General features: G+C 55.9%; 55 protein-coding genes and 1 tRNA gene (2 of these 56 running past the window's edge). 39 read left to right on the top strand and 17 right to left on the bottom strand.

The window, feature by feature from the left end; genetic code table 11:
* The 3 genes in view from gpmM to GNG29_RS00545 are tightly spaced (at most 9 nt apart) and all read left to right on the top strand, a layout consistent with a single transcriptional unit that may run on beyond the window.
* Nucleotides 1–672, top strand: partial view of a 2,3-bisphosphoglycerate-independent phosphoglycerate mutase gene (gene gpmM, locus GNG29_RS00555; protein WP_156653693.1) — the 3' portion only. It extends 876 nt beyond the left edge of the window; only the last 672 of its 1,548 coding nucleotides appear in the window; its start codon lies off the left edge, out of view; the stop codon is at nt 670–672.
* 9 nt (nt 673–681) lie between these two features.
* Nucleotides 682–1,965 carry a murein hydrolase activator EnvC gene (gene envC, locus GNG29_RS00550; RefSeq protein ID WP_103177735.1) on the top strand — a complete coding sequence of 428 codons (1,284 nt, stop codon included), beginning with the start codon at nt 682–684 and terminating at the stop codon, nt 1,963–1,965.
* 3 nt (nt 1,966–1,968) lie between these two features.
* On the top strand, nt 1,969–2,913 hold the full coding sequence (locus tag GNG29_RS00545; protein WP_103177734.1) for a divergent polysaccharide deacetylase family protein: 945 nt from the start codon (nt 1,969–1,971) through the stop codon (nt 2,911–2,913).
* A gap of 21 nt (nt 2,914–2,934) precedes the next feature.
* Here GNG29_RS00545 and GNG29_RS00540 read toward each other — a convergent pair whose 3' ends face one another.
* The 3 genes from GNG29_RS00540 to kbl all read right to left on the bottom strand — a co-directional run bounded on the left by GNG29_RS00540 (nt 2,935) and on the right by kbl (nt 6,109).
* Nucleotides 2,935–3,738, bottom strand: coding sequence for a glycosyltransferase family 2 protein (locus GNG29_RS00540; RefSeq protein WP_103177733.1), 804 nt, complete (start codon nt 3,736–3,738; stop codon nt 2,935–2,937).
* 139 nt (nt 3,739–3,877) lie between these two features.
* Nucleotides 3,878–4,903 carry an L-threonine 3-dehydrogenase gene (tdh, locus tag GNG29_RS00535; RefSeq protein WP_103177732.1) on the bottom strand — a complete coding sequence of 342 codons (1,026 nt, stop codon included), beginning with the start codon at nt 4,901–4,903 and terminating at the stop codon, nt 3,878–3,880.
* Nucleotides 4,904–4,912: 9 nt separating this feature from the next.
* Nucleotides 4,913–6,109 (bottom strand): glycine C-acetyltransferase, encoded by a 1,197-nt coding sequence (kbl, locus tag GNG29_RS00530; protein ID WP_103824320.1) that lies wholly within the window; start codon nt 6,107–6,109, stop codon nt 4,913–4,915.
* Nucleotides 6,110–6,324: 215 nt separating this feature from the next.
* Between kbl and rfaD the strand changes: the two genes are divergently transcribed.
* The 5 genes from rfaD to GNG29_RS00505 are packed head-to-tail and all read left to right on the top strand — an operon-like array spanning nt 6,325 to nt 11,495.
* Nucleotides 6,325–7,257: an ADP-glyceromanno-heptose 6-epimerase gene (gene rfaD / locus GNG29_RS00525; protein ID WP_103177730.1), complete on the top strand. Its 933-nt coding sequence runs from the start codon at nt 6,325–6,327 to the stop codon at nt 7,255–7,257.
* 2 nt (nt 7,258–7,259) lie between these two features.
* Entirely contained in the window at nt 7,260–8,306 is a 1,047-nt protein-coding gene (rfaF, locus tag GNG29_RS00520; protein ID WP_156653692.1) for an ADP-heptose--LPS heptosyltransferase RfaF, read from the top strand.
* Between the two features lie 3 nt (nt 8,307–8,309).
* Entirely contained in the window at nt 8,310–9,293 is a 984-nt protein-coding gene (rfaC, locus tag GNG29_RS00515) for a lipopolysaccharide heptosyltransferase RfaC (protein WP_156653691.1), read from the top strand.
* Nucleotides 9,286–10,389, top strand: coding sequence for a putative lipopolysaccharide heptosyltransferase III (gene rfaQ, locus GNG29_RS00510; protein ID WP_114385513.1), 1,104 nt, complete (start codon nt 9,286–9,288; stop codon nt 10,387–10,389). Before rfaC ends, rfaQ begins: the two co-directional genes overlap by 8 nt.
* Nucleotides 10,386–11,495 carry a glycosyltransferase family 4 protein gene (locus GNG29_RS00505; RefSeq protein WP_156653690.1) on the top strand — a complete coding sequence of 370 codons (1,110 nt, stop codon included), beginning with the start codon at nt 10,386–10,388 and terminating at the stop codon, nt 11,493–11,495. The genes rfaQ and GNG29_RS00505 overlap by 4 nt, the downstream gene beginning before the upstream one ends.
* On the opposite strand, the gene GNG29_RS00500 is transcribed toward GNG29_RS00505, so the two are convergent.
* Nucleotides 11,474–12,577, bottom strand: coding sequence for a glycosyltransferase family 4 protein (locus GNG29_RS00500; protein WP_103177725.1), 1,104 nt, complete (start codon nt 12,575–12,577; stop codon nt 11,474–11,476). The two genes, GNG29_RS00505 and GNG29_RS00500, sit on opposite strands and share 22 nt — an antisense overlap.
* A gap of 256 nt (nt 12,578–12,833) precedes the next feature.
* Here GNG29_RS00500 and GNG29_RS00495 point away from each other — a divergent pair, with 256 nt between their 5' ends.
* The 7 genes from GNG29_RS00495 to coaD all read left to right on the top strand — a co-directional run bounded on the left by GNG29_RS00495 (nt 12,834) and on the right by coaD (nt 20,627).
* Nucleotides 12,834–14,204: an O-antigen ligase gene (locus tag GNG29_RS00495; RefSeq protein WP_156653689.1), complete on the top strand. Its 1,371-nt coding sequence runs from the start codon at nt 12,834–12,836 to the stop codon at nt 14,202–14,204.
* Nucleotides 14,205–14,328: 124 nt separating this feature from the next.
* Nucleotides 14,329–15,312, top strand: a complete 984-nt coding sequence (locus GNG29_RS00490; RefSeq protein ID WP_156653688.1) for a glycosyltransferase — start codon at nt 14,329–14,331, stop codon at nt 15,310–15,312.
* An 8-nt stretch (nt 15,313–15,320) separates the two neighbouring features.
* A complete protein-coding gene (locus GNG29_RS00485) occupies nt 15,321–16,292 on the top strand; it encodes a glycosyltransferase (RefSeq protein WP_103177722.1) in 972 nt (323 codons plus the stop codon).
* Between the two features lie 18 nt (nt 16,293–16,310).
* Nucleotides 16,311–17,945 carry a sulfatase-like hydrolase/transferase gene (locus GNG29_RS00480; RefSeq protein ID WP_156653687.1) on the top strand — a complete coding sequence of 545 codons (1,635 nt, stop codon included), beginning with the start codon at nt 16,311–16,313 and terminating at the stop codon, nt 17,943–17,945.
* A gap of 154 nt (nt 17,946–18,099) precedes the next feature.
* Entirely contained in the window at nt 18,100–19,374 is a 1,275-nt protein-coding gene (gene waaA, locus GNG29_RS00475; protein ID WP_103181012.1) for a lipid IV(A) 3-deoxy-D-manno-octulosonic acid transferase, read from the top strand.
* Nucleotides 19,374–20,144, top strand: coding sequence for a glycosyltransferase family 2 protein (locus GNG29_RS00470; RefSeq protein ID WP_156653686.1), 771 nt, complete (start codon nt 19,374–19,376; stop codon nt 20,142–20,144). The genes waaA and GNG29_RS00470 overlap by 1 nt, the downstream gene beginning before the upstream one ends.
* Nucleotides 20,145–20,147: 3 nt before the next feature.
* Entirely contained in the window at nt 20,148–20,627 is a 480-nt protein-coding gene (gene coaD, locus GNG29_RS00465) for a pantetheine-phosphate adenylyltransferase (protein WP_156653685.1), read from the top strand.
* Nucleotides 20,628–20,667: 40 nt separating this feature from the next.
* Here coaD and mutM read toward each other — a convergent pair whose 3' ends face one another.
* The 4 genes from mutM to radC form a co-directional block, all read right to left on the bottom strand.
* Nucleotides 20,668–21,477 carry a bifunctional DNA-formamidopyrimidine glycosylase/DNA-(apurinic or apyrimidinic site) lyase gene (gene mutM, locus GNG29_RS00460; RefSeq protein ID WP_156653684.1) on the bottom strand — a complete coding sequence of 270 codons (810 nt, stop codon included), beginning with the start codon at nt 21,475–21,477 and terminating at the stop codon, nt 20,668–20,670.
* 72 nt (nt 21,478–21,549) lie between these two features.
* Nucleotides 21,550–21,717, bottom strand: coding sequence for a 50S ribosomal protein L33 (rpmG, locus tag GNG29_RS00455; RefSeq protein WP_013094893.1), 168 nt, complete (start codon nt 21,715–21,717; stop codon nt 21,550–21,552).
* Between the two features lie 22 nt (nt 21,718–21,739).
* On the bottom strand, nt 21,740–21,976 hold the full coding sequence (gene rpmB / locus GNG29_RS00450) for a 50S ribosomal protein L28 (RefSeq protein WP_002436699.1): 237 nt from the start codon (nt 21,974–21,976) through the stop codon (nt 21,740–21,742).
* 218 nt (nt 21,977–22,194) lie between these two features.
* Nucleotides 22,195–22,860 (bottom strand): RadC family protein, encoded by a 666-nt coding sequence (gene radC / locus GNG29_RS00445; protein WP_156653683.1) that lies wholly within the window; start codon nt 22,858–22,860, stop codon nt 22,195–22,197.
* Between the two features lie 174 nt (nt 22,861–23,034).
* Between radC and coaBC the strand changes: the two genes are divergently transcribed.
* From coaBC to slmA, 3 genes are all read left to right on the top strand, one after another.
* Nucleotides 23,035–24,246, top strand: a complete 1,212-nt coding sequence (coaBC, locus tag GNG29_RS00440; protein WP_156655424.1) for a bifunctional phosphopantothenoylcysteine decarboxylase/phosphopantothenate--cysteine ligase CoaBC — start codon at nt 23,035–23,037, stop codon at nt 24,244–24,246.
* Nucleotides 24,224–24,682, top strand: a complete 459-nt coding sequence (dut, locus tag GNG29_RS00435) for a dUTP diphosphatase (protein ID WP_168191994.1) — start codon at nt 24,224–24,226, stop codon at nt 24,680–24,682. Before coaBC ends, dut begins: the two co-directional genes overlap by 23 nt.
* A 116-nt stretch (nt 24,683–24,798) precedes the next feature.
* The gene (gene slmA / locus GNG29_RS00430) at nt 24,799–25,395 is read left to right on the top strand and encodes a nucleoid occlusion factor SlmA (RefSeq protein ID WP_103177716.1); all 597 of its coding nucleotides are present in this window, start codon (nt 24,799–24,801) and stop codon (nt 25,393–25,395) included.
* 70 nt (nt 25,396–25,465) lie between these two features.
* Here the strand turns inward: slmA and pyrE are convergent, their stop codons facing one another.
* Entirely contained in the window at nt 25,466–26,107 is a 642-nt protein-coding gene (gene pyrE / locus GNG29_RS00425; protein WP_103177715.1) for an orotate phosphoribosyltransferase, read from the bottom strand.
* Between the two features lie 67 nt (nt 26,108–26,174).
* Nucleotides 26,175–26,891, bottom strand: coding sequence for a ribonuclease PH (gene rph, locus GNG29_RS00420; RefSeq protein WP_103177714.1), 717 nt, complete (start codon nt 26,889–26,891; stop codon nt 26,175–26,177).
* Nucleotides 26,892–27,016: 125 nt separating this feature from the next.
* Here rph and GNG29_RS00415 point away from each other — a divergent pair, with 125 nt between their 5' ends.
* The 3 genes from GNG29_RS00415 (at nt 27,017) to GNG29_RS00405 (ending at nt 30,774) form a co-directional block, all read left to right on the top strand.
* Complete coding sequence (locus GNG29_RS00415; RefSeq protein WP_156653682.1) at nt 27,017–27,880, top strand: YicC/YloC family endoribonuclease; 864 nt, start codon at nt 27,017–27,019, stop codon at nt 27,878–27,880.
* A gap of 173 nt (nt 27,881–28,053) precedes the next feature.
* On the top strand, nt 28,054–29,991 hold the full coding sequence (locus tag GNG29_RS00410) for an acyltransferase family protein (RefSeq protein ID WP_156653681.1): 1,938 nt from the start codon (nt 28,054–28,056) through the stop codon (nt 29,989–29,991).
* A gap of 165 nt (nt 29,992–30,156) precedes the next feature.
* Nucleotides 30,157–30,774, top strand: coding sequence for a trimeric intracellular cation channel family protein (locus tag GNG29_RS00405; protein ID WP_156653680.1), 618 nt, complete (start codon nt 30,157–30,159; stop codon nt 30,772–30,774).
* On the opposite strand, the gene ligB is transcribed toward GNG29_RS00405, so the two are convergent.
* Nucleotides 30,771–32,441: an NAD-dependent DNA ligase LigB gene (gene ligB, locus GNG29_RS00400; RefSeq protein WP_156653679.1), complete on the bottom strand. Its 1,671-nt coding sequence runs from the start codon at nt 32,439–32,441 to the stop codon at nt 30,771–30,773. The genes GNG29_RS00405 and ligB overlap by 4 nt on opposite strands.
* Before the next feature lie 250 nt (nt 32,442–32,691).
* Here ligB and gmk point away from each other — a divergent pair, with 250 nt between their 5' ends.
* From gmk to recG, 5 genes are read left to right on the top strand one after another with little or no spacing between them, the layout of a single operon-like run.
* The gene (gene gmk, locus GNG29_RS00395; protein ID WP_103177697.1) at nt 32,692–33,315 is read left to right on the top strand and encodes a guanylate kinase; all 624 of its coding nucleotides are present in this window, start codon (nt 32,692–32,694) and stop codon (nt 33,313–33,315) included.
* A 54-nt stretch (nt 33,316–33,369) separates the two neighbouring features.
* Nucleotides 33,370–33,645, top strand: coding sequence for a DNA-directed RNA polymerase subunit omega (gene rpoZ, locus GNG29_RS00390; protein ID WP_039030179.1), 276 nt, complete (start codon nt 33,370–33,372; stop codon nt 33,643–33,645).
* A gap of 19 nt (nt 33,646–33,664) precedes the next feature.
* The gene (spoT, locus tag GNG29_RS00385) at nt 33,665–35,776 is read left to right on the top strand and encodes a bifunctional GTP diphosphokinase/guanosine-3',5'-bis pyrophosphate 3'-pyrophosphohydrolase (RefSeq protein ID WP_103177696.1); all 2,112 of its coding nucleotides are present in this window, start codon (nt 33,665–33,667) and stop codon (nt 35,774–35,776) included.
* A gap of 4 nt (nt 35,777–35,780) precedes the next feature.
* Nucleotides 35,781–36,470, top strand: coding sequence for a tRNA (guanosine(18)-2'-O)-methyltransferase TrmH (gene trmH, locus GNG29_RS00380; protein ID WP_103177695.1), 690 nt, complete (start codon nt 35,781–35,783; stop codon nt 36,468–36,470).
* A gap of 3 nt (nt 36,471–36,473) precedes the next feature.
* Complete coding sequence (recG, locus tag GNG29_RS00375) at nt 36,474–38,555, top strand: ATP-dependent DNA helicase RecG (RefSeq protein WP_103177694.1); 2,082 nt, start codon at nt 36,474–36,476, stop codon at nt 38,553–38,555.
* On the opposite strand, the gene gltS is transcribed toward recG, so the two are convergent.
* A complete protein-coding gene (gltS, locus tag GNG29_RS00370) occupies nt 38,556–39,758 on the bottom strand; it encodes a sodium/glutamate symporter (RefSeq protein WP_156653678.1) in 1,203 nt (400 codons plus the stop codon).
* A 225-nt stretch (nt 39,759–39,983) separates the two neighbouring features.
* Between gltS and GNG29_RS00365 the strand changes: the two genes are divergently transcribed.
* Together GNG29_RS00365 and GNG29_RS00360 are read left to right on the top strand one after the other, a co-directional pair.
* A complete protein-coding gene (locus tag GNG29_RS00365; RefSeq protein WP_103824300.1) occupies nt 39,984–41,375 on the top strand; it encodes an NCS2 family protein in 1,392 nt (463 codons plus the stop codon).
* A 119-nt stretch (nt 41,376–41,494) separates the two neighbouring features.
* Nucleotides 41,495–43,195 (top strand): AsmA family protein, encoded by a 1,701-nt coding sequence (locus GNG29_RS00360; RefSeq protein WP_156653677.1) that lies wholly within the window; start codon nt 41,495–41,497, stop codon nt 43,193–43,195.
* Nucleotides 43,196–43,651: 456 nt separating this feature from the next.
* On the opposite strand, the gene yicI is transcribed toward GNG29_RS00360, so the two are convergent.
* The gene (yicI, locus tag GNG29_RS00355; RefSeq protein ID WP_156653676.1) at nt 43,652–45,970 is read right to left on the bottom strand and encodes an alpha-xylosidase; all 2,319 of its coding nucleotides are present in this window, start codon (nt 45,968–45,970) and stop codon (nt 43,652–43,654) included.
* 12 nt (nt 45,971–45,982) lie between these two features.
* Nucleotides 45,983–47,377, bottom strand: coding sequence for a glycoside-pentoside-hexuronide family transporter (locus tag GNG29_RS00350; protein ID WP_156653675.1), 1,395 nt, complete (start codon nt 47,375–47,377; stop codon nt 45,983–45,985).
* A gap of 282 nt (nt 47,378–47,659) precedes the next feature.
* On the opposite strand from GNG29_RS00350, the gene GNG29_RS00345 reads away from it, so the two are divergent.
* From GNG29_RS00345 to GNG29_RS00335, 3 genes are all read left to right on the top strand, one after another.
* Nucleotides 47,660–47,754, top strand: a tRNA-Sec gene (locus tag GNG29_RS00345).
* A 159-nt stretch (nt 47,755–47,913) separates the two neighbouring features.
* Nucleotides 47,914–49,116 (top strand): pentapeptide repeat-containing protein, encoded by a 1,203-nt coding sequence (locus GNG29_RS00340; RefSeq protein WP_156653674.1) that lies wholly within the window; start codon nt 47,914–47,916, stop codon nt 49,114–49,116.
* Nucleotides 49,113–49,805 carry a nucleotidyltransferase domain-containing protein gene (locus tag GNG29_RS00335; protein ID WP_156653673.1) on the top strand — a complete coding sequence of 231 codons (693 nt, stop codon included), beginning with the start codon at nt 49,113–49,115 and terminating at the stop codon, nt 49,803–49,805. Before GNG29_RS00340 ends, GNG29_RS00335 begins: the two co-directional genes overlap by 4 nt.
* Before the next feature lie 44 nt (nt 49,806–49,849).
* Here the strand turns inward: GNG29_RS00335 and GNG29_RS00330 are convergent, their stop codons facing one another.
* Nucleotides 49,850–50,026, bottom strand: coding sequence for a YlcI/YnfO family protein (locus tag GNG29_RS00330; RefSeq protein ID WP_156653672.1), 177 nt, complete (start codon nt 50,024–50,026; stop codon nt 49,850–49,852).
* Nucleotides 50,027–50,154: 128 nt separating this feature from the next.
* Here GNG29_RS00330 and GNG29_RS00325 point away from each other — a divergent pair, with 128 nt between their 5' ends.
* Together GNG29_RS00325 and GNG29_RS00320 are read left to right on the top strand one after the other, a co-directional pair.
* Nucleotides 50,155–50,442 (top strand): SymE family type I addiction module toxin, encoded by a 288-nt coding sequence (locus tag GNG29_RS00325; protein ID WP_156653671.1) that lies wholly within the window; start codon nt 50,155–50,157, stop codon nt 50,440–50,442.
* 238 nt (nt 50,443–50,680) lie between these two features.
* Nucleotides 50,681–51,292 carry a hypothetical protein gene (locus GNG29_RS00320; protein ID WP_231736573.1) on the top strand — a complete coding sequence of 204 codons (612 nt, stop codon included), beginning with the start codon at nt 50,681–50,683 and terminating at the stop codon, nt 51,290–51,292.
* A gap of 72 nt (nt 51,293–51,364) precedes the next feature.
* Here GNG29_RS00320 and GNG29_RS00315 read toward each other — a convergent pair whose 3' ends face one another.
* On the bottom strand, nt 51,365–51,802 hold the full coding sequence (locus GNG29_RS00315) for an acetyltransferase (protein WP_156653670.1): 438 nt from the start codon (nt 51,800–51,802) through the stop codon (nt 51,365–51,367).
* A gap of 110 nt (nt 51,803–51,912) precedes the next feature.
* On the opposite strand from GNG29_RS00315, the gene GNG29_RS00310 reads away from it, so the two are divergent.
* Both GNG29_RS00310 and GNG29_RS00305 read left to right on the top strand, forming a co-directional pair.
* Nucleotides 51,913–52,263 carry a type II toxin-antitoxin system RelE/ParE family toxin gene (locus tag GNG29_RS00310; protein ID WP_103177685.1) on the top strand — a complete coding sequence of 117 codons (351 nt, stop codon included), beginning with the start codon at nt 51,913–51,915 and terminating at the stop codon, nt 52,261–52,263.
* The gene (locus tag GNG29_RS00305; protein WP_156653669.1) at nt 52,260–52,559 is read left to right on the top strand and encodes a helix-turn-helix domain-containing protein; all 300 of its coding nucleotides are present in this window, start codon (nt 52,260–52,262) and stop codon (nt 52,557–52,559) included. Before GNG29_RS00310 ends, GNG29_RS00305 begins: the two co-directional genes overlap by 4 nt.
* Before the next feature lie 94 nt (nt 52,560–52,653).
* On the opposite strand, the gene GNG29_RS00300 is transcribed toward GNG29_RS00305, so the two are convergent.
* The gene (locus tag GNG29_RS00300; protein ID WP_103177683.1) at nt 52,654–53,178 is read right to left on the bottom strand and encodes a lipocalin family protein; all 525 of its coding nucleotides are present in this window, start codon (nt 53,176–53,178) and stop codon (nt 52,654–52,656) included.
* A 117-nt stretch (nt 53,179–53,295) separates the two neighbouring features.
* Here GNG29_RS00300 and GNG29_RS00295 point away from each other — a divergent pair, with 117 nt between their 5' ends.
* The 4 genes from GNG29_RS00295 to GNG29_RS00280 form a co-directional block, all read left to right on the top strand.
* Complete coding sequence (locus GNG29_RS00295; RefSeq protein ID WP_156653668.1) at nt 53,296–54,024, top strand: MerR family transcriptional regulator; 729 nt, start codon at nt 53,296–53,298, stop codon at nt 54,022–54,024.
* Nucleotides 54,025–54,120: 96 nt separating this feature from the next.
* Nucleotides 54,121–54,531 (top strand): hydroxyisourate hydrolase, encoded by a 411-nt coding sequence (gene uraH / locus GNG29_RS00290; RefSeq protein ID WP_114385495.1) that lies wholly within the window; start codon nt 54,121–54,123, stop codon nt 54,529–54,531.
* A gap of 102 nt (nt 54,532–54,633) precedes the next feature.
* Nucleotides 54,634–55,593 carry a DUF523 and DUF1722 domain-containing protein gene (locus GNG29_RS00285; RefSeq protein WP_103177681.1) on the top strand — a complete coding sequence of 320 codons (960 nt, stop codon included), beginning with the start codon at nt 54,634–54,636 and terminating at the stop codon, nt 55,591–55,593.
* A 144-nt stretch (nt 55,594–55,737) separates the two neighbouring features.
* Nucleotides 55,738–56,407, top strand: partial view of an AAA family ATPase gene (locus GNG29_RS00280; RefSeq protein WP_156653667.1) — the 5' portion only. It continues 419 nt past the right edge of the window; 670 of the gene's 1,089 nt are visible here — the first part of the coding sequence; it begins with the start codon at nt 55,738–55,740; its stop codon lies off the right edge, out of view.

Below are 56,407 nucleotides of genomic sequence, written 5' to 3'. Positions count from 1 at the left end.
TTCGTGATGCTGACCGAATATGCCGCCGACATTAAAGCGCCATGCGCTTATCCGCCCTCTTCCCTGGCGAACACCTTCGGCGAGTGGATGGCGAAGCACGACAAGACCCAGCTGCGCATCTCCGAGACCGAGAAATATGCCCACGTTACCTTCTTCTTTAACGGCGGCGTAGAAGAGTCCTTCAAAGGCGAAGATCGCATCCTGATCAACTCCCCGAAAGTGGCAACCTACGATCTGCAGCCAGAGATGAGCTCCGCCGAGCTGACCGAGAAGCTGGTTGCTGCTATCGAAAGCGGCAAATACGACGCCATCATCTGTAACTACCCGAACGGCGACATGGTGGGCCATACCGGCGTAATGGAAGCGGCAATCAAAGCCATTGAAGCGCTGGATCTGTGCATTGAACAGGTTACCAAAGCGGTGGAAGCCGCAGGCGGCCAGATGCTGATCACTGCTGACCACGGTAACGCCGAGCAGATGCGCGATCCGGCCACCGGCCAGGCGCATACCGCGCATACTAACCTGCCGGTACCACTGATTTATGTCGGTGATAAATCCGTGAAATCCGTTGATGGCGGTAAGCTTTCGGACATCGCCCCGACCATGCTGACCCTGATGGGCATGGAAATCCCGCAAGAGATGACTGGCAAGCCGCTGTTCATCGTGGAATAATCCCTCCCCATGAGGGGAAAGGCGATTGTTTCATTCACATGGGTCGTGAAGCCGTTACGGTTATCAGTCAGGCCTTTACTGTACGCCAGCGCACTCAGCGCTGGCGTATTGTTGTGCGCGGCATCCGCCCAGGCGGACGAGCGCGATCAGCTCAAAAGCATTCAGGCGGATATCGCTGCTAAAGAGCGGGCGGTACGCCAACAGCAGCAGCAACGCTCGTCGCTGCTTGCGCAACTCAAAAAGCAGGAAGAGGCCATCTCCGCGGCCGCACGTCAGCTACGTGAAACCCAGAACACCCTCGCCCAGCTCAATAAACAAATAGACGAGATGAATGCGTCTATCGCCAAACTTGAGCGCCAGCGCGCGGCTCAGGAGCGCAACCTTGCGGCGCAGTTAGACGCAGCCTTTCGCCAGGGCGAACACACCGGCGTTCAGCTGATCCTCAGCGGCGAAGAGAGCCAGCGCGGCCAGCGCCTGCAGGCCTATTTCGGTTACCTCAACCAGTCCCGCCAGGAGACCATCGCCCAGTTGAAGCAGACGCGCGAAGAGGTCACCACGCAGAAAGCGGAGCTGGAAGAGAAACAGAGCCAGCAGCAGACCCTGCTCTACGATCAGCAGGCGCAGCAAGCCAAGCTGGAGCAGGCGCGCAACGAACGTAAGAAAACCCTTGCCGGTCTCGAATCCTCCATTCAGGAAGGTCAGAGCCAGCTGAGCGAAATGCGCGCTAACGAATCGAAATTGCGCAACAGCATCGCCCGTGCAGAGGCGGCAGCGAAAGCGCGCGCCGAAAGAGAGGCCCGCGAAGCGCAGGCCGTGCGTGACAAGCAGCAGGAAGCCTCCCGCAAAGGTACCACCTATAAACCGACCGAAAACGAACGTTCGCTGATGTCCCGCACCGGCGGCTTAGGCTCACCGCGCGGCCAGGCCTACTGGCCGGTACGCGGTTCTATTCTGCATCGCTATGGCGAACAGCTGCAGGGTGAGCTACGTTGGAAGGGGATTGTGATCGGTGCATCGGAAGGCAGCGAAGTCAAAGCTATCGCCGATGGCCGGGTGATCCTCGCCGACTGGCTACAGGGCTACGGCCTGGTGGTGGTGGTAGAGCACGGTAAAGGCGACATGAGTCTTTACGGCTACAACCAGAGCGCGCTGGTCAGCGTTGGTACCCAGGTGCGGGCCGGTCAGGCTATCGCCCTTGTGGGCAGCAGTGGCGGTCAGGGCCGCCCGTCACTCTATTTCGAGATTCGTCGCCAGGGTCAGGCGGTCAATCCACAGCCGTGGTTGGGAAGATAAGTTTTGCTTCAATTTCGTCGTATGGTTTTTCCCCTCGTCAGCGCACTGGCGCTGGCGATGCCGGTTTACGCAGGTAAACTCGCTATCGTTATCGATGACTTCGGTTATCGTCCACACACAGAAAATCAGGTCCTGGCGATGCCCTCAGCCATCTCTGTCGCCGTCCTGCCGAACGCGCCTCACGCGCATGAAATGGCCACCAAAGCCCATAACAGCGGGCATGAAGTGCTGATCCACCTGCCCATGGCGCCGCTCAGTAAACAGCCGCTGGAAAAAGATACGCTGCGCCCGGAGATGACCAGCGACGAGATCGAACGCATCATCCGCGAAGCCTATGGCAAAGTCCCCTACGCCGTAGGACTGAATAACCATATGGGCAGCGCCATGACCTCCAGCCTGTTTGGCATGCAGAAAGTGATGCAGTCGCTGGCGCGCTATAACCTCTATTTCCTGGACAGCATGACCATTGGCAACAGCCAGGCGATGCGCGCCGCGCAGGGCACCGGCGTGAAGGTGATTAAGCGCAAAGTGTTCCTCGATGACACGCAAAACGAAGCCGATATCCGCTTCCAGTTTAACCGTGCCGTACAGGTGGCCCGCCGATCGGGTTCGGCGATCGCCATCGGACATCCTCACCCGTCCACCGTTCGCGTGTTGCAGCAGATGCTGCCCAACCTGCCTGCGGATATTACCCTGGTACCGGCGAGCAGCCTGCTCAATGAGCCGCAGGTGGATACCTCCCGACCGGTCAGCACGCCGCCCGCTGGCGCTGCGCCTGGCACAAAACCGCGTAACCCTTTCCGTGGCGTGACGCTCTGTGCGCCTAAACAGCCGCCAGAGCCGGTTTACGTCACCCGCTACTTCTCGGTGATTAGCGAAAGCATCAGCCAGAGCACGCTGGTGAAATATGTTCAGTTGCAGTGGCAGGGCTGGGGTAAGAAAAGCTAATCCCGCCTCAGGCGGGATGGCCTACTCAATGACACGAGAGTCCGCGGGCTTTTTTTTGTCCGCGGACGCTTTTTGCTCCTGGTGTTGATACCAGGCTTTGAAATATTTCAGGAAGCTATAAAAGGTAGCGTAGAGACCGGTCACCACCCCCACTCTTCCCTGACGCCACGCGCCGCTAAACAGATACCACTTAAAGAACGCGCCGATGGCGCTGATGACGCCACGGGCAATCGATGGCCTTATGGTCTGGTACTTCACCAGACGGCTGGTGTAGCTGTTGAGCTTGTTGAACACCTCATGCAGGGAATAGAAGGTGTCATGCCGAACGCGGCCCGGTATTTTCGCCGACTGGATCACCCCTTCCACTTTGTCATCCACCGGACGCTGATTAAAACGCGCCTGAGTCCGGTTAAACAGCCGCACCGGGAAATCAGGCGAGGAGATGGGATAAATGGTGCGCACCTCTTCCCCCAGCACATGCCAGTAGCGGGCGATACGCCATGCCAGCTGTGGGTGGGGTTCATCACCTGCTTTCAGACGCAGGATAAAATCCACGGTCTCCGCATCCAGAATTTCATCGCTATCCATGCATAACACCCAGTCATTGCTCGCCAGATCGATGGCGTGATTCATCTGTACGCCATGCATGGCATAGGGGTGGTGATGAGGGGTGATGCCATACTCCTGGCAAATCGCTAATGTGCCGTCGTGACTGCCTGAGTCGAGAACAATGATTTCATCGGCGACGACGATCAACGGAGGCAGCACTTCACGGAGCAGCCGGGCGGAATTACAGGTCAACAAACAAACGGTGAGCTTGAACATATGCGCTGTAAAGTTAAGTAAACCTTAGCCAACTCTATAAGCGCAGGGCGAAAAAAGCGAAGAAAAGTTAGTATCAATCCGTTTGTGGACGTAAAAACGTGAGACCAGCGAAAAAAAGCGCCCGCAGGCGCTTTCTAACTTAATCCCAGCTCAGAATAACTTTTCCTGACTGGCCGGAACGCATCGCGTCAAAGCCCTGCTGGAACTCATCGATGGAGAAACGATGGGTGATAATCGGAGAGAGATCCAGACCCGACTGGATCAGCGCTGCCATCTTGTACCAGGTTTCGAACATCTCACGGCCGTAAATACCTTTGATGAACAGCCCCTTGAAGATCACTTTATTCCAGTCGATGGACATATCCGACGGCGGAATACCCAGCATCGCGATACGGCCACCGTGGTTCATGGTGTCGAGCATAGTGCGGAACGCCGGTGGCGCACCGGACATCTCCAGACCGACGTCAAAGCCTTCGGTCATGCCCAGCTCTTCCATCACGTCGTTCAGGCTCTCTTTAGAGACATCCACCGCACGGGTAACGCCCATTTTACGCGCCAGCGACAGACGGTATTCGTTCACGTCGGTGATCACCACGTTACGCGCACCGACGTGCTTCGCCACGGCTGCTGCCATGATGCCGATTGGGCCTGCACCAGACACCAGCACATCTTCGCCTACCAGGTCAAAGGAGAGCGCGGTGTGTACCGCATTACCGAACGGGTCGAAGATGGAGGCGAGATCGTCAGAGATATTGTCCGGGATTTTGAAGGCGTTGAACGCCGGGATCACCAGGTATTCTGCGAAGCAGCCCGGACGGTTGACGCCCACACCTACGGTGTTGCGGCACAGGTGGGTACGGCCACCGCGGCAGTTACGGCAGTGGCCGCAGGTGATATGGCCTTCGCCAGAGACGCGATCGCCAATTTTGAAGCCTTTTACTTCCTGGCCAATGCCTACCACTTCGCCAACATATTCGTGGCCCACTACCATCGGCACGGGGATAGTTTTCTGCGACCACTGGTCCCAGTTGTAGATATGCACGTCAGTGCCGCAGATGGCGGTTTTACGGATTTTAATCAGCAGATCGTTATGACCGACTTCCGGCTCTGGAACGTCGGTCATCCAGATGCCTTCTTCCGCTTTCAGTTTGGATAGTGCTTTCATTATGCGTCCTCAGGCAATCACGCCCAGTTGTTTGCCGATGCGGGTAAAGGCTTCCACCGCACGCTCAATTTGTTCAGGAGAATGCGCCGCAGACATCTGGGTGCGGATACGCGCCTGACCTTTTGGCACCACCGGGAAGAAGAAACCGGTGACGTAAATCCCCTCTTTCTGCAGCTCACGGGCAAAGTTCTGCGCCACGACGGCATCGCCCAACATCACCGGGATAATGGCGTGATCGGCACCGGCCAGGGTAAAGCCTGCGGCGGTCATTTTTTCACGGAACAGACGGGCGTTAGCCCACAGTTTGTCGCGCAGATCGGCACCGGACTCCACCATCTCCAGCACTTTAATGGAGGCGGAAACGATGGCTGGCGCCAGGGAGTTGGAGAACAGGTACGGACGGGAACGCTGACGCAGCCACTCCACCACCTCTTTACGCGCGGCGGTGTAGCCGCCGGAGGCACCACCCAGCGCTTTACCCAGCGTACCTGTGATGATATCCACGCGGCCCATGACGTCGCAGTATTCGTGGGAGCCGCGACCGTTTTCGCCGACAAAGCCGACGGCGTGGGAGTCATCGACCATCACCAGCGCATCGTATTTGTCCGCCAGGTCGCAGACGCCTTTCAGGTTAGCGATCACGCCGTCCATCGAGAAGACGCCGTCGGTGGCGATCAGCACATGACGCGCGCCAGCCTCGCGGGCCTCTTTCAGACGGGCTTCCAGCTCAACCATGTCGTTGTTGGCGTAGCGGAAACGCTTCGCTTTGCACAGACGCACGCCGTCGATGATGGAAGCGTGGTTCAGGGCGTCGGAGATAATGGCATCTTCCGCGCCGAGCAGGGTCTCAAACAGACCGCCGTTGGCGTCGAAGCAGGAGGAGTACAGAATCGCATCTTCCATTCCGAGGAAGGCGGCCAGCTTGCTCTCCAGCGCCTTATGGCTGTCCTGGGTACCGCAGATGAAACGCACGGAGGCCATGCCAAAACCGTGGGTGTCCATGCCCGCCTTCGCCGCGGCAATCAGCTCAGGGTGATTCGCAAGACCCAGGTAGTTGTTGGCGCAGAAGTTAATCACCTGGCTGCCGTCGGCAACGGTGATATCTGCCTGCTGAGCGGAGGTAATGATTCGCTCTTCTTTGAACAACCCTTCCGCCCGCGCGGTTTCCAGGTCACTGTTTAACTGTTTATAAAAATCACCACGCATTGCAATTCTCCAGACTCGGCAAATTTCGGCACATATTACCCAAAGCTATACCCCGATACGAGATGACGCTTTAACAGTTATCGTTTTTGCAGCATAAATCACGTGTACCCCTGCGCTAAGTCGGTGAATGGCTGAAGGGTGGTCATACTAATGATATGATATGAATATCAGTGCCCGGGATTGTCCCCGGGCTCCACACTTCAAAGGTTACAGTTATGATCATCGTTACCGGCGGCGCGGGCTTTATCGGCAGCAATATTGTTAAAGCTCTCAATGACAAAGGCATCACCGACATCCTGGTGGTGGATAACCTGAAAGACGGCACCAAGTTCGTTAACCTGGTGGATCTGAACATTGCCGACTACATGGATAAAGAAGATTTTCTGATCCAGATTATGGCGGGCGAAGAGTTCGGCGATATCGACGCAATCTTCCATGAAGGTGCTTGCTCCTCCACCACCGAGTGGGACGGCAAGTACATGATGGACAACAACTATCAGTACTCCAAAGAGATCCTGCACTACTGCCTGGAGCGCGAAATTCCGTTCCTGTACGCCTCTTCCGCGGCGACCTACGGCGGGCGCACCTCCGACTTTATTGAATCCCGCGAGTATGAGCAGCCGCTGAATGTCTATGGCTACTCCAAGTTCCTGTTCGACGAATATGTACGCCAGGTGCTGCCAGAAGCGAACTCCCAGATCGTCGGTTTCCGCTACTTCAACGTTTACGGACCGCGCGAAGGTCACAAAGGCAGCATGGCGAGCGTGGCATTCCACCTCAACACCCAGCTGAATAATGGCGAAAGTCCGAAACTGTTCGAAGGCAGCGATGGCTTCAAGCGTGACTTCGTCTATGTGGGCGATGTGGCGGCAGTGAACCTGTGGTTCTGGGAAAACGGTGTCTCCGGGATCTTCAACCTGGGCACTGGCCGGGCGGAATCCTTCCAGGCGGTGGCTGACGCCGCGCTGGCATATCACCAGAAAGGCACCATTGAGTACATCCCGTTCCCGGACAAGCTGAAAGGCCGCTATCAGGCATTCACCCAGGCGGATCTGACCAACCTGCGTGCCGCTGGCTATGACAAGCCGTTCAAGACCGTTGCCGAAGGGGTAACGGAATATATGGCCTGGCTGAACCGCGACGCGTAAGTATGAAAATTTTGGTGGTAGGCCCGTCATGGGTGGGCGACATGATGATGTCGCAAAGTCTCTATCGCACGCTCAAGGCGCGCTATCCCCAGGCGATAATTGACGTGATGGCACCCGCGTGGTGTCGTCCGCTGTTATCGCGGATGCCGGAAGTGAACGAAGCGATCCCGATGCCGCTCGGCCACGGGGCGCTGGAAATTGGCGAACGCCGCAAGCTCGGCCATAGCCTTCGCGACAAGCGCTACGATCGCGCTTATGTACTGCCGAATTCCTTTAAATCTGCCCTGGTTCCCTTCTTTGCGGGCGTTCCGCACCGCACCGGCTGGCGCGGCGAGATGCGCTACGGCCTGCTGAATGACGCGCGGGTACTGGATAAAGAGGCCTGGCCGCTGATGGTAGAGCGCTACGTGGCGCTGGCCTACGACAAAGGGGTGATGCGCAGCGCGAAAGACCTGCCGCAGCCGCTGCTGTGGCCGCAGCTTCAGGTTAACGAGGGTGAGAAATCCCAGATCTGCAATACTTTTGGCCTGCAGGCCGATCGCCCGATCATTGGCTTCTGCCCGGGCGCGGAGTTCGGCCCGGCGAAGCGCTGGCCGCACTATCACTACGCTGAGCTTGCGAAGCAGCTGATCGACGAAGGCTATCAGATTGTGCTGTTCGGCTCGGCGAAAGATCACGAGGCGGGCAATGAAATCCTCGCCGCGCTGAGCATCGAGCAGCAGGCCTGGTGCCGCAATCTGGCCGGGGAGACCCAGCTGGAGCAGGCGGTGATCCTGCTGGCAGCCTGTAAGGCAGTGGTCACGAACGACTCCGGCCTGATGCACGTTGCCGCAGCGCTGAACCGCCCGCTGGTGGCGCTGTACGGCCCGAGCAGCCCGGACTTCACGCCGCCGCTGTCGCATAAAGCGCGCGTGATCCGCCTGATCACCGGCTACCACAAAGTCCGTAAAGGTGACGCCGCTGAAGGCTATCACCAGAGCCTGATCGACATCACTCCGCAGCGTGTCCTCGACGAGCTTAACGAACTGCTGTTGAGCGAAGAAGGATAACGGATGCGGGTATTGATCGTTAAAACCTCCTCAATGGGCGATGTGCTGCATACCCTGCCCTCGCTCACTGACGCCATGCAGGCTATTCCGGGTATCCGTTTCGACTGGGTGGTGGAAGAGGGTTTCGCCCAGATCCCCACCTGGCATGCTGCCGTAGATCGGGTTATACCGGTGGCGATCCGCCGCTGGCGCAAAGCGTGGTTTTCCGCACCGATTAAGGCCGAGCGTAAGGCCTTTCGCGATGCGCTGCAGGCCCACCATTACGATGCGATCATCGACGCCCAGGGGCTGGTAAAAAGCGCGGCGCTGGTCACCCGGTTGGCCCACGGCATAAAGCACGGTATGGACTGGCAGAGCGCCCGTGAACCGCTGGCGAGCCTGTTCTACAATCGTCGCCACGCGATCGCGAAGCAGCAGCATGCCGTGGAGCGCACCCGGGAGCTGTTCGCAAAGAGCCTTGGCTATGCAAAACCGCAACGGCAGGGGGATTACGCCATTTCGCAGCATTTCCTGCACGATGCAAAGCCACACGCGCCTTATCTTATCTTCCTGCACGCCACCACCCGGGATGACAAACACTGGCCGGAAGCCCACTGGCGCGATCTTATCGGCCTGCTGAGCAGTGCGGGCCTGCGCATCAGGCTGCCGTGGGGCGCCCCGCACGAAGAGGCGCGAGCGAAGCGTCTGGCGGAAGGCTTTGATTACGTGGACGTGCTGCCCCGGATGAAGCTGGATGGAGTTGCGCAGCAGCTGGCGGGCGCGACGGCGGTGGTGTCGGTGGATACCGGTCTCAGCCACCTGACGGCGGCGCTGGATCGTCCTAATATTACGCTTTACGGCCCGACGGACCCGGGTCTGATTGGCGGCTATGGCAAAAATCAATATATCTGCCGCCCGGAACATTCATCGCAGCTGAGCGACCTTTCCGCCGCTGCGGTTTTTGCGCAATTAGAGCCGTTGCTGGCAGCAGAGAGAGCCTATGTCTGATTTTTTCTCAGCGGAGCGCCCACCGAAGCGCGTGCTGATCGTTAAGCTACGTCACCACGGCGACGTTCTGCTGACCTCGCCGGTCTTTACGGTACTGAAAACGAACTATCCCGATGTGGAAGTGGATGCCCTGGTGTATGACGACACCCAGGCGATGCTCACCAGCCATCCGTTTATCGACCAGGTGCATACCATCGGGCGTAACTGGCGTAAAAAGGGCTGGTTCGCGCAGTTCCGTCTGTATCGTGCGTTGCTGAACACCCTGAAAGCGCGTCAGTATGACGTGCTGATCAACCTCACCGAACACTGGCACGGCGCGCGTCTGGCGCGCCGTCTGAAGCCGCGCGTCTCCGTCGGCTTTAAGCCCGATAAACGCGGCGGACTGGCGCGTCGCCGCTGGGTGAAATCCTTCACCACCCTCTACCCGGCGATCCAGGATAACAGCCGCCATATGGTGGAGGTGAATCTCGATGCGCTGCGGCGGATCGGCATCCATCCCCAGACCGATGCAGACAAGCACACCCTGTTTGTACCGGGCGATGCGGCGGAAGCGTCGATTGCCGAAAAACTGGCCGGCTTTGGGCTGAGCAGCGGCTCTTACATTCTGGTGCACCCCACGTCGCGCTGGATGTTTAAGGCCTGGGATATCCAAAAGCTGGCGGCGACCATTGATAACCTGGCGGCCCGCGGCCTGCCAGTTATCCTCTCCGCCGCGCCGTCAAAAGAAGAGACCGACTATATGGATGCGCTGCGGGCTGCGCTCACCCAGCCGGTGTTTGATTTAAGCGGTCAGTTAAACCTGAAAGAGCTGGGCGCGCTGATGAAGCACGCGCGGATCTACTTCGGCGTTGACTCCATGCCGATGCACCTCGCCAGCGCGGTGGGCACACCGACCGTCGCCATCTTCGGCCCGACCGGAGCGATTAAGTGGGCGCCGTGGGGAGTGAACTACCGCGTGATTGTGGCTGGGTTTACCTGCCAGCCGTGCGGTAAAGCGGGCTGCGGCGACAGCGGCGTCTCCGACTGCATTACGGCGATCACCCCGCAAATGGTGCTGAGCGCCATCGATACGCTGCTGCTGGAAAACCCGGCATGAAGCTCGCTATCGTCCGACAGACCTATAACCCCAACGGCGGCGCGGAGCGCTTCGTCTCCCGCGCGCTGAACGTGCTGGCGCAGGATACGGCTCTCGACGTCACGCTGATCGCCCGCCAGTGGGAGGATGCCGCCGGCTGGAAAACGCTGACGGTTAATCCATCATTCCGTAACCGTCTCGATCGCGAGTCGGGTTTTGCCGACGCCGCGGCGGCGAAGTTTACGCAGTTCGATATCGTGCAGAGCCACGAACGTATTCCCGGGGCGACCATCTTCCGCGCCGGGGATGGCGTACACGCGACCTGGCTTGAGCAGTACAACCGCATCCAGTCGCCGCTGGCGCGCTGGGCGCAGTCCCTGAGCCGCTACCATCGCTATATTTTGCGGGCGGAAGCGCAGATGTTTACCCATCCTGCGCTGCGCAAAGTGATCTGCAACTCGAAAATGGTGCGGGACGATATCGCCCGCCGTTTTGGCCTGGCCGATGACAAGCTGACGGTGATCTACAACGGTGTGGATACGACCCACTTCAGCCCGGATGTGCGCACGCTCTCCCAGCGGGACGTCCTGGGTATTCCGCAGCATGCGCCGGTTCTGGCCTATGTCGGCTCCGGCTTCAGCCGTAAAGGGGTGGCGACGGCGCTGCGCGCCATTGTGCCTCACCCTGAGGTCTGGCTGCTGGTTGCCGGGCGGGACAAGCACGCCCGCAAATTCGAAAAGCTGGCGCAGACGCTCGGCGTCGCTTCCCGGGTGCGTTTTCTGGGGCCGGTCGCCGATGTGCGCCAGGTCTACGGCACCGCCGACGCGCTGATCCTGCCGACGCTCTACGATCCCTTCCCGAATGTCTGTGTCGAAGCGCTGGCCTGCGGCCTGCCGCTGCTCACCAGCCATGGCTGCGGCGCGGCAGAGTGGATTGAAGAAGGGGTGAACGGCTGGGTGCGCGACGCGCTCGACAGTGACGGATATCAGCAGGCGATAAGCCTCTGGCTTCAGGGCCGTGACCAGGGTGTGGATTATTCAGCAGCAGCACGCGCTACTGCTGAGCCTTATACCCTGGAGCGGATGGCGAAAGCGCTGCAGGCGCTCTATCGCGAACTGCTGCGTTGAGCCGCGTTGGAAAAGACCTTTTCCATTGAGGCAAGCATACATTCACGAGTGAAATGGCGGCACAGGTAATCATAGCCCTGCTGCGCCAGCGTTTGGCGCAGCAAAGCATCCTCATACAGTTTCACAATCGCCTCGCGCAGCGCCGTTTCATCGCGCTGGGCGATCAAAATACCGGTTTTGCCGTCGATCACGGCATCTGCCGTGCCGCCCGCATCGGTGGCGATGGTGGCGATCCGCGAGGCCAGCGACTGCAGCACCCCCTGCGGGACGCCTTCCATATCGTGCGACGGGCTAAGCGCAACATCAAACGCCGGGAACCAGCGCTCAGGATCGCTCCGGTGCCCCGCCATCACTACGCGCGCCTGTAATCCCAGGTCGATAATCTCCTGCTCCAGCGTCGCTTTATGCGGCCCCTCTCCCACTATCGCCAGTTTGATCTGCGGATGATCAATGGCGGCCAGGGCGCGTAGCAGTACGCTATGGCCTTTATTAGGCCGCAGATGTGACACCACCCCCAGCCAGAAATCCCCCTGCGACAGGCCGCAGTATGCGCGGGCCTGTTGCTTATCCGCCGGATGAAAACGCTGCGTATCCACGCCACTCGGTACAGATGTACTTTGGTTCATCGGCACGCCGATATCGGCCATCTGCTGGCGTAGCGCCTCCCCGGTAGTGACGATATGCGAACAGGCTTTACGAAACAGCCAGCGGGTAGTCCAGTTGTTGCGCGGCACGCCGGAAGCATGGCGGGTACGCACCAGCGGCACCGGGTTTGAGAGGGTAAGATTGGCCAGCGCCACCAGCCAGGTATCGGCGGAATTATGACTATTTATGACATCAATGGATGAACGGTTTTCTTTCAGCCAGCCGCGCAGCTGCTGCAGGTTCTGAAGGTTCTTGCGCCGAAGCGGCATGGTGACCACCGTTAACCCGGCATCGCGCGCCAGGCCATGCAGCGGCGCACTCTCCGGGCAAAGTATGGTCACCTGATGGCCACGCTGAATCATCCCAAGGGACTCATTAATAATGCGTAACGGCTGGCCGCCCTTACCCCCGTCTGCTTCAGTGTGAACAATATGCATACTTTTCCTGGTTATTGTGCATTAGCTGGCATAACAACAAATTATATACGTTACAGCCCCGGTAATACATAAAGCCCAGGCACTGGAAAGCGTGATATGGATTATTCTTGCTTACAAACATTGTCCTTCTGTAGGTCAGGTATTTGTGATAATTTTCTCTGGCTTTTTATTTCCCACTGAAAAACCGTGGAAATCACTCACTGCCTTGTTAACCAGCCGGTCAAGAACCGAAAAATCCTTAACCAGCCCAAAAAATATGACAAATACTCGTAACATTCTGACAGGCCTGTTAGTCCTTGCTGTACTGGCCTTATGTTTTGTCTGGCCTATTCCTAACGATCAGCTGCCGTTTCATCGTAATGGTTTGATTTATCCCATTGTCGCGGTCGCTCTTGGTCTCTTTTTTAGCAATAACGCAACCAGACAACGGCTGAATTTAAGCAAAATTAAGTTCGTTCTTATCGTGGTATGGGCGTTAACTTTCTTTATTGTGATTAATGGTTTTTTTGTCGCACCAGATATTAAAGAGATGGTTTCTGCCTGGAGCGGTCAGTGGCTACGCCCGGTATTACTGTTCTGTGCAGGGCTGGTATTATTACCAGCGATCCAAAGAACCTATCCCTCCATGACCGCCGCCCGCTTCTTTACGCTGGTGATCCTCTTTTTCTGGGGCGTGGTCTGCGTTCATTTGCTGGATTCACTCTGGCTCTACTGGCGCGACGGCTATATACACTGGGGTGAAACACGGATTGTTTATAACCGCACCCGCATGAGCTTCCAGGTCAATATGATCACCGGCTTTTTGATGGCCGAGTTGCTGGCGCGTGGTCTGTTGCATCAACGCTTCCTGCGCCTGAAAACCTCAGTACTGGCGTTAATGCTGTTAAGTAATCTGGTGTGTACCGCACTGGTGGACACCCGCTGGGGCACCATCGGTCTGGTCGGCAGCATTTTCTCTACCTTTATCCTGCTGAGCATGCACAACATGCGGCGCAGCCGGGTTATCGTTACAGGTGGTATTCTTGTGGGCATTACTATTGCCTCGGTGTTACTCGGTTACGCTTCCTGGAAAACAGACCCACGCTGGCAAAATCTGGAAAGTGATGCCATAGCGGGCTGGAACGCTCCCTTTACTAGCTTTTGTTACAATAAAACAGACGGAACGGTACCGGTTAACAGTCTCGGTGTACCTATGAACCATTCCAATGGTTGTCGGGCCAGCTTCTTCCATCAGGACTGGAAACTGATTGCCGAACACCCGGCAGGCATGGGGGCCAGAAAAGAGGCCTTCCGTTATGTATTACGCCGGGATACCCAGGATAACCGTATTAATATCCCCCATAGCCACTACGGCCTGATCGAATTTGGTATTCAGAATGGTGTGATAGGTATCGCCGGCTGGCTGATCCTGCTGGTGGGCTGCTGGTATATCGGCTGGCGGGAGTTTCGTCGCGGCAACATGATGGTGGGGATGTTCCTGCTGCTCTTTACCGTCGGCTTCTTCTGCCGGACCATGGTCGATCACAACCTTAAAGATCACTACCTTGAGCAGTATATGCTGCTGACCGGCCTGCTGGTTGGTATGTGCGCCCTACGCCCTGCACCGACCGAGAAGTTAACATCCTGATGAAGACGTCACGCCAGCGGTGTTTAACACCCTGGCGTGGAACGCTTTAGCCTGCCGGCTGTCGAAATGCCGTTGCATGTGATGGTTATACCCTTTTATTGCTGCGTATTTTTACGGAGAAAGCATGTCTGAAACGCCTCAATTAAGCCTCATCGTTGCCGTTTATAACGGCGAAAAATTCCTGAGCGCTTTTTTTGACAGCATTAAACAGCAGAATTTATCCAGTCTGGAATTGATTATTGTTAATGACGGATCGACGGATCGCTCAGCTGAAATTATTTCCCGCTACGCCAACGAATTTACCCATTTTAAGGTTATCGACCAGGCTAATGGCGGCGTATCAGCCGCGCGCAACACCGGTCTGGCCGCGGCGACCGGCGAATACGTTGCCTTCCCGGATATTGATGACGTTATTTACCCTGGCATGTACCCGCGCCTGCTGGAGATCGCCTTTGCGGGCCAGCTGGATGTCGCGACCTGCAACGGCACCTATATTTATGACGATGGCCGTCCGTCGAAAAAAATTTTCCCGTCCGATAAGCTGGCCTCCACTGGCGTAATGGATGGCCCCGAATGGTTGCAGATAGCGCTGGCCTCGCGCAAATTCCTGCATGTCACCTGGCTGAATATTTATCGCCACGCCTTTATCAAGGCACAGGGTTTTACCTTCGAACATGGCCTGCGCCATCAGGATATCCCCTGGACCACGGAAGTACTGCTGACCGCGAAACGGGTGCAATACATTGACGAAGTCTATTACGACTATCTGATCCACTCTGCATCGGTCTCCCATACGCCAGGTACCGACGACACCCGCATGCGTTCGTCACGTCACTATATGAAGATCCTCGAAATGCTGGACGCCATCAATAAGCGCTACCCGGAGCAGGTAAAGCGTGTCCCGGCCTGTCAGTGGCAAATCGCCAAAGAGGGTTTGGGTATTTTGCACAGCATTAACAATATCGAAGACAGCGCGAAGAAACGCGAAATTACTCAGGAACTGTTCGATCGCGGCATCTGGTCGATGATCTGGCAAAACGCGCGCGGCTTACGCCAGCGCTGGCGTCTGGGACGTCGTTACTTCCGCCTTAAGAAAATCATCGGCTAACGGATATTATGAGCAAACTTAAATTACACGCAGTCTCCCGCGCTGATTTCATCGCTAAAAACTACGCAGATTTCCAGACGCTGCTGGATAACCGCGTGAACCCGGACACCATCCCGGAGCGCTTTTACTGCGGCGGGCGCGGCGGCTGGACGTTCCAGACAACCCTGGCGCTGAAGCACTATTACGGCGACGATATTGAGTGTTCTTTTGGCTCAGAGTGTCGCCCGGATGCCATCAACCTGATGCATAACGATGATTTTGGATCGCGCGTTAAACCCTGGCGTGGCGTCACCGTCGTCGCCCGTGCCGATCGTCCACCGGTGATTGGCGCCGACGTGGTGGTGGATCAGAACCCGGAAGCGGGCAACCGCAGCAATGGCGTCTTTGTACCCTACTGGCCGCAACCCGGCGTGAAACCGCGCGAACGTACCGATGAAACTGTCAAAACCGTGGCCTTTTTTGGCCGCGTGGATAGCTTCCCGGAGGCCTTCCGTAGCGACGAATTTAAGCAGCGCCTTGCTGAACAGGGCATCGACCTGCGCATCTCCTTCGATAACTGGACCAACTATCAGGACGTCGACGTCTGTATCAGCTTCCGTAAATCCCATGACCATAAGCTGACGCGCAAACCTGCCAGCAAGCTGATTAACAACTGGCTCGGCAAAACGGTAATGATCTGCGATGACGAACCCTCGTACCGTGCTATCCGCGAAAGCGAGCTTGATTATCTGATCGCCAAAACGCCTGATGAAGCCTTCGAAGCCATTATGCGCCTGAAGAATACCCCTGAACTCTATCGTCAGATGCGTGAACAGGGCGATAAACGTCTGCAGGTTTATTCCCGCGAAGCGGTCGCCGCGCGTTGGTTCAATCTGTTTGAGGATATCTGGCGTAAAGGACTGCATAAACGCCCTACTCTGATCCGCGCCCTGCGTTTTGGTTTTGGTAAAGCCATTCGCCCGCTCACTAAAAAGTTTTGAGTTACATTGAGTCCGTTCATGTTTAAAGCATCCTTACTCTCGCCCCTCACGCCGCGCCGCAATATCCTGCGCACCGTGGTGTTAACCCTGGTTTTCCTGGTGCTGTTTTCACTCTGTGAAATCATCATCCTGCTGAAAGACCATGTTTATCAGCCGAAATCCAGCGACATGTCGCTGTACCTGATTATCTCCCTGCTGGCGGCCATTAGCGCCCGCTTCTTCCTGACCCGGCTACTGCTGGCCGTCACCTTTATCGTCCAGATATCGGAAGCGGTCTATTACCAGTTCTACGGTCAGTTTTACGGCCCGAGCGAAGTATGGCTGGCCTTTGTCGAAACCAAAGATATCGCCAGCGGCATTACGGACAGCCTCGGATCGCTTGGGATTTACTTTGTCATCATGGCCGTCGCGGTGCTCTTTGCGCTGGTCTTTACCCGCCGCCTCGCGCCGCAGTGGCATAAGTGGGTCGCCATGCCTTGCCTGCTGGCTATCATGGTGATGTTTGTCGGCCAGTTCTATAAAGCCATCGACGGGCAGATGTATAAATTCAACCCGGATCTGCGCCACTCCTTACTGCGTAACGGTCTGTCCGCCATGAGCTTCAGTGCCATTCGCCTGATCCCGGAAGCCATTTCCGGCGAAAACCAGAGCCTCACGCATTATGCGCCCTATAAGGTCACGCCGGTTGAGGGTAGTCAGGCCGGGAAATACTCCATCATCCTGGCGATTGGTGAGAGCCTGAACCCGCACCACATCAGCGCCCTGGGCTATGAACGTGACACCACCCCGGAGCTGAAAGCGCTGATGCAGCAGTATCAGGGGACCGGGCGTCTGATCGTCTCTAACGCGGTCTCGACCCGCGTGGCAATCCCGATGCTGGTGAACAACCTGCGTGAGCCGGATAACTACGGCGCCTATAAGTCGAAGTCGACCAATATCTTCACTAATGCCAAAAAACAGGGCTACCAGACGGCGTTTATCTCCGCCCAGGGCCTGGAAGGATTGAGCAACTGGATCGGTATTCACGACATTGACCTGTGGGAAGATACGCAGATCCGCCCGGCGCCGGACGTGGGTGCCGATGTGGTGCTGACCCCTTCGGTTGAGCAGGCTAAGCTGGACTGGAACAAACCGTTCCTGATGGTGCTGAACAGCCGTGCGCCGCACATCCCTTACGAGCGCAACATCCCGCAAGGCTTCGCCAAATTCTCTACCCCACGTCTCGATGACGACGTGGCGCAGAAGAAAAACGAGTACGATGATGCCGTTCGCCTGTACGACAGAGAGCTGGCTTCGGCGATCCGTACCGCCATGGCGAAATCAAAGCTGCCGGTGCTGGTCTTTATCACCTCGGATCACGGGGAGCGCGTGGGTGATGGCGGTCTGTTTGGTCACTCTATCGTCGAGATGCCGATTGCCCAGGTGCCGTTCCTCTACTTCAGTAACGATCCGGCGTATGCGATGAGCGCCATCAGCCCGCAGATGCCGCTCAACCATTACCAGATGGCGACGCTGATCAACAAAATGCTGGGGTATACGGTCAGTAATCCGAACCAGAAAGACGACAGCTACTTTATCACCGGGGGTGATATTCGGGGACTGTCGGAGCGTGTCACCTATCACCTGAACGCGTTGCCGGAAGCGGAACGTTAAGCAGAAACAAAAAAACGGGCAGCGAATGCCCGTTTTTTTATCTGTGAACGCACGTAACGCAGGCAAATGGCTGAGCAAACGCGCCAAAGGGATAGCTTTAAACGGCCTAAATGCTTAGAATTTGCCCGCCGAAACTGAAAAAACGGATAATCGCTTGGAATTGTTGTATACCGCTCTGCTCTATATTATTCAGCCACTGGTGTGGCTACGACTGCTGCTGCGTAGCCGTAAAGCGCCTGCCTACCGTAAACGCTGGGCTGAACGCTATGGTTATTGCCGCAACAAAGTTGCGCCGGACGGTATCCTGCTCCATTCCGTTTCGGTGGGTGAAACGCTGGCCGCCATTCCGCTGGTCCGCGCCCTGCGCCACCGCTATCCGTCGCTGCCGATCACCGTCACCACCATGACGCCTACCGGTTCCGAACGCGCCATGTCCGCTTTTGGCAAAGATGTGCATCACGTCTATCTGCCGTATGATTTACCCTGTGCCATGAACCGTTTCCTTAACACCGTTCGCCCTAAGCTGGTGATCGTAATGGAAACCGAACTGTGGCCGAACATGATTTCTGCCCTGCACGCCCGCAAAATTCCCCTGGTGGTGGCTAACGCTCGCCTGTCAGAACGCTCCGCGAAGGGCTACGGCAAGCTGGGCAACTTTATGCGCCGCCTGCTGAGCAAGATCACCCTGATTGCGGCACAAAACGAAGAAGATGGCGCGCGATTCCTGTCGCTGGGCCTGAAGCGCAACCAGCTGGCGGTCACCGGCAGCCTGAAGTTTGATATTTCTGTTACCCCGGAGCTGGCTGCCCGGGCAGTCACATTGCGTCGCCAGTGGGCGCCGCGCCGCAAAGTGTGGATCGCCACCAGTACCCACGACGGTGAAGAAGAAATTATCCTGCAGGCGCACCGCCAGCTTCTTGAACGCTTCCCGGACCTGCTGCTGATCCTCGTGCCTCGTCATCCTGAACGGTTTAAAGATGCCCGCGAGATGGTGCAAAAGGGCGGATTCAGCTTCACGATGCGCAGCAGCGGTGAGATCCCGTCCGCCAGCACCCAGGTAGTGATTGGCGATACCATGGGTGAGCTGATGCTGCTTTACGGTATTGCCGATCTGGCCTTTGTGGGTGGCAGCCTCGTGGAGCGTGGCGGGCATAACCCGCTGGAGCCCGCAGCGCACGCCATCCCGGTGCTGATGGGGCCGCATACCTTCAACTTCAAAGATATCTGCGCCAAACTGCAGCAGGCGGACGGGCTGATTACCGTCACCGATGCGAACGCCATCGAAAAAGAGGTTTCAAACCTGCTGACCGACGAAGATTATCGTCTGTGGTATGGCCGTCACGCTGTCGAAGTGCTGCATCAGAACCAGGGGGCGCTGACCCGCCTGCTGCAGCTGCTGCAACCTTACCTGCCCCTGCGGAGCCACTGATGTCTGCGCGTCTGTCGGTGGTGATGATCGCCAAAAACGCCGCCGACCTGCTGCCGGATTGCCTCGCCTCTGTGGCATGGGCCGATGAGCTGATCCTGCTCGACTCCGGCAGTAGCGACGACACGGTTAACATCGCCCGCGCAGCCGGCGTACAGGTCCATATCGATGCCGACTGGCAGGGTTATGGTATTCAGCGCCAGCGGGCGCAGCAGTACGCCACCGGCGATTATGTCCTGATGATCGACACCGACGAGCGTGTAACCCCAGAGCTTAAACAGGCCATCCAGCGCGTACTGGCGGCCCCTCAGCCTGATGTTGTCTACAGCATCGCCCGGCGAAACTATTTCCTTGGCCGCTTTATGCGTCACAGCGGCTGGTATCCCGATCGCGTTATGCGTCTTTATCCGCGGACGCGCTATCAGTACAACGATAACCTGGTTCATGAGTCGCTGGCCTGCGACGGTGCGCCAGTGACTGCCCTCGATGGCGACCTCCTGCATCTGACCTGCCGTGATTTCGCCAGCTTTCAGCGTAAACAGCTTAATTACGCCACGGCGTGGGCCCAGGAGCGCCATCAGCGCGGCAAGAAAACCTCGCTGGCTGGGATTTTCAGCCACACCGTCGGCGCGTTTCTGAAGACGCTGGTGCTACGTGGCGGCGTGCTGGACGGTAAACAGGGCTGGTTACTGGCGGTGGTTAATGCCCAGTATACTTTTAATAAATACACCGAGCTGTGGGCGCTGAGCCGCGGCTACTCTGAGAAAGCGTGAGCCATGAGCACAAAAGCGATTTATCCGGGTACCTTTGATCCTGTCACCAACGGCCATATCGATATCGTCACGCGTGCCGCAAGCATGTTTGATACGGTGATTCTGGCGATTGCCGCCAGCCCCAGCAAAAAGCCCCTGTTCGATCTCGATGAGCGGGTTGCGCTGGCGAAAGCCGCGACCGCGCACTTATCCAATGTGGAGGTCGTGGGCTTTAGCGATCTGATGGCGAACTTTGCCCGCGCTCAACAGGCCAATATCCTGATTCGCGGACTGCGCGCGGTGGCCGATTTTGAATATGAGATGCAGCTGGCGCATATGAACCGCCATCTGATGCCTGAACTGGAAAGTGTCTTTCTGATGCCGTCCAAAGAGTGGTCGTTTATCTCCTCTTCGCTGGTGAAAGAGGTGGCGCGCCACGCAGGTGACGTCACCCATTTCTTACCCGCCAGCGTGCATCAGGCGCTGATGGACAAGCTGAAATAAATGTTTTGCCCGGTGGCGCTGCGCTTACCGGGCCTCCGCATCATTTCTGGCACTGACGGCAATAGAACGTTGCCCGCTGGGCATGCTTCGTTGCCACAATCGGTGTGCCACAGACCCGACACGGCTCATCTTTACGGCCATAGACCTGTAGCTCCTGAGCAAAGTAGCCCGGCTTGCCGTCGCTTTGCAGGAAGTCTTTCAGGGTAGTTCCGCCCTGCTCAATCGAACGCAGCAGTACGGCTTTGATCACCCGCACCAGCAGCTCGCACTCCTGCGCCGACAGCGATGAGGCTAACCGATCGGGATGGATCCCGGCGGCAAACAGCGATTCGCTGGCGTAGATATTGCCCACGCCGACCACCAGCTTGTTATCCATCAGCCAGGGTTTAATGGCGGTTTTCTTCTTCGCGCACTTCGCCTTCAGGTACTCCGCGTTAAACGCGTCAGAGAGCGGCTCCGGCCCGAGGTGCGCCAGCACATTATGCCCTTCCAGCTCTTTGGTCCACAGCCAGGCGCCAAAACGACGCGGATCGGTATAGCGCAGCACTTTGCCGTTGCTCATCACCAGATCGACATGGTCATGTTTTTCTGCGGGCAACTCTTTGCTGAGGATGCGCAGGCTCCCGGACATGCCCAGATGGATGATGATCCAACCGTCAGGCAACTCAAGCAGCAGGTACTTTGCGCGGCGCTGTACGCTGAGAACCGGTTTATCGCTTAGCGCATGGATCTCGTCAGAGACCGGCCAGCGAAGACGACCGTTACGGACAACAGCGTGAAGAATGGTCGCACCGACCAGATGAGGCTCAATGCCACGGCGGCTGGTCTCTACCTCAGGTAATTCAGGCATGGTTCCTCCGTTGAGATGCAGAATGCAAAAAACCCCGCAGATGCGGGGTTTTTCAATACAAGGAATCTAAAATTATTTGATTTTAGCTTCTTTGTACATAACGTGCTGGCGTACAACTGGATCGAACTTTTTCAGTTCCAGTTTTTCCGGCTTAGTACGTTTGTTCTTCGTGGTGGTGTAGAAGTGACCTGTACCAGCAGAAGAAACCAGCTTGATTTTCTCGCGAATACCTTTAGCCATGATTTATTTCCTCTTTAAGTACTTAGTACTTTTCGCCACGGGCACGCAGTTCAGACAGAACTGTATCGATGCCTTTCTTATCAATTACACGCATACCTTTAGCAGATACGCGCAGGGTGACAAAACGCTTCTCGCTCTCAACCCAGAAACGGTGAGAGTGCAGGTTCGGCAGGAAACGGCGTTTAGTCGCGTTCAGTGCGTGGGAACGGTTGTTACCGGTCACCGGACGCTTGCCAGTAACTTGGCAGACTCGGGACATGTCTATTCTCCAAAAATCAAATTAGCTCGAGCTTCGTATGGGGTATCGGCGCCTCGTCAGGCTTTACAGCCCGGTCATCGCGTAGTTCTTAGTGAACCATCGATTGCCAGGCCCAATTGCCAAACCCGAGATTCTCAAAGGTGGCGTAGTATACGCTGACTCGCGGATGTGCTCAAGTCCCGAACAGACAAAGATCCCGATGGATCGCGAGAAATGGCTTAAATCCACCCACGTTCGGCAAACGAAACGTACTCTCCGCGGCCAATGACCAGATGATCAAGAACACAAATGTCCATGAATTGACAGCATTTAATGATGCGTGCGGTCACGTCTCTGTCGGCTTTGCTCGGTTCGGCGCGCCCTGAGGGGTGATTATGCGCGAGGATCACGCCCGCGGCATTCACTTTTATCGCTTCGCGCACAATTTCCCGGGGATGCACCTCAACGTGGCGCAGGGTTCCCGAAAATAACCGGCTGTGGCTCAGCACCCGGTTTTGGTTATCGAGGAAGATAACCATAAAGATCTCGCGCTCCTCTTCCGCCAGTTGGCTGCGCACAAACTCCCGGGTCATCTGCGGGTCTTTTAGCGGATTGATGCTCCGAATCCCCGAGCAGTAATAACGGCGGGCAAGCTCCGCAATCCCTTTCAGCTGGGCGAATGTCGCCAGGCCAATTCCCTCGACCCGCCTGAAATCCTTCAGCTCTGCGGATAACAAACCGTGCAGCGAGCCGAAATGCTGCAACAGATCTCTGGCAAGCGCAAACACGTTTTTACTCCGCGTCCCGGTACGCAGGAAGAGCGCCAGCAGCTCTTCGTCCGTCAGCCGTGTCGCGCCATCCCGTAGCATTTTCTCCCGCGGCAGCAGCGGGGATAGTGTCTCCATACCCTCTCCTTCTCCATCACCACGCTATGCTGCCACAGCACCTGTCGCCTCACGAGGCTCTGTTTTTCGTATTGCGTAGCGCCTCGCAAAGTGGCGGATGGACAACAGCACGATGCTTTTCGGATTGTGATAAAATGCCCGCCTCTCAGCTGAACCCAACAGGAAAGAATCATGATGAGCCTGGCCGGTAAAAAAATCGTTCTTGGCGTGAGCGGCGGCATTGCAGCCTATAAAACGCCGGAACTGGTGCGCCGTTTACGCGAGCGCGGGGCGGACGTGCGGGTGGCAATAACCGAAGGGGGCAAAGCGTTCATTACGCCGCTGAGCCTGCAGGCCGTTTCAGGCTACCCGGTGTCGGACAGCCTGCTCGATCCGGCGGCAGAAGCCGCAATGGGCCATATTGAGCTGGGTAAATGGGCCGATTTAGTCATCCTCGCCCCCGCCACCGCCGATCTCATCGCCCGCGTTGCCGCCGGCATGGCTAACGACCTGGTTACCACTATTTGCCTGGCCACTCCGGCGCCCGTTGCCGTGGTCCCGGCCATGAACCAGCAGATGTACCGCAACGCGGCAACGCAGCATAACCTGGCGACCCTCGCCTCTCGCGGGCTGTTAATCTGGGGGCCGGATAGCGGTAGCCAGGCCTGTGGCGATGTGGGTCCGGGCCGCATGCTGGATCCGCTGGCGATTGTGGATCTGGCCGCGAGTCATTTTTCACCTGTCAACGATCTGCAACATCTCAACATCATGATTACCGCGGGTCCGACGCGTGAACCGCTGGATCCGGTGCGCTATATCACCAACCAAAGCTCCGGCAAGATGGGCTTTGCGATTGCCGCCGCCGCCGCGTCGCGCGGGGCAAAGGTGACGCTGGTGAGCGGCCCGGTTTCGCTGCCAACGCCTCCAGGGGTGCAGCGCATCGACGTCACTACCGCGCTGGAAATGGACGCCGCGGTTCAGGCCCATGCGCAGCAGCAGCAGATTTTTATCGGCTGTGCTGCCGTGGCGGACTATCGTGCTGCCGCCATAGCCGATGAGAAAATCAAAAAGCAAGGCGATGAAATCACGATAAAAATGGTGAAAAACCCCGATATCGTAGCCGGGGTCGCGGCATTAAAAGATCGCCGCCCTTACGTCGTTGGGTTTGCCGCTGAAACGAATAATGTGGAAGAATATGCCCGGCAAAAACGTACCCGCAAAAACCTCGATTTGATTTGCGCGAACGACGTATCGCTGGCCTCACAAGGATTCAACAGCGACAGCAACGCATTGCACCTTTTCTGGCAGGATGGAGATAAAGTCTTACCGCTTGAGCGCAAGGAACTCCTGGGCCAACAATTACTGGACGAGATCGTTACCCGTTATGATGAAAAAAATCGACGTTAAGATTCTGGACCCGCGTGTTGGTCAGCAATTTCCACTGCCGACCTATGCCACTTCCGGCTCTGCCGGTCTTGACCTGCGTGCCTGCCTCGACGACGCCGTAGAACTGGCACCCGGCGCTACCACGCTGCTGCCGACCGGCCTTGCGATCCACATTGCCGACGCCTCTCTGGCGGCGGTGATCCTGCCGCGTTCCGGCCTGGGTCATAAGCATGGTATCGTGCTGGGCAACCTGGTGGGTCTTATCGATTCTGACTATCAGGGTCAACTGATGGTTTCTGTCTGGAACCGTGGCCAGGAGAGCTTCACCATTCAACCCGGCGAGCGTGTCGCCCAGATGGTGTTCGTCCCGGTGGTACAGGCTGAATTTAATCTGGTAGAAGATTTCGACGCGACCGATCGCGGCGAAGGCGGCTTCGGCCATTCCGGGCGTAAATAAACCCGGCTATACGCATCCCACAACGTATAACGTAATAACAAACCGCAAACAGCCGTTTGCGGTCGTTGTGTGGACGTCAGCCTGACTAGTGATTATTTTCAGGGGTATTTTGTAACATGGCAGAAAAACAAACAGCGAAAAGGAATCGTCGCGAAGAAATACTTCAATCTCTGGCTCTGATGCTTGAATCCAGCGATGGCAGTCAACGCATCACCACCGCAAAACTGGCCGCCTCTGTGGGCGTGTCGGAAGCGGCGCTGTACCGTCATTTTCCCAGCAAAACGCGGATGTTCGACAGCCTGATCGAGTTTATCGAAGATAGCCTGATCACGCGTATCAACCTGATTCTGAAGGATGAAAAAGACACCACCGCACGGCTGCGTCTGATTGTCCTGCTGATCCTCGGTTTCGGCGAGCGCAATCCGGGGTTAACCCGTATCCTGACCGGCCACGCGCTGATGTTTGAACAGGACAGATTGCAGGGGCGTATTAACCAGCTTTTCGAACGTATTGAGGCGCAGCTGCGCCAGGTATTACGCGAAAAGAAAATGCGCGAAGGGGAAGGCTTCACCACGGATGAATCACTGCTTGCCGGGCAAGTTCTGGCCTTCTGTGAAGGGATGCTCTCCCGCTTTGTGCGCAGTGAATTCAAATATCGTCCGACGGACGATTTTGATGCCCGCTGGCCGCTCGTGGCCGCGCAGTTGCAGTAACCCTGTATCCGCCTTATCCGGCCTACGGTTTTCGTAGGCCCGGTAAGCGTCGCGCCACCGGGCCATTGACTTATACGCCGTACGCTTCGCGATAGGCGCGCACTGCCGCCAGGCTCTCTGCCATCTCCGGCTTCTCTTCCATCCAGGCAATCAGATCTTTCAGGGTGATGATTGAGGTCACTTTGCAGTTGTAGTCACGCTCCACTTCCTGAATGGCGGAGATATCGCCACGTCCGCGCTCCTGGCGGTCCAGCGAGATCAGCACGCCCGCCAGCGTGGCGTTATTCGCCTGGATAATCTCCATCGATTCACGGATGGCGGTGCCTGCGGTGATCACATCGTCTACCAGCATCACCCGACCTTGCAACGCGCTACCGACCAGGTTACCGCCTTCACCGTGAGTTTTAGCCTCTTTGCGGTTAAAGCAGTACGGCACATCGCGATCGTGATGCTCCGCCAGTGCCACGGCGGTGGTGGTCGCAATCGGAATACCTTTGTACGCCGGGCCAAACAGCAGGTCGAATTCGATCCCGGAATCCACCAGCGCTTCGGCATAGAAGCGGCCTAACAGTGCCAGATCGCGCCCGGTATTAAACAGCCCGGCGTTAAAGAAATAGGGGCTCTTGCGCCCGGATTTCAGCGTAAATTCGCCAAACTTAAGTACCTGCTTGCTAAGCGCAAACTCAATAAACTGGCGCTGATACGGTTTCATGGATTCGCTCCTTTCTCTTTTCTCTCTTACAGGCAAAAAAAAGGCGACTCATCAGTCGCCTTTAAAATCAATTTTCTAACGCCGCCTTCTGCGTCGTTACGATAGATTCGATCCCCTCTCGGGCCAACGCCAGCAGAGAGAGCAGCTCTTCGTGGGTAAACGGCTCACCTTCTGCCGTGCCCTGTACCTCGATGATGCGACCATCTTCGGTCATCACCACGTTCATGTCGGTCTCTGCCGCGGAGTCTTCAACGTACTCCAGATCGCACAGCGCTTCGCCATTGACGATACCTACTGATACCGCCGCCACCATGCCTTTCAGCGGGTTCGCTTTCAGTTTACCGGCCGCAACCAGTTTGTTCAGGGCATCGGCCAGCGCCACACAGGCTCCGGTAATAGAGGCAGTACGGGTGCCGCCGTCCGCCTGGATCACGTCGCAGTCCAGGGTGATGGTGAACTCGCCCAGGGTTTTCAGATCAACAGCGGCGCGCAGCGCACGCGCGATCAGACGCTGGATCTCCATGGTGCGACCGCCCTGCTTGCCCTTCGCCGCTTCGCGGGCGTTACGGGTGTGGGTGGAGCGTGGCAGCATGCCATATTCGGCAGTGATCCAGCCCTGCCCCTGGCCTTTCAGAAAGCGCGGTACGCCTTCTTCAATGGAGGCGGTGCACAGGACTTTGGTGTCACCAAATTCAACAAGCACGGAACCTTCAGCGTGTTTTGTATAGTTACGGGTCAGGGTGACGGGGCGCACCTGGTTGGCGCTACGACCTGATGGACGCATGATGATATCTCCGGCTTGAAACGAATGTGGCTGCGCATTATACGGATTAAACGCGCTTATTCCTATCCTGAGAAAGCCCCGAAAGCTATAATCCCCCCATCTCTCCTCTGAAAACGGAAAAGTCTATGATCCGCAGTATGACCGCCTACGCCCGCCGTGAAATCAAGGGTAGCTGGGGCAGCGCTACCTGGGAAATGCGCTCGGTAAACCAACGCTATCTTGAAACCTATTTCCGTATGCCAGAACAGTTCCGCAGCCTTGAGCCTGTCGTGCGTGAGCGTATCCGCGCTCGCCTGACCCGCGGAAAGATTGAATGCAACCTGCGTTTTGAGCCCGATGCGAGCGCGCAAGGTGAGCTGATCCTGAACGAGAAACTGGCTAAACAGCTGGTGAACGCCGCTAATTGGGTCAAAATGCAGAGCGACGAAGGCGAAATTAACCCGGTGGATATTCTGCGCTGGCCTGGCGTGATGGCGGCAGGCGAACAGGATCTGGACGCCATTACCGCTGAGATCCTTACCGCGCTGGACGGCACGCTGGACGATTTCATTTTAGCCCGTGAAACCGAAGGTCAGGCGTTGAAAGCGCTGATCGAGCAACGCCTGGAAGGCGTTAGCGGTGAAGTGGCGAAAGTCCGCGCCCATATGCCGGAGATTCTGCAGTGGCAGCGTGAGCGTCTGGTCGCCAAACTGGAAGATGCCGAAGTCCAGCTGGAAAACAACCGTCTCGAACAGGAGCTGGTGCTGATGGCCCAGCGTATCGATGTGGCGGAAGAGCTGGATCGTCTGGAAGCGCACGTCAAAGAGACCTACAACATCCTGAAGAAGAAAGAGGCCGTGGGCCGTCGTCTCGACTTTATGATGCAGGAATTCAACCGCGAGTCGAACACGCTGGCGTCCAAGTCTATCAACGCCGAAGTCACTAACTCTGCGATTGAACTGAAGGTGCTTATTGAGCAGATGCGCGAACAGATTCAGAATATCGAATAAACATTAGCGCGCGTTTTTCGCTATTAATGGTCCCGCTAAGGGACCATTGTCAATTAATGACTTTAAGTATGTCCTGAATCCCACCTGCGCATCAGAATATAAGAACTCCTTTTCTATTTTTGTTAGAATGCACGCCGCACTCAATATTCTTATCTTTCCTCTCAGGAAACATAATGGCAAACATCAACTTATCCTTAGAGGAAGCCTCCAGCCTCTCAGTTGACCGCGATTTCCGGCAGGACATTAACCTGCTGCGCGGAATAGCCATTCTTTCTGTAGTGTTTTATCACTTTATCGCCACCCTGCTGCCCGGCGGTTTCGCTGGTGTGGATGTGTTTTTCGTTATCTCCGGCTTCTTGATGACCAAAATCATCGCCACAGGCCTTGAGCGAAATAGCTTCAACCTTATTCAGTTTTATGCCGCGCGCTGTAAAAGAATAATTCCCGCGCTGCTGGCGATGTGTCTGATCGTCGCCGCGACGACCTTTTTCTGGTTGCCAACAAATGAGTACCAGAAACTCGGAAATTATATTGGCTATGCTGCCTTATTTATATCCAATCTGAAACTTAACAAAGAGTCCGGGGACTATTTTGCTCCCGACTCCCATGAGAACTGGTTTTTACATACCTGGTCATTGTCCGTCGAATGGCAATTTTATCTGGTGTTACCCTTCATTATGATGGGGCTCTATCCCCTCAGAAAAAAACTGAACACCGGTTTATGCCTGGCCATACTCACCGTTGCGTCGTTTATCGTGAGTGTCACCCACACGCCCAACGCTGCGGCCACCAGCTTCTACCTGATGCCTTATCGCGCCTGGGAGATGTTATGCGGTGGGCTGGTGTGGTATGCCTCACAGCGCTTTGTGATGCCGTTGATGCTTCGCCCGGTTGCGGCAATCGCGGGTTACGCGCTGATCCTGCTGTCACTCTTTTTCATCACCGCTGAGCATGCCTGGCCAGGACCGCTGACCTTACTGCCCATCGCGGGCGCGATGATGGTGATCTACAGCGACTACCAGCCGCTGGTGAGCCTGTTCGACCGTAATTTTCGCTGGGCGGGGCTGAGCTCGTACTCCGTCTATTTATGGCACTGGCCTGTGGCGGTGGTTCTGCTCTACAGCGGAAAGCAGCACAACGGGCTGTGGGTCATGAGCGCGATTGCGCTCTCCTTCGCCATCGGCTGGCTGTCGTGGGTGCTGATTGAGCAACTCGGCAAAAATTACCTTAGCCAGCGTTCAAGCCGCGCTTTCTGGTTGATCCTCTTTGCCTGCGTAGGTGTCGCCTGGCTGTTCAGCTATCTGGTGAAAAACCAGATCGTGGTCAGCCAGCCCGACCCGCTCGTCAATAAAATCGCGCTGGAAGCCACCAACAAAAACTACGCTGCCAATCCTAAAACGCACCTGAGCGCCTATGGCACAGGGAAGCCCGTCGCCATCATCATTGGCGACAGCCATGCGGAAGCCACCGCAACCGCGCTGGCAGAAGCGGCGCAAGGTAGGGGCTCTGTTATCGGGATCACCTACTCTGGCTGTCCGACGCTGGCAAGGGGCGAACTGGGGGCGCGCAATCGATGCGGGGAATTTAACCGCTCTCTCCCTTCAAGGCTGAAGGATTACGCGCCGGACGTACCGGTGGTGATTGTGAACCGCCTGACGCACTATGCCGAAAAGCAGCTTGTCACCTTCGGGGCCGGGCAGCAAAACAAGCAGGACTACCTGCGTCAGTACTCTGATGCCATCGTTGATATGGCATGCTCGCTCAACAGTACGCGTCCTGTTTATCTGGTGAATCCGATCCCCGAGATGGCGCAAAACGTTCCCCGCACGTTATCTCATCGCCTGATGACCGGGAAAACCACGCACGACTTATCCATACCCGTCGCGACTTACGCCAAACAAAACGCCGTTATTTTGCAGGCGCAGGCGCGGGCGGCAAAACAGTGTGGCGTTCAGGTGCTCGATCCCACCGCCTGGCTCTGTACGGCGGGCCGCTGCATGGGCAGTAAGAATTTACAACCATGGTATTTCGACGATAACCACCTCAGCGAAACCGGGAATAAGATGCTGGTGCCGATGTTCCGGCAGATTTTTAGCCCCCAGCAGCGTTAAAGGCCAAATTAATCTAATGCAATATCTATGTTAAAAACAGGTAATAGCCCTCTTTAAGCCAAAGTGGCATTAGATAATCTAATGCATATTCGATCGCACAAGAAAATCTAAATCGTGAGCCAGAGCACAAAACGTTACCCTGACGCTCTTATTTCTGGGGGTAACATGCTGCTGCATATCCTGTATCTGATCGGTATCACCGCTGAAGCCATGACCGGCGCCCTCGCCGCCGGACGTCGTCGTATGGACACCTTCGGCGTCATTATTATTGCCACTGCCACGGCGCTGGGTGGCGGCTCCGTTCGGGATATCCTGCTGGGCCACTATCCGCTCGGCTGGGTCCAACATCCTGAGTATGTGATTATTGTGGCCGTCGCCGCCGTGTTGACCACCATTGCCGCCCCGGTTATGCCCCATCTGCGCCGTCTGTTTCTGGTGCTGGATGCCCTCGGCCTGATCGTCTTCTCCATTATTGGCGCCCAGGTCGCGCTGGATATGGGCCAGGGCCCGGTGATCGCCACTATCGCGGCGGTGATCACCGGCGTCTTTGGCGGCGTGCTGCGCGATATGTTCTGTAAACGCATCCCGCTGGTCTTTCAGAAAGAACTCTACGCTAGCGTCTCTTTCGCCTCCGCCGTGCTCTATGTCGCTTTGCAGCATTACGTGAGCAATCAGGATGTGGTGATCATCTCCACGCTCTTATTTGGCTTTACCGCCCGCATGCTGGCGCTGCGTCTGAAACTGGGATTACCCGTTTTTTATTACACCCACGATAGTCACTAAAAGCCCTCTACGCCCTGTTCACCCAGCCAGGAAGCCAGGGCGTTAACGGTGGGATGATGAACAAAATCCACCAGCCTGTGCGCCTTTTCCGGGCCGATGCCCGGCACCTGATGCCAGCGTAACGCATCTCTCTCCAGTAACTGCTGCCACTGCCGATCGCTAAGCGCGCGCAGGGCCCTTCGCGGCAGGGGAACGCCAAGCGCATCCAGCCAGCGGGTAAAAGGCTGACGGCGAACCAGATTGAATTGATGCCAGAGCCGCAGGCCCCGCTCTGACGTTATGCCGGGTGTGTGTTGCAACTGCTCCTGACTGAGCGCCAGCCAGGAAAAGAGATGTTCAAAGTGGTGCGCCTGATGCAGCGACTGCCAGCCAGCCTCACCCAGCCCGGCGATATTTAACACCGACGACGAACTCAGCCACTTCAGCCGGGCCATAAACTGCCCGTGGCACTCCGGCGCGGCATAAAAACAGGTGAGCGGGGTAAAACGCCTTTCTGGCGGCACGGGTTTGCGGCGATCGCTCCCCCGCCAGACGACGTTATCCACGCGCGGGATCCCCTGCCCGGCCAGACTAATTTGGATCTGATCCCCCGGCGCAATATCCAGCGCCTGCCAGCGTCCCACTGACCCGAGGTTTACGCGCTGCACCTGCTTATCATCAAGCTGTACGGGCTCCAGGATGGCAACCACCGCGATCCTGCCGGTACGTCCCACGGTGAAATTGATGGCCCGAACTTCGGCAACCCGGGCGACCGGCGCATATTTCCACGCCACGACCCAACTGCCCTCGCCGGGAAGCCAGCGGTGACCCGGAGGCTCCTGCGCCGAGCGGATGATGACCCCATCGGTCACAAACGGCAGGGGCGATGTAAACCAGCGTTCGCGTATTTTTTCTGCTGACTCCAGCGAACTGACTTTATGCGTCCATAACCCGGTAAGGGTGAACCCTGCCTGGGTTAATGCCTGTAGCCGTTCAGGCATCGAGGCGGGGCCGTCCGGCCATGCCCAGATGAAAATACCGATCTTATCCAGCCCTGCGCCGGTATCGTGTCGCATCATCGTCCCGGCGACTTTTGCCCGCGCATTCATCCCACCCATCTGCTTCTGGATATGGTTATCGCGCAGTAAAAAGAGCTCCCCCTGCAACACGCTGTTGGCAAGCGGGCCTTTTACCTGCCCGGGAACCGAGGCGATGCGTTTTACTTTCTCCGTCCAGTCTTCGCCTTTAAGTCCGTCGCCACGGCTGGTGGCCTGCACCAGTTGACCCTGGCGGTAGACCAGCGTGACCGCCACACCATCCACTTTTGGCTGGATCCAGAGATCGCGACGCGACTGCATCCACTGGCGGAGCGCTGTTTTATCGGCTATCTTCGCGACTCCAGTGTGGCCGACCGGGTGCCTGACCGAACCACCCGCAGCCACCGGTACGTCTGCCGCCTGTTCGTCGCCAAAGCAGTGCCGCCACTGTTTAAGCCTTGCCGCCAGCTGGTCATAGACTTCGTCGTTGACGTCGCTGGTGCCCTGTTGCCAGTACACCTTATCCCAGCGTGCTATTTGCGCGCTGAGCCTGGCTATCTCCTGCTCTGCCTGGGTAGGCGACCAGACCGGGCATATCGCCTGACCGGCACTGCTCCAGATTGCTAACAGCACGCTAAAATATCGCCACATCGTCACTCCTCCCTGTTTTGCAGGGGGTATAACGCGAAGCACAGCCGCAGGCGAGAGGCAAAAAACGACTTTACGAGGCAATCTCAGAATTAAATCTTTGTTGCAGCAAACGCCCCATAAAACCGGAAAAAGGTACGCAAAAATCAACCGGAATGCGGAAAAAGTGTGACAAAGGCTACGTCACGAAGCGGCGACGTGTATAATAAGCCCGTATGTAGGACTTCAACGCTATCAACATACAAAGACTCTCATGGCTCAAGGCACGCTTTATATTGTTTCTGCCCCAAGTGGCGCGGGTAAATCCAGCCTGATTCAGGCGCTGTTAAAAACCCAACCGTTGTACGATACGCAGGTTTCTGTTTCTCACACCACGCGCGCGCCGCGTCCGGGTGAAGTACACGGTGAACACTATTTCTTTGTCGATCACGATGAATTCAGAACGATGATTGGCAGAGATGCGTTTCTTGAACACGCTGAGGTCTTCGGTAACTATTACGGCACCTCGCGTGAAACCATCGAGCAAGTGCTGTCGACCGGCGTAAACGTATTCCTGGATATCGACTGGCAGGGCGCGCAGCAGATTCGCCAGAAAATGCCCGATTCACGCAGCATTTTTATTTTGCCGCCATCGAAAGATGAGCTGGATCGCCGTCTCCGTGGCCGCGGCCAGGATAGCGAAGAGGTTATCGCAAAACGTATGGCCCAGGCAGTTGCGGAAATGAGCCATTACGCCGAATATGATTACCTGATTGTGAATGATGATTTTGACGCCGCCCTGAGCGATCTCAAAACTATCCTTCGCGCCGAACGTCTGCGTATGAGCCGCCAGAAGCAGCGACATGACGCATTAATCACCAAACTGTTGGCAGACTGAACCCACATTCAGTATCATGCCCAGTCATTTCTTCATCTGTGGAGCATTTTAAGTATGGCACGCGTAACTGTTCAGGACGCTGTAGAGAAAATTGGTAACCGTTTTGACCTGGTGCTGGTCGCCGCGCGTCGCGCTCGTCAGATGCAGTCAGGCGGTAAAGATCCACTGGTACCGGAAGAAAACGATAAAACTACCGTTATCGCACTGCGCGAAATCGAAGAAGGCCTGATCAACAGCCAGATCCTCGATGTTCGTGAGCGCCAGGAGCAGCAAGAGCAGGAAGCCGCAGAACTGCAGGCCGTTACCGCCATTGCTGAAGGTCGTCGTTAATTAAACCTGCGGGTCGCCCTTGTATCTGTTTGAAAGCCTGAATCAACTGATTCAAACCTACCTGCCGGTAGATCAGATTAAACGTCTCCAGCAGGCGTATCTCGTTGCACGTGACGCTCACGAGGGTCAGACACGTTCAAGCGGTGAACCCTATATCACGCACCCGGTAGCGGTGGCCTGTATTCTGGCCGAGATGAAACTCGACTATGAAACACTGATGGCCGCCCTGCTGCATGACGTGATCGAAGACACCCCTGCCACCTACCAGGATATGGAACAGCTGTTTGGCAAAAGCGTTGCCGAACTGGTGGAAGGGGTCTCTAAGCTTGACAAGCTGAATTTCCGCGACAAGAAAGAGGCGCAGGCCGAAAACTTTCGCAAGATGATCATGGCGATGGTGCAGGATATCCGCGTCATTCTGATCAAACTTGCCGACCGTACCCACAATATGCGCACGCTGGGCTCGCTTCGCCCGGACAAACGTCGCCGTATTGCCCGTGAAACCCTCGAAATCTACAGCCCACTGGCGCACCGTTTAGGTATTCATCACATTAAAACCGAGCTGGAAGAGCTGGGTTTTGAAGCGTTGTACCCGAACCGCTTCCGTGTGATCAAAGAGGTGGTGAAAGCCGCGCGTGGCAACCGTAAGGAGATGATTCAGAAGATCCTCTCGGAAATCGAAGGGCGTTTGCAGGAAGCCGGTATTCCCTGTCGCGTCAGCGGTCGCGAAAAGCATTTGTACTCCATCTACTGCAAAATGGTGCTTAAAGAGCAGCGTTTTCACTCGATCATGGATATCTACGCCTTCCGCGTGATCGTTCATGACGCCGACACCTGTTATCGCGTGCTCGGTCAGATGCACAGCCTCTACAAGCCGCGTCCGGGCCGAATGAAAGACTATATCGCCATTCCAAAAGCGAACGGATATCAGTCTCTGCACACCTCGATGATTGGCCCGCACGGCGTGCCGGTTGAGGTGCAAATTCGTACCGAAGATATGGATCAGATGGCGGAGATGGGTGTTGCCGCGCACTGGGCCTACAAAGAGCACGGCGAAACCAGCACTACCGCGCAAATCCGCGCCCAGCGCTGGATGCAGAGCCTGCTGGAGCTGCAGCAGAGCGCCGGTAGCTCGTTTGAATTTATCGAGAGCGTTAAATCCGATCTCTTCCCGGATGAGATTTACGTTTTCACACCAGAAGGGCGCATTGTCGAGCTGCCTGCTGGTGCCACGCCGGTCGACTTCGCCTACGCCGTGCATACCGATATCGGTCATGCCTGCGTGGGGGCACGTGTCGACAGGCAGCCTTACCCGCTGTCACAGCCATTGACCAGCGGCCAGACGGTGGAAATCATTACTGCCCCAGGCGCGCGTCCGAACGCGGCGTGGCTCAACTTCGTCGTAAGCTCGAAAGCGCGCGCCAAGATCCGTCAGCTGCTGAAGAACCTCAAACGCGATGACTCCGTCAGCCTGGGTCGCCGTCTGCTCAACCACGCGTTGGGTGGCAGCCGCAAGCTGGCTGAAATCCCGAAAGAGAGCATTCAGCACGAGCTGGAGCGTATGAAGCTCGCCTCGCTTGATGACCTGCTGGCAGAGATCGGTCTTGGCAACGCGATGAGCGTGGTGGTGGCGAAGAACCTGCAGCAGGGCGAAACCTCTGTGCCGCAGCCGTCATCAACCAGCCATGGGCACCTGCCGATCAAGGGCGCCGACGGCGTACTGATCACCTTTGCCAAGTGCTGCCGCCCTATCCCTGGCGATCCAATTATCGCCCACGTCAGCCCGGGTAAAGGTCTGGTTATCCATCACGAATCCTGTCGTAACATCCGCGGCTATCAGAAAGAGCCAGAGAAGTTTATGGCGGTCGAGTGGGATAAAGAGACCGAGCAGGAATTTATCACCGAGATCAAGGTAGATATGTTCAACCACCAGGGCGCGCTGGCGAACCTGACCGCGGCGATCAATACCGCCTCTTCCAATATTCATAGCCTGAATACCGAAGAGAAGGATGGCCGGGTCTACAGCGCCTTTATTCGTCTGACCGCGCGGGACCGTGTGCATCTGGCGAATATCATGCGTAAAATCCGCGTGATGGCTGACGTCATTAAAGTCACCCGTAACCGAAACTAGTTTTATGAATTCAACGCGTTATGCCCGGATCTGCGAAATGCTCGCCAGGCGTCAGCCCGATCTGACGGTGTGCATGGAGCAGGTGCATAAACCTCATAACGTTGCTGCTATCGTCCGTACCGCTGATGCCGTCGGCGTGCATGAAGTGCACGCCGTCTGGAAGGGGACGCGGATGCGTCCTATGGCCTCGGCTGCCGCAGGCAGCAACAGCTGGGTACAGGTCAAAGCCCACAACACTATTGGCGAAGCCATTTCGCATCTGAAAGGGCGAGGCATGCAGATTCTGGCGACCCACCTTTCCGACAAAGCCGTCGATTTCCGTGAAATTGATTACACCCGCCCGACCTGCATTCTGATGGGTCAGGAGAAGACGGGGATCACTCAGGAAGCCTTAGATCTGGCGGATCAGGACATCATCATTCCGATGATCGGCATGGTGCAGTCGCTGAACGTCTCCGTGGCCTCCGCCCTCATTCTGTATGAAGCCCAGCGTCAGCGGCAAAATGCCGGGATGTACAAACGCGAGAACAGCATGCTGCCGGACGATGAGCAGCAGCGCCTGCTGTTTGAAGGCGGTTATCCGGTGCTGGCCAGAGTGGCGAAGCAGAAAAAATTACCGTACCCCCACGTGAATCTGCAGGGCGAGATTGAAGCCGATGCGACGTGGTGGGCGACGATGCAGGCGGCGAAGTAAATTATGCAGGGCCGTCTGCTGGATGCTGTGCCGCTCAATTCCCTGACGGGTGTTGGCGCAGCCCAGAGCAGCAAACTGGCGAAAATTGGCCTGCATACCGTGCAGGATCTCCTCCTGCACCTCCCCCTGCGTTACGAAGACCGCACTCAGCTTTATCAGATTGGTGAACTCCTGCCTGGCATTTACGCCACCGTTGAAGGCGAAGTCCTGAACTGCAACATCACCTTCGGCGGTCGCCGGATGATGACCTGCCAGATCAGCGACGGCTCCGGCATCCTGACGATGCGCTTTTTTAACTTCAATGCGGCAATGAAAAACAGCCTCGCCACTGGACGACGGGTGCTGGCCTATGGCGAAGCCAAACGCGGGAAATATGGCGCGGAGATGATCCACCCGGAGTACCGCGTGCAGGGCGATCTCAGCACGCCGGAGATGCAGGAGACGCTGACGCCGGTCTACCCGACCACCGAAGGCGTTAAGCAGGCGACGCTGCGCAAGCTGACCGATCAGGCGCTGGAGCTGCTGGACACCTGTGCCATTGCCGAACTTCTGCCGCCGGAGCTGGCGCAGGGGATGATGAGCCTGCCGGATGCGTTGCGTACTCTCCATCGCCCGCCGCCCTCACTGCTGTTGAGCGATTTAGAGAGCGGGCAACACCCGGCGCAGCGACGTCTTATTCTCGAAGAGCTACTGGCGCACAACCTGAGCATGCTGGCGCTGCGCGCCGGGGCACAGCGTTTTCACGCCCTGCCGCTCCCGGCCCGTAATGAATTAAAAGAGAGGCTTCTGGCCTCGCTGCCGTTTAAACCCACCGGGGCGCAGGCCCGCGTCACCGCCGAGATCGAGCATGATATGGCGCTGGACGTGCCGATGATGCGCCTGGTGCAGGGCGACGTAGGCTCGGGCAAAACGCTGGTGGCCGCCCTGGCCGCATTACGCGCCATTGCCCACGGCAGACAGGTCGCCCTGATGGCGCCTACCGAACTGCTGGCCGAGCAGCACGCCAACAATTTCCGCGCCTGGTTTGCGCCGCTGGGCGTGGAGGTGGGCTGGCTTGCCGGTAAGCAAAAAGGCAAAGCGCGACAGGCGCAGCAGGAAGCCATTGCCAGCGGTCAGGTGCAGATGATTGTCGGCACCCATGCCATCTTCCAGGAGCAAGTGCAGTTCCACGGTCTGGCACTGGTGATCATTGATGAGCAGCACCGTTTTGGTGTGCATCAGCGTCTGGCGCTGTGGGAGAAAGGTCTCCAGCAGGGTTATCATCCGCACCAGCTGATCATGACCGCCACGCCCATTCCCCGTACCCTGGCGATGACCGCCTATGCCGATCTAGACACCTCCGTTATCGACGAGCTGCCCCCGGGCCGTACGCCGGTAACCACTGTCGCCATCCCGGATACGCGCCGCAGCGACATCATCGATCGCGTGCGCAACGCCTGCCTGCAGGAAGGGCGTCAGGCCTACTGGGTCTGTACCCTGATTGAAGAGTCCGATCTGCTGGAAGCGCAGGCGGCAGAAGCCACGTGGGAAGAGTTAAAGCTGGCCCTGCCGGAGCTGAACGTCGGGCTGGTGCATGGCCGGATGAAACCTGCGGAAAAACAGGCGGTGATGCAGGCCTTCAAGCAGGGCGAACTGCATCTGCTGATTGCCACCACGGTGATTGAAGTGGGGGTGGACGTGCCTAACGCCAGCCTGATGATCATCGAAAACCCGGAACGTCTGGGTCTGGCGCAGCTGCACCAGCTGCGTGGCCGCGTCGGACGTGGCGCGGTGGCCTCGCACTGCGTATTGCTCTATAAAGCCCCGCTGTCGAAAACAGCGCAAAAACGTTTGCAGGTGTTACGCGACAGCAATGACGGCTTTGTGATTGCGCAACAGGATCTGGAGATCCGTGGGCCGGGAGAGTTGCTCGGCACCCGTCAGACCGGTAACGCCGAGTTTAAAGTGGCAGATTTGATGCGCGATCAGGGCATGATCCCCGAAGTTCAGCGTCTGGCACGCCATATTCATGAACGCTACCCCGAACAGGCGGCAGCGTTAATCGATCGCTGGATGCCAGAGACCGGGCGTTACTCGAACGCCTGATCAGCCGAAGATGGGCAGCATCAGATAGAGCTTAATCACGATCGCGTTGACGATATCAATAAAGAACGCCCCCACCATCGGCACCACCAGAAACGCCATATGCGACGGACCGAAACGCTCGGTAATGGCCTGCATGTTGGCGATCGCCGTCGGCGTGGCCCCCAGACCAAAGCCGCAATGGCCGGCCGCCAGCACCGCCGCATCGTAGTTTTTACCCATCATCCGCCAGGTAACGAACATGGCGTACAGCGCCATAAACAGGGCCTGCACGATCAGGATCGCCAGCATTGGCAGCGCAAGCGAGGCCAGCTCCCACAGCTTCAGGCTCATCAGCGCCATCGCCAGGAACAGCGACAGGCAGACGTTGCCCAACACCGACACCGCCCGCTCAAAGACGCGATAAAAGCCCATCAGGGCCAGGCCGTTGCTGAGGATCACCCCCACAAACAATACGCAGACAAAGACCGGCAGCTCCAGCACGGTGCCAGCCAGCAATTGCGCAATCACCTTGCCCACCGTCAGGCAGATGGCGATCAGGGCGATGGTTTCAATCAGCACCAGGGAGGTGATCATGCGTCCGACGTCCGGCTTTTCAAATGCCGATGGCGTCAACTCATCGTCCGGGCAGCCATTCGGGTTGGTGGAGCGCTTCACCAGAAAGCGCGCGACCGGTCCGCCGATCAGGCCGCCCAACACCAGCCCGAAGGTGGCGCAGGCCATTGCCACTTCGGTGGCATTCTGGAAGCCATAGCGTTCAACAAACAGCTTGCTCCAGGCCGCGCCGGTACCGTGACCGCCCGACAGGGTAATCGAACCGGCCAGCAGGCCCATCAGTGGGTCCAGCCCCAGCAGCGACGCCATGCCGATGCCGATGGCGTTCTGCATCACCAGCAGACCGACCACCACAATTAAGAACACCCCAAGCACCTTCCCGCCTGCCCGCAGGCTGGAGAGGTTGGCGTTCAGGCCGATAGTGGCGAAAAAGGCCAGCATCAGCGGGTCTTTTAAGGTCATATCAAAGTTGATTTCCCAGCCCATGCTTTTTTTCAGCACCAGCAGCGCGATGGCGGCCAGCAATCCGCCCGCAACGGGCTCCGGGATGGTGTATTTTCTGAGGAAGGGAACGCTGTGAACCAGTTTACGGCCAAGCAGTAAAACGAGAGTTGCCGCAACGAGGGTCGACAACGTATCGAGATGAATCATAGTGGGCTCCTTTTAAGGCACGTGCTCCATCAACATGCGCGTTTTCCTGTAACGTTTGCGTGTTATAAGCGCAATCGGGAGCAGGAGTGTAATGAACTTTGCCGCATCAGGACAGAAAAAGCCGTCCTGGACGGGTGAATTTATCAACGTTTTTTGTTAGCAATCGTTTGCTTTTCTCATCCACTCGGCTAAAATGCCCGCTTTTCCTCCAGGGGTTTGCAGCAGATGTCCGTTAACGCCATTGAACAGCAGGATGCGCAACCGATTGCGCAGCCGCAAAACAGTGAACTGATTTACCGTCTTGAAGACCGTCCGCCGCTGGCGCAGACCTTGTTTGCCGCCTGTCAGCATCTGCTGGCGATGTTTGTGGCCGTTATTACCCCCGCTCTGCTGATCTGCCAGGCTCTCGGTTTACCGGCGCAGGACACCCAGCACATTATCAGCATGTCACTGTTTGCCTCGGGCGTGGCCTCCATCATTCAGATTAAAGCCTGGGGGCCGGTGGGCTCCGGTCTGCTGTCGATTCAGGGTACCAGCTTTAACTTTGTTGCCCCGCTGATCATGGGCGGTACGGCACTGAAAACCGGCGGCGCGGATGTACCTACCATGATGGCGGCGCTGTTCGGCACCCTGATGCTGGCAAGCTGCACCGAGATGGTGATCTCCCGCGTTCTGCACCTGGCGCGCCGCATTATTACCCCGCTGGTCTCCGGCGTAGTGGTGATGATTATCGGCCTGTCGCTGATTCAGGTGGGTCTGACCTCCATCGGCGGCGGCTACGCGGCGATGAACGACCACACCTTCGGCGCACCTAAAAACCTGCTGCTGGCGGGCATTGTGCTGGCAATCATTATTCTGCTTAACCGTCAGCGTAACCCGTACCTGCGCGTCGCCTCGCTGGTGATCGCCATGGCGGCTGGCTACCTGGCCGCCTGGGCGATGGGCATGCTGCCGCAGTCTGCCGCGCCAACCGACAGCCCGCTGATCATGGTGCCGACGCCGCTCTACTACGGCCTGGGCATTGACTGGAGCCTGCTGCTGCCGCTGATGCTGGTGTTTATGATCACCTCGCTGGAAACCATCGGCGACATTACCGCGACTTCTGACGTCTCTGAACAGCCGGTCTCTGGCCCGCTGTACATGAAGCGCCTGAAAGGCGGCGTCCTGGCAAACGGTCTGAACTCGTTTGTCTCTGCCGTGTTCAACACCTTCCCGAACTCCTGCTTTGGCCAGAACAACGGCGTGATCCAGCTGACCGGCGTTGCCAGCCGCTATGTGGGCTTTGTCGTGGCGCTGATGCTGGTTTTACTGGGCCTGTTCCCGGCGGTGAGCGGCTTTGTGCAGCACATTCCTGAGCCGGTCCTGGGCGGCGCAACGCTGGTGATGTTTGGCACCATCGCGGCATCGGGGGTGCGTATCGTCTCCCGCGAGCCGCTGAACCGCCGCGCTATCATGATCATCGCCCTGTCGCTGGCGGTGGGTCTGGGTGTCTCTCAGCAGCCGCTGATCCTGCAGTTTGCCCCGGACTGGGTGAAGAACCTGCTCTCTTCCGGCATCGCCGCCGGTGGGATCACCGCTATCGTCCTGAACCTGATTTTCCCGCCAGAAAAGAACTGATCTCCCTTTACGGCAGCAGGCAACTGCTGCCGTGACACGTAATTACACCATTCCCGCCTTGAGCATTGCGCATAAATCGTGCATAACTCCTTTATGTTCGTTTTACGTGATGGAAGACCATGAAATTTATTGGAAAGCTTCTCGTCGGTATTCTGGCCGTTCTGCTTATTGTGATCCTCGCGCTCTATATCCTTGTACAAACGCGCTGGGGCGCGGCGCAGGTCAGCAGCTGGATCACGGTAAACACCGACTACGAACTCAATTTCGACCTGATGGATCACCGCTTTTCTTCGCCCACGCACCTGGTGCTGAAAAACGTCACCTTCGGGCGCGACGGTCAACCTGCGACCCTGGTCGCGAAGATGGTGGATATCGGCGTGAGCAGCCGCCAGCTCACCGATCCGCTGCACATGGATACCATCACCCTGTTTGACGGCACGCTTAACCTCTCGCCCCAGACCGCTCCGCTCCCCTTCCAGGCCGATCGCCTGCTGCTGAACAACATGGCGTTTAACAGCCCGAATACCGAATGGGATCTCAGCGCCCAGAAGGTGACCGGCGGCGTGCGCCCCTGGGACCCCGAAGCGGGCAACGTGCTGGGGAAAAAAGCGCAGATCCAGATCAGCGCCGGGTCGCTGACGCTGAACGGCGTCCCGGCCAGCAACGTGCTGATTGAAGGTGAACTGAACGGTAAAGAGGTGGTGCTGACCACCATCGGCGCGGATATGGCGCTGGGCTCGCTCACCGGCACCGCGCGTCGCGACGCTAACGGCGGCTGGAAGGTGGACAATATGCGCCTGAACGATATCCGCCTGCAGAGCGATAAATCCCTGTCCGACTTTTTTGCCCCCATCACTACCCTGCCGTCGTTGCAGATTGGCCGCCTCGACGTGACCGACGCCCGCCTGCAGGGGCTGGACTGGGCGGTGACCGATCTTGATTTAAGCCTGCGCAACCTGACCCTCAGCCAGGGCGACTGGCAGAGCGAGGATGGCCGCCTGTCGATGAACGCCAGTGAGTTTATCTACGGTTCACTGCATCTGTTCGATCCCATCCTGAACGCTGAATTCTCCCCGCAGGGGATCGCCCTGCGCCAGTTCACCTCACGCTGGGAAGGCGGGATGGTACGCACCTCCGGCAACTGGTTGCGCAGCGGTAAAGCCCTGGTGCTGGATGATGTCGCCGTCGCCGGGCTGGAATACACCCTGCCGGAAAACTGGAAAACACAGTGGATGACGACCCTGCCGGAGTGGCTGCACAGCGTCACGCTGCGCAAATTTGGCCTGAGCCGTAACCTGGTGATCGATGTCGACGCCGCCTTTCCGTGGCAGATCACCGCGCTCGACGGCTATGGCACCAACCTGCAACTGGCGAAAGATCGCGAGTGGGGGGTCTGGTCAGGCACCGCCACCCTGAACGGCGCGGCCGCCACCTTTAACCGCGTGGACGTGCGCCGTCCATCGCTGTCGCTCTCGGCTAACGCCTCGACCATCTCCATCAGCGACCTGAGCGCCTTCACGGAGAAAGGCATTCTGGAAGCGAAGGCCAGCGTGTCGCAGACCCCGGTGCGCCAGACTACCGTTAATCTGACCGGGCGCGGCGTGCCGTTGAACATTATCCAGCAGTGGGGCTGGCCAGCGCAGCCGGTGTCCGGCGACGGCAATCTTCAGCTCACCGCCAGCGGCAATGTGCAGAAAGATTCCCCGCTGAAACCGACGGTCAACGGCAGGCTGAATGCGGTAAATATGGATAAGCAACAGGTGACCCAGACGATGACGGGCGGGGCGGTAAATACGGTGGCACCACCACCCGCACCATAATGTGGGCCCGGTAAGCGTAGCGCCGCCGGGCATCAGACCGCACTGCATTGCCGGGTGACGGCTTCGCCTTACCCGGCCTACAAAACCCACAGCCTGCACGATCCGTAGGCTTGGTAAGCGCAGCGCCACCGGGCATCAGACCGCACTGCATTGCCGGGTGACGGCTTCGCCTTACCCGGCCTACACAACCTACAGCCTGCGCGATCCGTAGGCCCGGCAAGCAACGCGCCGCCGGGCATCAGACCGCACTGCATTGCCGGGTGGCGGCTTCGCCTTACCCGGCCTACAAAACCCACAGCATGCACGACCCGTAGGCCCGGCAAGCGCAGCGCCGCCGGGCATCAGAGCGCGCTGCATTGCCGGGTGGCGGCTTCGCCTTACCCGGCCTACACAACCCACAGCCTGCGCGATCCGTAGGCCCGGCAAGCAACGCGCCGCCGGGCTTTTCCAGACAACTCAGAGGTGAACCACCACCTCATCCCCTTCGGCTTTCACCACCACGCCCCACTCGCTACCGATGTGAGATGCGCCTTTCACGCCGCTAATCTGCGGCACATTGCGCAGGCAGACCGTCCAGTTCCGCGCTTCGCCGCTCCCTTTCAGGGTGACGGTATCGCCGCTGCGCGTCGCGGTCAGGGTAAAGGCCACGGCACCGTTCGCCGCAGGAACTTCGCTTACCGCCGTGGCGCCATCGGCCAGGTTAAACAGCTGGAAGGCGGTGCCTTCGTTCCAGGCGTAGTCCGGTTTCTGGTCGTTGTTACCCAGCGCCAGCAGGGTGTTGTCGCGCACGTAGACCGGCAGGCTCTTGAAATCGTGCTGCTGTTTGTGCCAGCGGCTGCCCTGCAATTCGTCGTTATGCCACAGGTGCGTCCAGCGCCCTTCCGGCAGGTAAAACTGCACGTCGCCCGCCTCGCTGAATACCGGCGCCACCATCACCGCATCGCCCAGCATATACTGGCGGTCGAGAAAGTCGCAGGCCGGATCGTCCGGGAACTCGAGCATCATCGCCCGCAGCATCGGCGTGCCGAACTCGCGGGCCAGCGCCGCCTGACGATAAAGGTACGGCATCATCCGGCATTTCAGCTGGGTAAAGTGGCGCACCACATCACAGGACTCGTCATCATACGCCCACGGCACCCGGTAGGATTTGCTGCCATGCAGGCGGCTGTGGCTGGAGAGCAGCCCGAACGCGCACCAGCGTTTGTAGACGTGCGCCGGGGCGGTGTTTTCGAACCCGCCGATATCGTGGCTCCAGAACCCGAATCCGGAGAGCCCGATCGACAGCCCGCCGCGCAGGCTTTCGGCCATCGATTCATAGTTGGCGTAGCAGTCGCCGCCCCAGTGAACCGGGAACTGTTGCGCCCCCACCGAGGCCGAGCGAGCAAACAGCACCGCCTCTTCCTCGCCCACCGTCTCTTTCAGCACGTTCCACACCAGTTCGTTATAGATGTAGGCGTAATGGTTGTGCATTTTCTGCGGATCGGAACCGTCGAACCACTGCACGTCGGTCGGAATGCGCTCGCCAAAGTCGGTTTTAAAGCAGTCGACGCCGATATCCACCAGGCCTTTCAGCTTGTCGGCGTACCAGGCACAAGCCTCCGGATTGGTGAAGTCGTAGATCGCCAACCCCGGCTGCCATTTATCCCACTGCCACAGGGAGCCATCCGGACGTTTCAGCAGATAGCCCTTCTCTTTCAGTTCTTTAAATACCGGGGATTTCTGCCCGATGTAGGGGTTGATCCACACGCAGACCTTGAGCCCTTTCTCCTTCAGGCGGCGGATCATCCCTTCCGGGTCCGGGAAGGTAACCGGGTCCCACTCAAAGTCGCACCACTGGAAGGCCTTCATCCAGAAGCAGTCGAAGTGGAAGACGTGCAGGGGCAGGTCGCGCTCCGCCATGCCGTCGATAAAGCTGTTCACCGTCGCTTCGTCGTAGTTGGTGGTGAACGAGGTGGTGAGCCACAGCCCGAACGACCACGCTGGCGGCAGCGCCGGACGCCCGGTGAACTGCGTATAGCGATTGAGCACCTCTTTCGGCGTCGGGCCGTCGATGACGAAGTACTCCAGATATTCACCCTCGACGCTAAACTGCACTTTCGACACCTTCTCGGAGCCGATTTCAAAGGAGACGTTTTCCGGGTGATTCACCAGCACGCCGTAGCCGCGGTTGGTGAGGTAGAACGGGATATTTTTGTACGACTGCTCGGTGCTGGTGCCGCCGTCGCGGTTCCAGGTTTCGACCGTCTGGCCGTTGCGCACCAGGGCGGTAAAGCGCTCGCCCAGGCCATAGACGGTTTCACCCACGCCCAGATCCAGACGCTCAAACATGTAGTTGCGATCGGTATTGCCGTCCTGCACGTAGCCGTTATTTTTCAACTGGCTGCCGGTGATGCGTTGTCCGTTGCGGAAGAAATCCAGCGACCAGAACTCGCCTTTGGTGACGCGCACGCTGATGTTGCCGCTTTTCAGCTCAGCAAACTCCGCGTTGTTTTCAATCTGCACGTTAACGTCTTTCAGGACGTTGAGCGGGTAGTGCGGGCCGTTATTCAGCGCCCCCTGGAAGTGCTCGATACGCACCCCGACAATCCCCTCCTGCGGCGCAAACAGGCGCACGGTGAACATCAGGGTGTCGAGCTGCCAGGTGCGCTCGCGCACGTCGCGTGGCGCCACATAGACCACCAGGTCGTTGCCCTGCTGCTCCACATCGAATACCTGAACCGGATAGGTCACGTTCAGACCCGGTTGAATTAGCCAGTTTCCATCACTGATTTTCATGCTTTCGTCCTCTTAGTTCTGCAATTCTTTGCTGACCGGCAGGGTGTTAAATTCCTGCTCGTTACGTCGCGCGCCCTGCGCCAGATCGTTCATGATTTTGACCAGGAATGGCGTCTTCAGGCTGTAGTAGCGTTTGGCAATCACCGCGCTCAGCAGGTAGCAAGCGGCGGGTACCAGGGTAAACAGGGCGATGATAATGCTGATGGTGGCGCTGTTCTGGTTTTTGGCTGCGGCATCGTAGCCGCCGCCAGCCAGCATCCAGCCGATTAACGCCCCGCCCAGCGCCAGACCCAGCTTGAGCACGAACAGCGTGCCCGCAAAGCTGATGCCGGTGAGGCGTTTGCCGTTGGTCCACTCGCCGTAATCGACGGTGTCGGACATCATTACCCACTGGATCGGCGTCACCAACTGGTGCAGGACGCCAATCACGAAGATAAAGCCGAACATGGTGATGCTGGCCTGCATCGGCACGAAGAACATCGCCACGCTCGCCACCGCCAGCAGGGCATTGGTCCACCAGAAGACGCTGACTTTGCATTTCCAGTCGGTGAGCGGTTTCGCCAGCGCGGAGCCAATGAGATTGCCGACGCAGTAGGTGGTAAGGAAGGCGACGAACAGTTCTGGCGAGCCCATGATCCAGGTGACGTAATACATCATCGCCCCGCCGCGCACGCAGACCGCCAGAATGTTGAGGATGGTAAGCAGCCCGACGATGCGCCACTGGTCGTTCTTCCAGATGTCGCGCAGATCTTCGCGCATGGAGGTGGTGCTCGGTGGCACCTGGATGCGCTCTTTGGTGGTGAAGAAGCAGAACGCCAGCATCAGGAACGCTACCACCGACAGCACCGCGATACCGCCCTGGAAGCCGAGCGCTTTATTCTCGCCACCAATCATATTCACCAGCGGCATCATCAGTACCGTGGAGAGCATGCCGCCCGCCGTCGCCAGCACAAAGCGCCAGGACTGGAAGGAGATACGCTGCGTCGGGTCGTTGGTGATCACCCCACCCAGGGCGCAGTACGGGATGTTGACCACGGTATAGAGCACGGTCAGCAGGGTGTAAGTGACAGCAGCGTAGATCATTTTCCCGTTCAGGCTGAGGTCCGGCGTGGTATAGGCCAGCACGCAGACCAGACCAAACGGGATCGCCCCGAACAGTATCCACGGGCGGAACTTACCCCAACGGCTGCGGGTGCGGTCGGCTATCAGCCCCATGCAGGGGTCGGAGACAGCATCCAGCGCACGCGCCAGCAGGAACATGGTGCCGACAAACCCGGCGGGGATACCGAAGATATCGGTATAGAAAAACATCATGTAGAGCATAACGTTGTCGAAAATGATGTGACTTGCGGCGTCACCCATGCCGTAACCAATTTTCTCTTTGACGGATAAGACTTCGCTTTTCATTGTTTTTCCTTCACGCGTAGGGCGCTGAGACCGGTTACATTTTTTGTAAACCATTCACCCACGGGCAGGTATTGCGTTTTCTGGTTACTTTTTTACGTTTCTTGTTTTTTGTGATCGCGGTAAAAGTGCGGGGGCGGAAAATGTAAGCTGAGGATTTTCTTAAGGTTTACGCTGGAGGGATAACGCAGGTCAAAAAAGGGGTGAAATAAGTGAGGGAAAAGATGGGGTAAATGATTGAAAGTAGCTATAATGCGCCCCGCCTCCATGTAGCAATCGAGGCGCGGAAGATCGTCATCTCCGGTGAGGTGGCTGGACTTCAAATCCAGTTGGGGCCGCCAGCGGTCCTGGGCAGGTTCGACTCCTGTGATCTTCCGCCAAAATTGTAATGCCCCCATCTCACTGGACGCATACCTCTTTCAGTCAAAACCACACATAATCTTTATAGAAAGCTCTATTTTTTTCTTTCTAAATGTAGTACTCATCTATAAAATAATTTAATGCTTTTATTTTCCCCATAATGATTATAGATAATTAAAATGAATAACGCGCAGCCAATCCCTATTGATAAAAAAGATTCTGAAGAAATTATAAATGCACCAATAGCCGATGATCATAGGAAAAGATGTTATTGGGACGTTATATATGATAAAAATATTAACCTCGATAAATTTAAAAAAATGCATTTAGATGCTGTTAATGAAATGCGCAATAATGGAGATCATCTAAAGCATTATGTTATACACATTTCTTCTCCTGAGAGCGCACAAAATCAAGCTATACCAAATACTAAAAGATTAATTATAGAAGATGCTGTTTTTGATGTGTGTGATTTTTTAGGAGATAACACCAATCAGAAAATAACTTTCAAAAACTGCGAGTTTAGAAAGGTATACTTTGGCCATTCTGTATTTAATGATGTCAACTTTGAAAATTGCACTTTTAAGAAGACTTCATTCGCTTTGGCTAAATTTAGCCGTTGTTCATTCAATGAAAAATGTAAGTTTAAGAAAGTTTCTATATCTGGTGGGAAAACCGTTTTCGAAGATACCACTATACTTTCTTCTACTTTTATTCAAAATGCATATATATACGCAACACAAAAATACTGTGACAAAAGAAACCTAAACATTTACGATCAAGAATATCGCATGTATTCCTCTCTTGTAAAACTAAGTAGGAATATTATTACATCAGTCACCAACATAGGGGACGATGATATTTACTATGATGCAATTAAAACACTATTCAAACTAAGAATAAAAGAAAAAGAGTCGAAGATAAAGCTAGATTCCGAACAAATCGGAACTGCCATGAAAACTAAAAAAAAGCTAACGAAGAAAGCTAAAGGTTACTTTAAACTTTCATGGAACAAATTACATTGCATTTTATTCCCCATTGAAAAAATTATTCTCAGCTCATTTGGTTTTATTAATGGCTGGGGGAACAGCTTTATAAGATGTATAGGTTTTGGTTTCTTAATTTTAGTTTCATATACAATCTTATACACTTATCAATCGTGGGATGCACAAGTTAATCTTAGAGGATTTTTTATCTTACTATTTGAAAGTTATATGAAAAGTTTAGATGTAACTCTTTTAGTGGGTTACACAAAATACTCAACACCTAGCGATAGCCTGTTATCTCAATTTTTGGTACAATCTAATATGCTATTAGGTTTAGCTTGGTATGGCGTAAGCCTCCCAACATTAATTAATAAAATAAGCATGGCCAGAATATGATCGAAATAGAAAATCAAAATGCGTTGAAGTGCCTTATTCTCTTTGGAAGCCATGCCCGAGGAGATATTGACATACATTCAGATTTTGATCTTTTGGGTATTAATGACTCTAAAGATTACACTGTCAAAGATGTCGGGAAAGTAAATTTCTCCTTGTATTCAACATCTGAATCATTGAAGTTAGCAAGTGAAGGTAATTTGTTTTTCCTTCATATCATAAAAGAAGGGAAATGCTTGTTCAACGACGCTTTTTTTTCTCAACTTAAAGAATCTTTTATTTATAAAGAATCTTATTTAGAGGATGCAGTTGTCGCTTATTTTCTAGCGGAGAAAATCCTTGGGCATAAGGATATCATAACTAATTGGGTAATTGCTAATAAAAGAATATCATGGTGTGTAAGAACCATATTAATCGCATTATCAGCCAATGAAAAGAACCCTATTTTTTCAAAGTATGAATTAGCGAATGTTGCGTTCAAAAGAAATTATTCGCCTAAAGAATCCATTTCTCTTATTGACGCAAAATCAAGATATAAAAAGGACGATAAAATATTGCTTATGCTTCAAGATTTTTTGATTGAACATCAAGAACTAAAAGGGCAAATATCGAAAGGGATTTTGTATTCTAAAGGAATAGTATCTTCAACACTATTTTCAATAATTAACACATCGCCTGTTTTTTACCATTAAATACAGCAATTAATATCATCATTTTTTAAATGTCTATGATGATATTATTTTTTGTCGAAAAATTCGGCATCTAATCTTTTCGTACAAGCCTCTTTAACCCACTTACTAAAATTCCCTTTCCCCGCAGCTTTCTCAATCTGTTCCAAAAGCTCGTCCTCGAACCGGATGTTCTTCATCGTGCTTTTCTTGCGGTCAAAATTTGGCTTCTTTTTCTCTTGCATGGTAGGTACCATTTCGGTTAGTTTATCACCACGTGGTACCTACCACATGGATTCAGATTTCAAGCAACGCCCGGTAGTGTTCGAGCACTAAAGGGCGTCTAACCTCACCAACTATCAAGGAGTTGATTATGGCTGATTCGCATTCTACCCCAGACACTACCGCAACCGGAACTGAGCGTACATTAATTGTGGGATATCGCCCGCAAGGTCTCGATCGCAGTACGCCAAATCTGATCCTTTCCGGCAAATGGCTGCGTGCGGCGGGATTTGATACCGGAGATAAAGTCACAGTGAAAGTCATGGATGGCTGCATCGTTGTGATGTCGCACAACCCGCATGAGAAGGCACTTCTCACCGAATTAAAGCAGGCGCAGCAGAAGCTGAAAGGGATTGAAGGGGCGCTGTCCATGGTGTAATCACAGGCTGATCACCTGATTGTTACTTAACCTGTAAGTCAGGCTTACAGGTTCGGCAGACGCGAAACCAAAGCAGATATGCAGTTGTTCAGCAAAACCGAACAACTGCCGCAGCCCGTAACCTTCATCTCAAACCCATCACCAGGCAAAAATCAGAATTTTATAAACAAAGACTGGCAAGCGGCTAGTAAGTAGCCCGGTATACTCACGACGATACAAATCAGAATGAGTGCCAGACATGAAAACAATAGCTAATGTCAAAATTAAATGCTTATCGTTCCTGACTCTTATATTACTTTCAGCCTGCCATCACGCTTTCGCGGCCAAAATGACAGGCTTTGCGGAGCAATATTACCGGGATGACCTCTCTTCCCAAGAAGTTGTATCACAACAGCCTATCTCTCCCACCATTACTATCGGCACCAAAGCTATTCAGATGGAGACGACTTCCCTGACGGATATTGCTGACATACCTATTCAGACAGACAGCTCTGCTCGCTGGCTCTGCCTGCATTCAAAAGAGGGTATAAATTATTGGTTTATTTCCGATAATGAAATGGGGAGGGGGTTACTCACTGCTATTGCGATAGCTAAAGACGGCAATCATAAAGAGTGTGTGGCATCGCCAGAATCCATTCGCGTTTCCATAGGGAAGATATCTTTGCTTGATACCACTCGTCAGGATATCGCTCAGTCATTTGGAAATAATGAGGTTATAAAAAAGGAGGCTGTTCTTTTCTATCAGGATACCCCCGTTCAGGAGGGATTTACCCAAAGCAATACCGTCTCTTATTCCTTCGACGGTGAGAAAGTGCGTGGCGTGATCGTGGGGCAAATTACGAGTAACTGATCGGCTTCAGGAAAGGGTTAAGGGGTTATTTCCCCTCCCCCCATAGGGGCGAAGGGGTAGTACGCGCTTTAATTAACCCTTATAGCGCATATGCAGCAGCGGAAACGGATTCCCTTGCCCGTCCCGCTCCGATCGGCCAACCTGCTCAAACCCTCTGTGGCGATAAAACCCTACGCCCTGCGGGTTCTGCTCATTCACATCCACTTCATTGGCGCCAAAGTGTTCAATGGCGTGCCTCAGCAGCAGCGTGCCGACGCCTTTTCCCCGGCCCCCATCATCCACAAACAGCATTTCAATGCGGTTCTCATCCACGCCCAAAAAGCCATGAATAACGCCGTTTTCATCCCGGGCAATGACGACGTTTAAATTCGGTAAATAGGCGTTGAGCAATAACGGGCGTAATGCCGCAATATCGCTCTCCTGCAAAAAGTGGTGAGTGGCGCGAACGGAAGACTCCCAGATCGCGACAAGACGGTCAAATTGTGAGGGGAATGCGGATTCGATTTTCATGATGCGAGCATGGTCGAAAAACGAATCTACATCAAGCAACAGCACGTGCATTTATAAGTTGTAGCTTATACATTCCCTAGTATAAGCTACAACTTATCAAGGATGACAACATGTGGACGGTAATCTTAGGAGAAGTGTTTGAAGCGTGGCTGGAAGATCAAGAACAAGGCGTTCAGGAAAAGGTATTTGCAGCTCTCATAAACCTGCAAACCTATGGACCCCGCCTTCCACGTCCCTATGCCGATACAGTCAGAGGCTCGCGACATAACAATATGAAAGAATTACGTATTCAATATTATGGCCGTCCGATTCGTGCATTTTTTGCTTTCGATCCCGTGCGTCAGGCTATTGTGCTTTGCGCAGGCGATAAAAGTCATGACAAAAAATTCTATGAACGACTCATTCGTATTGCAGATGATGAATTTTCGGCTCACCTGGCAGCAATGGAGACAAGAAATTGAAAACCTTGAATGAAGCGATCGCTTCGCGTTCCCCTGAAAGCCAAAAACGCATCAAAGAAATGGCCGACGAAATGATTCTGGAAACGGGCCTGCAAATGATGCGCGAGGAACTGAAACTATCGCAAAAACACGTTGCGGAAGTGATGGGCATCAGCCAGCCCGCTATCACCCAACTTGAGCAGCGTGGCAATGAACTAAAAATCACCACGCTAAAACGCTATATCGAGGCGATGGGCGGTAAACTAAGCCTGGATGTTGAACTCCCGACCGGAAAGCGCGTGGCGTTTCACATTTAGTCAATTCCTGGCGAGCCAGCCCTTTTTATCCCTCTCCCCACAGGAGAGGGAGGCATCTGCGGGTCCGCTTTTACCGCCCCGGTAAGCACGATATTTACTGCTTCACCCATACCAGCTGATCGACCCGGAAGCCCAGGCTGCGTGCGGTATTGAGGTAATCCTCTTTCACCGCATCCGGAATGGTCGGGGTGCGCGACAGAAGCCACAGGTAGTCGCGGTTCGGGCCGCTGACCAGCGCGTACTGGTAATTATCGTCCAGCTTGATGACGTTATACCCGCCGTAGAACGGGCCGAAGAAAGAGACCTTCAGCGCGGCGGTGGTCGGCGCGCCGGTGAAAGAGGCTCTCCCCTCGCTCTCGTTCCACTTGCGTTTCACCGGATCGTATCCGCGGTTGATAACGCTGATCTGCCCGTCGCTGCGCTTGCCGTAGGTGGCGGTAACCTGCTCCAGACCACGTTCGAAGCGGTTTTCCAGGCGGGCGACTTCGTACCATTTGCCGAGATAGCGGCTGGCGTCAAAGTTGGTTATCGGCTGCACGCCTTTCGGCGGCGTAGGGGATTTACAGGCAACCAGGGTCAGCGCAATGGCGACACCGGTCACAACAGGCCATAGTTTCATGAGAGCTCCTTTCATTTGCGCGTCTGGATGTAAAGTGTAGTGCACCGCTGTGGTGCTTCATCCCGCAGGCAAATATTCGTAGTATATTGAGATTAATCCTTTCCTTCGGACGCAGACATGGCCTACTCCATCGGCGAATTCGCCAGACTCAGCGGGATCACCGCCACCACCCTGCGGGCGTGGCAGCGCCGCTACGGTTTACTCAAGCCGCAGCGCACGGAGGGCGGCCATCGCCAGTACAGCGAGGAGGATGTCCAACAGGCGCTGAAAATCCTCGACTGGGTGAAAAAAGGCGTCCCGATTGGCCAGGTGAAGCCGCTGCTGGAACGTCCTGCTCCGAGCCGTACCAATAACTGGCAAACGCTGCAACAGAACATGCTGGACCGTCTGCAGGCGGGCAAAATCGAATCCCTGCGCCAGATGATTTACGATGCCGGCCGCGAGTACCCCCGGCCAGAGCTGGTCGCGAAGGTGTTACGCCCCCTGCGTAGCCAGGTCTCGGCGAACGTTCCCGCCGCCATGACCCTGCGCGAGATCCTCGACGGCATCATCATCGCCTATACCTCGTTTTGCCTTGAGGGCGATAAGAAAGCGCCGGGCGACAACCTTCTGCTCAGCGGCTGGCACCTGAACGACCCGTGTGAAATCTGGCTTGAAGCTCTGGCGCGCACCGGCCAGGGCCATCGAATCACCCTCCTGCCCATTCCGCCTGCCGCACTGGCACCGGAGATCTTCCCGGACCGCAAGTGGCTGTTGGTCACCAGCGGTAAGCTCAATGCCGCGCGCAAAAGGCAGGTTGAGCAGTGGCAGCAGCAGGTTTCCCTTGAGGTGATTATCCTCCGATGATTTTCTCCTGCGGGAATTGTCACGAAAAGTTGAATATTTTCCCGCGCGGCAAATGCTAACGTTTTCCTGTGACTTACTACTCCACAGGAAAACCCAATGAAAAAAAGTGCCCCTCTGCTGATCCTGGCCTCTATGGCCTTTGCTCCTGTCGCCTTTAGCGCCCCTGTCGGTACGCTGAGCGTGCATATTCTTGACCAGCAAACCGGTACGCCGCCGCCGGGCGTCAGCGTCACGCTGGAAAAACAGCAGCAGGACAAATGGACCCCTGTTGCCAGCGGCAAAACCGACCAGGATGGCCGCATCAAGTCGCTCTATCCAGACGATCAGGACATGCAACCTGGCGTCTATAAAGTGACGTTTAAAACCGCAGAGTACTTCCAGGCGAATAAGCTGCAGTCATTCTTCCCCGAGATCCCGGTGCTGTTTACCGTGACCCGCACCAACGAGAAGCTGCACATCCCTCTGCTGCTCAGCCAGTACGGTTACTCGACCTATAAGGGCAGCTAAAAATCGTTGATATTTATACACATTAAAAAATATTTTCGCCAATACTTGGACAAAATAGTCAAGTTGTGTAACTTTTAGATATAGGCTCTGGAGGTACACACCATGACAACGAAACCTGTACTGGGTATTAGCGGATGTTTAACCGGTTCCGCCGTTCGCTTCGACGGCGGTCATAAGCGTATGGGCTTTGTCATGGATGAGCTGGCCCAGTGGGTCAACTTCAGGCCCGTCTGTCCGGAAATGGCTATTGGTCTGCCGACGCCTCGTCCGGCGCTGCGCCTGGTCCTGACCGACAGCGGTGAGACGCAGATGCGGTTCAGCAAAGCGCCTCATGAAGACGTTACGCAGAAGATGGCCGATTTTGCGGCGGGTTATCTGCCAAAAATCGGCGATCTTGCTGGCTTTATCGTCTGTGCCAAATCCCCCAGCTGCGGCATGGAACGCGTGCGGCTTTATGATGAAAACGGCAACCGGGGCCGCAAGGAGGGTGTCGGGCTGTTCACCGCTGCGCTCCTTGAAACCTGGCCATGGCTACCGGTGGAGGAGGATGGACGCCTGCACGATCCGGTACTGCGGGAGAATTTTGTTGAGCGCGTCTTTGCCCTTCACGAACTGAACACCCTGCGCGCCAATGGCCTGACGCGCCGCGCGCTGCTGGACTTCCACAGTCGTTACAAACTCCAGCTGCTGGCCCATCATCAGGCAGGCTACCGGGAGATTGGCCCGTTCGTCGCTTCGCTGCACGAGTGGGAAGATCTGAACGCTTTCTTCGAGGCGTACCGCGAAAAGCTGATGGCGATCCTGAAGCAACCCGCCTCGCGCAAAAACCACACTAACGTCCTGATGCATATTCAGGGCTATTTCCGTAACCAGCTAAACAGCCGCCAGCGCGGCGAACTGCGCGACGTGATCCTGCATTACCGTGACGGGTTACTGCCTATTCTCGCCCCGCTCACGCTGCTGAAGCACTATCTGGCGGAATACCCTGACCAGTACCTGATGACGCAAAACTACTTTGATCCCTACCCGGATGATTTAGGTCTGCGTCTCGCTGTAGCCTGAAATTCACAATGCGAAGGCCCCATTGACCCCGAGAGGCCCAAAGCAGTACCCCGTTTAGACGACACCCTCACTGTCGTCTTTTTTTTGCAGTTTGCTTAAAATACTGTAACTTTATACAGGTTTAAGCCGCAAAAGGGTCCGCCCATGATCAACACCCTGCACATTCAAAACTACCGTTCGATTCGCGACATGTCGCTGGATCTGGAGCAGCTCAATATCGTTTTCGGCCCGAACGGCAGCGGAAAATCGAATATCTATAAAGCCATCCACCTGATGCACAGCGCGGCGCAGGGGCAGTTTTCCCAGGCGCTGGCGAATGAAGGCGGCATTCTGAAGGTGTTCTGGGCAGGCAAAACCCGCAGCGACCAGCTGCGGGGGATGAATCTGGCGGTGGAAACCGAAACTTACGAGTATGAACTGCAGGTGGGTTTTGTCGAAAAGCTGCCTTATCCCTCGCAGTTTCAGCTCGATCCGGTCATCAAAGAGGAGTCCATCTGGCTGAGCGGCCATCAGCGGCGTCCCTCCGCACGCCTGATGCAGCGCAAAAACCAGACCGTGTTTCTGAATAATGTTCATCACGAGAAGGTGACCCACAGCGGCACCCTGTATGAGAACGAATCGGTCTTCGGCCAGCTCGGCGAGCCGCACCTCTACCCCGAGGTGTCGCAGATGCGCGAATCCCTGCGTAACTGGCGTTTTTATCATGAGTTTTCTGTTTCATCCGGTTCGGCGATGCGCGCCCCGCAGGTGGGGTTCCGTTCGCCAGTGCTGGCCAGCGACGGCGCAAACCTGGCGGCCGCGTTTCAGACTATCG

This window comes from Leclercia sp. Colony189 (assembly GCF_009740165.1).
Taxonomy (GTDB): Bacteria; Pseudomonadota; Gammaproteobacteria; order Enterobacterales; family Enterobacteriaceae; genus Enterobacter.
This window is presented reverse-complemented; position numbering and strand designations above follow the sequence as displayed.

Excerpts from the sequence above, each read along its gene's own strand:
- rpmG (WP_013094893.1), bottom strand. The coding sequence starts at position 21,717 with ATGGCTAAAGGTATTCGCGAGAAAATCAAGCTGGTTTCTTCTGCTGGT.
- GNG29_RS00500 (WP_103177725.1), bottom strand. The coding sequence starts at position 12,577 with ATGCATATTGTTCACACTGAAGCAGACGGGGGTAAGGGCGGCCAGCCG.
- coaBC (WP_156655424.1), top strand. The coding sequence starts at position 23,035 with ATGAGCCTGGCCGGTAAAAAAATCGTTCTTGGCGTGAGCGGCGGCATT.
- rfaQ (WP_114385513.1), top strand. The coding sequence starts at position 9,286 with ATGTCTGATTTTTTCTCAGCGGAGCGCCCACCGAAGCGCGTGCTGATC.
- GNG29_RS00360 (WP_156653677.1), top strand. The coding sequence starts at position 41,495 with ATGAAATTTATTGGAAAGCTTCTCGTCGGTATTCTGGCCGTTCTGCTT.
- GNG29_RS00340 (WP_156653674.1), top strand. The coding sequence starts at position 47,914 with ATGAATAACGCGCAGCCAATCCCTATTGATAAAAAAGATTCTGAAGAA.
- GNG29_RS00490 (WP_156653688.1), top strand. The coding sequence starts at position 14,329 with ATGTCTGAAACGCCTCAATTAAGCCTCATCGTTGCCGTTTATAACGGC.
- GNG29_RS00330 (WP_156653672.1), bottom strand. The coding sequence starts at position 50,026 with ATGCAAGAGAAAAAGAAGCCAAATTTTGACCGCAAGAAAAGCACGATG.
- rph (WP_103177714.1), bottom strand. The coding sequence starts at position 26,891 with ATGCGTCCATCAGGTCGTAGCGCCAACCAGGTGCGCCCCGTCACCCTG.
- GNG29_RS00295 (WP_156653668.1), top strand. The coding sequence starts at position 53,296 with ATGGCCTACTCCATCGGCGAATTCGCCAGACTCAGCGGGATCACCGCC.
- rpoZ (WP_039030179.1), top strand. The coding sequence starts at position 33,370 with ATGGCACGCGTAACTGTTCAGGACGCTGTAGAGAAAATTGGTAACCGT.
- GNG29_RS00285 (WP_103177681.1), top strand. The coding sequence starts at position 54,634 with ATGACAACGAAACCTGTACTGGGTATTAGCGGATGTTTAACCGGTTCC.
- uraH (WP_114385495.1), top strand. The coding sequence starts at position 54,121 with ATGAAAAAAAGTGCCCCTCTGCTGATCCTGGCCTCTATGGCCTTTGCT.
- GNG29_RS00365 (WP_103824300.1), top strand. The coding sequence starts at position 39,984 with ATGTCCGTTAACGCCATTGAACAGCAGGATGCGCAACCGATTGCGCAG.
- GNG29_RS00315 (WP_156653670.1), bottom strand. The coding sequence starts at position 51,802 with ATGAAAATCGAATCCGCATTCCCCTCACAATTTGACCGTCTTGTCGCG.
- mutM (WP_156653684.1), bottom strand. The coding sequence starts at position 21,477 with ATGCCTGAATTACCTGAGGTAGAGACCAGCCGCCGTGGCATTGAGCCT.
- GNG29_RS00320 (WP_231736573.1), top strand. The coding sequence starts at position 50,681 with ATGAAAACAATAGCTAATGTCAAAATTAAATGCTTATCGTTCCTGACT.
- GNG29_RS00470 (WP_156653686.1), top strand. The coding sequence starts at position 19,374 with ATGTCTGCGCGTCTGTCGGTGGTGATGATCGCCAAAAACGCCGCCGAC.
- dut (WP_168191994.1), top strand. The coding sequence starts at position 24,224 with ATGATGAAAAAAATCGACGTTAAGATTCTGGACCCGCGTGTTGGTCAG.
- GNG29_RS00300 (WP_103177683.1), bottom strand. The coding sequence starts at position 53,178 with ATGAAACTATGGCCTGTTGTGACCGGTGTCGCCATTGCGCTGACCCTG.
- gmk (WP_103177697.1), top strand. The coding sequence starts at position 32,692 with ATGGCTCAAGGCACGCTTTATATTGTTTCTGCCCCAAGTGGCGCGGGT.
- GNG29_RS00480 (WP_156653687.1), top strand. The coding sequence starts at position 16,311 with ATGTTTAAAGCATCCTTACTCTCGCCCCTCACGCCGCGCCGCAATATC.
- gltS (WP_156653678.1), bottom strand. The coding sequence starts at position 39,758 with ATGATTCATCTCGATACGTTGTCGACCCTCGTTGCGGCAACTCTCGTT.
- rfaC (WP_156653691.1), top strand. The coding sequence starts at position 8,310 with ATGCGGGTATTGATCGTTAAAACCTCCTCAATGGGCGATGTGCTGCAT.
- ligB (WP_156653679.1), bottom strand. The coding sequence starts at position 32,441 with ATGTGGCGATATTTTAGCGTGCTGTTAGCAATCTGGAGCAGTGCCGGT.
- GNG29_RS00410 (WP_156653681.1), top strand. The coding sequence starts at position 28,054 with ATGGCAAACATCAACTTATCCTTAGAGGAAGCCTCCAGCCTCTCAGTT.
- rfaF (WP_156653692.1), top strand. The coding sequence starts at position 7,260 with ATGAAAATTTTGGTGGTAGGCCCGTCATGGGTGGGCGACATGATGATG.
- tdh (WP_103177732.1), bottom strand. The coding sequence starts at position 4,903 with ATGAAAGCACTATCCAAACTGAAAGCGGAAGAAGGCATCTGGATGACC.
- GNG29_RS00325 (WP_156653671.1), top strand. The coding sequence starts at position 50,155 with ATGGCTGATTCGCATTCTACCCCAGACACTACCGCAACCGGAACTGAG.
- coaD (WP_156653685.1), top strand. The coding sequence starts at position 20,148 with ATGAGCACAAAAGCGATTTATCCGGGTACCTTTGATCCTGTCACCAAC.
- pyrE (WP_103177715.1), bottom strand. The coding sequence starts at position 26,107 with ATGAAACCGTATCAGCGCCAGTTTATTGAGTTTGCGCTTAGCAAGCAG.
- trmH (WP_103177695.1), top strand. The coding sequence starts at position 35,781 with ATGAATTCAACGCGTTATGCCCGGATCTGCGAAATGCTCGCCAGGCGT.
- GNG29_RS00335 (WP_156653673.1), top strand. The coding sequence starts at position 49,113 with ATGATCGAAATAGAAAATCAAAATGCGTTGAAGTGCCTTATTCTCTTT.
- yicI (WP_156653676.1), bottom strand. The coding sequence starts at position 45,970 with ATGAAAATCAGTGATGGAAACTGGCTAATTCAACCGGGTCTGAACGTG.
- recG (WP_103177694.1), top strand. The coding sequence starts at position 36,474 with ATGCAGGGCCGTCTGCTGGATGCTGTGCCGCTCAATTCCCTGACGGGT.
- rfaD (WP_103177730.1), top strand. The coding sequence starts at position 6,325 with ATGATCATCGTTACCGGCGGCGCGGGCTTTATCGGCAGCAATATTGTT.
- GNG29_RS00540 (WP_103177733.1), bottom strand. The coding sequence starts at position 3,738 with ATGTTCAAGCTCACCGTTTGTTTGTTGACCTGTAATTCCGCCCGGCTG.
- GNG29_RS00405 (WP_156653680.1), top strand. The coding sequence starts at position 30,157 with ATGCTGCTGCATATCCTGTATCTGATCGGTATCACCGCTGAAGCCATG.
- radC (WP_156653683.1), bottom strand. The coding sequence starts at position 22,860 with ATGGAGACACTATCCCCGCTGCTGCCGCGGGAGAAAATGCTACGGGAT.
- GNG29_RS00495 (WP_156653689.1), top strand. The coding sequence starts at position 12,834 with ATGACAAATACTCGTAACATTCTGACAGGCCTGTTAGTCCTTGCTGTA.
- GNG29_RS00310 (WP_103177685.1), top strand. The coding sequence starts at position 51,913 with ATGTGGACGGTAATCTTAGGAGAAGTGTTTGAAGCGTGGCTGGAAGAT.
- GNG29_RS00485 (WP_103177722.1), top strand. The coding sequence starts at position 15,321 with ATGAGCAAACTTAAATTACACGCAGTCTCCCGCGCTGATTTCATCGCT.
- rpmB (WP_002436699.1), bottom strand. The coding sequence starts at position 21,976 with ATGTCCCGAGTCTGCCAAGTTACTGGCAAGCGTCCGGTGACCGGTAAC.
- GNG29_RS00505 (WP_156653690.1), top strand. The coding sequence starts at position 10,386 with ATGAAGCTCGCTATCGTCCGACAGACCTATAACCCCAACGGCGGCGCG.
- envC (WP_103177735.1), top strand. The coding sequence starts at position 682 with ATGAGGGGAAAGGCGATTGTTTCATTCACATGGGTCGTGAAGCCGTTA.
- GNG29_RS00350 (WP_156653675.1), bottom strand. The coding sequence starts at position 47,377 with ATGAAAAGCGAAGTCTTATCCGTCAAAGAGAAAATTGGTTACGGCATG.
- slmA (WP_103177716.1), top strand. The coding sequence starts at position 24,799 with ATGGCAGAAAAACAAACAGCGAAAAGGAATCGTCGCGAAGAAATACTT.
- kbl (WP_103824320.1), bottom strand. The coding sequence starts at position 6,109 with ATGCGTGGTGATTTTTATAAACAGTTAAACAGTGACCTGGAAACCGCG.
- GNG29_RS00415 (WP_156653682.1), top strand. The coding sequence starts at position 27,017 with ATGATCCGCAGTATGACCGCCTACGCCCGCCGTGAAATCAAGGGTAGC.